54 protein-coding genes (2 of these 54 cut by a window edge) are annotated in these 55,410 nt (G+C 71.2%); 29 read left to right on the top strand and 25 right to left on the bottom strand.

Features of this window, described 5'->3' with window-relative positions; genetic code table 11:
• From FZN60_RS09480 to hrpB, 5 genes are all read left to right on the top strand, one after another.
• Positions 1–111 carry the 3' portion of an ABC transporter substrate-binding protein gene (locus FZN60_RS09480; RefSeq protein ID WP_158873229.1) on the top strand. The gene continues 1,104 nt to the left of window position 1, outside the view, so 111 of the gene's 1,215 nt are visible here — the last part of the coding sequence; its start codon lies off the left edge, out of view; it ends in the stop codon at positions 109–111.
• Positions 112–117: 6 nt separating this feature from the next.
• Complete coding sequence (locus FZN60_RS09475; protein WP_158873228.1) at positions 118–762, top strand: DUF1345 domain-containing protein; 645 nt, start codon at positions 118–120, stop codon at positions 760–762.
• 77 nt (positions 763–839) lie between these two features.
• On the top strand, positions 840–2,510 hold the full coding sequence (locus tag FZN60_RS09470; protein WP_158873227.1) for an ABC transporter permease: 1,671 nt from the start codon (positions 840–842) through the stop codon (positions 2,508–2,510).
• Positions 2,510–3,178, top strand: a complete 669-nt coding sequence (locus FZN60_RS09465) for an ATP-binding cassette domain-containing protein (protein ID WP_199266525.1) — start codon at positions 2,510–2,512, stop codon at positions 3,176–3,178. The genes FZN60_RS09470 and FZN60_RS09465 overlap by 1 nt, the downstream gene beginning before the upstream one ends.
• The gene (gene hrpB / locus FZN60_RS09460; protein ID WP_158873226.1) at positions 3,175–5,643 is read left to right on the top strand and encodes an ATP-dependent helicase HrpB; all 2,469 of its coding nucleotides are present in this window, start codon (positions 3,175–3,177) and stop codon (positions 5,641–5,643) included. The genes FZN60_RS09465 and hrpB overlap by 4 nt, the downstream gene beginning before the upstream one ends.
• Before the next feature lie 34 nt (positions 5,644–5,677).
• Here the strand turns inward: hrpB and FZN60_RS09455 are convergent, their stop codons facing one another.
• Positions 5,678–5,956: a hypothetical protein gene (locus FZN60_RS09455; protein ID WP_158873225.1), complete on the bottom strand. Its 279-nt coding sequence runs from the start codon at positions 5,954–5,956 to the stop codon at positions 5,678–5,680.
• Positions 5,957–6,138: 182 nt separating this feature from the next.
• Between FZN60_RS09455 and FZN60_RS09450 the strand changes: the two genes are divergently transcribed.
• The 3 genes from FZN60_RS09450 (at position 6,139) to FZN60_RS09440 (ending at position 9,320) form a co-directional block, all read left to right on the top strand.
• The gene (locus FZN60_RS09450) at positions 6,139–7,212 is read left to right on the top strand and encodes a LacI family DNA-binding transcriptional regulator (protein WP_158873224.1); all 1,074 of its coding nucleotides are present in this window, start codon (positions 6,139–6,141) and stop codon (positions 7,210–7,212) included.
• A gap of 104 nt (positions 7,213–7,316) precedes the next feature.
• Complete coding sequence (locus tag FZN60_RS09445) at positions 7,317–8,669, top strand: ActS/PrrB/RegB family redox-sensitive histidine kinase (RefSeq protein ID WP_158873223.1); 1,353 nt, start codon at positions 7,317–7,319, stop codon at positions 8,667–8,669.
• A gap of 81 nt (positions 8,670–8,750) precedes the next feature.
• Positions 8,751–9,320 carry an ActR/PrrA/RegA family redox response regulator transcription factor gene (locus tag FZN60_RS09440; protein ID WP_246726685.1) on the top strand — a complete coding sequence of 190 codons (570 nt, stop codon included), beginning with the start codon at positions 8,751–8,753 and terminating at the stop codon, positions 9,318–9,320.
• Between the two features lie 4 nt (positions 9,321–9,324).
• On the opposite strand, the gene FZN60_RS09435 is transcribed toward FZN60_RS09440, so the two are convergent.
• Positions 9,325–9,837, bottom strand: coding sequence for an MmcB family DNA repair protein (locus tag FZN60_RS09435; protein WP_158873221.1), 513 nt, complete (start codon positions 9,835–9,837; stop codon positions 9,325–9,327).
• A gap of 71 nt (positions 9,838–9,908) precedes the next feature.
• On the bottom strand, positions 9,909–10,307 hold the full coding sequence (locus FZN60_RS09430) for a MerR family transcriptional regulator (RefSeq protein ID WP_158873220.1): 399 nt from the start codon (positions 10,305–10,307) through the stop codon (positions 9,909–9,911).
• Positions 10,308–10,545: 238 nt separating this feature from the next.
• Here FZN60_RS09430 and FZN60_RS09425 point away from each other — a divergent pair, with 238 nt between their 5' ends.
• Positions 10,546–11,286, top strand: coding sequence for a L,D-transpeptidase (locus tag FZN60_RS09425; RefSeq protein ID WP_158873219.1), 741 nt, complete (start codon positions 10,546–10,548; stop codon positions 11,284–11,286).
• A 254-nt stretch (positions 11,287–11,540) separates the two neighbouring features.
• On the opposite strand, the gene FZN60_RS09420 is transcribed toward FZN60_RS09425, so the two are convergent.
• Entirely contained in the window at positions 11,541–11,792 is a 252-nt protein-coding gene (locus tag FZN60_RS09420; RefSeq protein ID WP_158873218.1) for a hypothetical protein, read from the bottom strand.
• Positions 11,793–12,159: 367 nt separating this feature from the next.
• Complete coding sequence (locus tag FZN60_RS09415) at positions 12,160–12,603, bottom strand: YqaA family protein (protein ID WP_158873217.1); 444 nt, start codon at positions 12,601–12,603, stop codon at positions 12,160–12,162.
• Positions 12,604–12,787: 184 nt separating this feature from the next.
• On the opposite strand from FZN60_RS09415, the gene FZN60_RS09410 reads away from it, so the two are divergent.
• The 9 genes from FZN60_RS09410 (at position 12,788) to FZN60_RS09370 (ending at position 20,045) form a co-directional block, all read left to right on the top strand.
• Positions 12,788–13,210 carry a DUF2852 domain-containing protein gene (locus FZN60_RS09410; RefSeq protein ID WP_158873301.1) on the top strand — a complete coding sequence of 141 codons (423 nt, stop codon included), beginning with the start codon at positions 12,788–12,790 and terminating at the stop codon, positions 13,208–13,210.
• Positions 13,211–13,332: 122 nt separating this feature from the next.
• Positions 13,333–14,145, top strand: coding sequence for a M48 family metallopeptidase (locus FZN60_RS09405; RefSeq protein ID WP_158873216.1), 813 nt, complete (start codon positions 13,333–13,335; stop codon positions 14,143–14,145).
• 79 nt (positions 14,146–14,224) lie between these two features.
• A complete protein-coding gene (locus tag FZN60_RS09400) occupies positions 14,225–14,905 on the top strand; it encodes a phosphoribosylanthranilate isomerase (RefSeq protein ID WP_158873215.1) in 681 nt (226 codons plus the stop codon).
• Positions 14,902–16,122, top strand: coding sequence for a tryptophan synthase subunit beta (trpB, locus tag FZN60_RS09395; protein WP_158873214.1), 1,221 nt, complete (start codon positions 14,902–14,904; stop codon positions 16,120–16,122). The genes FZN60_RS09400 and trpB overlap by 4 nt, the downstream gene beginning before the upstream one ends.
• Positions 16,123–16,140: 18 nt before the next feature.
• A complete protein-coding gene (locus FZN60_RS09390) occupies positions 16,141–16,422 on the top strand; it encodes a type II toxin-antitoxin system RelE/ParE family toxin (protein ID WP_158873213.1) in 282 nt (93 codons plus the stop codon).
• Positions 16,423–16,437: 15 nt separating this feature from the next.
• Positions 16,438–16,737 (top strand): HigA family addiction module antitoxin, encoded by a 300-nt coding sequence (locus FZN60_RS09385; RefSeq protein WP_158873212.1) that lies wholly within the window; start codon positions 16,438–16,440, stop codon positions 16,735–16,737.
• Positions 16,738–16,837: 100 nt separating this feature from the next.
• A complete protein-coding gene (gene trpA / locus FZN60_RS09380; RefSeq protein WP_158873211.1) occupies positions 16,838–17,662 on the top strand; it encodes a tryptophan synthase subunit alpha in 825 nt (274 codons plus the stop codon).
• Between the two features lie 66 nt (positions 17,663–17,728).
• Positions 17,729–18,670: an acetyl-CoA carboxylase, carboxyltransferase subunit beta gene (gene accD / locus FZN60_RS09375; protein WP_158873210.1), complete on the top strand. Its 942-nt coding sequence runs from the start codon at positions 17,729–17,731 to the stop codon at positions 18,668–18,670.
• A 25-nt stretch (positions 18,671–18,695) separates the two neighbouring features.
• A complete protein-coding gene (locus FZN60_RS09370; protein ID WP_158873209.1) occupies positions 18,696–20,045 on the top strand; it encodes a bifunctional folylpolyglutamate synthase/dihydrofolate synthase in 1,350 nt (449 codons plus the stop codon).
• 268 nt (positions 20,046–20,313) lie between these two features.
• Here the strand turns inward: FZN60_RS09370 and trxA are convergent, their stop codons facing one another.
• The 7 genes from trxA to ahcY all read right to left on the bottom strand — a co-directional run bounded on the left by trxA (position 20,314) and on the right by ahcY (position 34,595).
• Positions 20,314–20,631 carry a thioredoxin gene (trxA, locus tag FZN60_RS09365; RefSeq protein WP_158873208.1) on the bottom strand — a complete coding sequence of 106 codons (318 nt, stop codon included), beginning with the start codon at positions 20,629–20,631 and terminating at the stop codon, positions 20,314–20,316.
• Positions 20,632–20,709: 78 nt separating this feature from the next.
• Entirely contained in the window at positions 20,710–24,423 is a 3,714-nt protein-coding gene (gene addA, locus FZN60_RS09360) for a double-strand break repair helicase AddA (RefSeq protein WP_158873207.1), read from the bottom strand.
• A 232-nt stretch (positions 24,424–24,655) separates the two neighbouring features.
• The gene (gene addB / locus FZN60_RS09355) at positions 24,656–27,781 is read right to left on the bottom strand and encodes a double-strand break repair protein AddB (protein WP_158873206.1); all 3,126 of its coding nucleotides are present in this window, start codon (positions 27,779–27,781) and stop codon (positions 24,656–24,658) included.
• 75 nt (positions 27,782–27,856) lie between these two features.
• The gene (locus tag FZN60_RS09350) at positions 27,857–28,555 is read right to left on the bottom strand and encodes a nucleotidyltransferase family protein (RefSeq protein WP_158873300.1); all 699 of its coding nucleotides are present in this window, start codon (positions 28,553–28,555) and stop codon (positions 27,857–27,859) included.
• Positions 28,556–28,608: 53 nt separating this feature from the next.
• Entirely contained in the window at positions 28,609–30,204 is a 1,596-nt protein-coding gene (gene tsaE / locus FZN60_RS09345; RefSeq protein ID WP_158873205.1) for a tRNA (adenosine(37)-N6)-threonylcarbamoyltransferase complex ATPase subunit type 1 TsaE, read from the bottom strand.
• A complete protein-coding gene (locus FZN60_RS09340) occupies positions 30,201–32,873 on the bottom strand; it encodes a sensor histidine kinase (RefSeq protein ID WP_246726677.1) in 2,673 nt (890 codons plus the stop codon). Before FZN60_RS09340 ends, tsaE begins: the two co-directional genes overlap by 4 nt.
• A 321-nt stretch (positions 32,874–33,194) precedes the next feature.
• Positions 33,195–34,595: an adenosylhomocysteinase gene (ahcY, locus tag FZN60_RS09335; RefSeq protein WP_158873204.1), complete on the bottom strand. Its 1,401-nt coding sequence runs from the start codon at positions 34,593–34,595 to the stop codon at positions 33,195–33,197.
• A 217-nt stretch (positions 34,596–34,812) separates the two neighbouring features.
• Between ahcY and FZN60_RS09330 the strand changes: the two genes are divergently transcribed.
• The gene (locus FZN60_RS09330) at positions 34,813–36,510 is read left to right on the top strand and encodes an aq_1923 C-terminal domain (RefSeq protein ID WP_158873203.1); all 1,698 of its coding nucleotides are present in this window, start codon (positions 34,813–34,815) and stop codon (positions 36,508–36,510) included.
• Positions 36,511–36,543: 33 nt separating this feature from the next.
• Here FZN60_RS09330 and FZN60_RS09325 read toward each other — a convergent pair whose 3' ends face one another.
• From FZN60_RS09325 to FZN60_RS09300, 6 genes are all read right to left on the bottom strand, one after another.
• Positions 36,544–36,837, bottom strand: coding sequence for an HPr family phosphocarrier protein (locus FZN60_RS09325; protein WP_158873202.1), 294 nt, complete (start codon positions 36,835–36,837; stop codon positions 36,544–36,546).
• Positions 36,834–37,235 (bottom strand): PTS sugar transporter subunit IIA, encoded by a 402-nt coding sequence (locus FZN60_RS09320; RefSeq protein WP_158873201.1) that lies wholly within the window; start codon positions 37,233–37,235, stop codon positions 36,834–36,836. The genes FZN60_RS09325 and FZN60_RS09320 overlap by 4 nt, the downstream gene beginning before the upstream one ends.
• A 172-nt stretch (positions 37,236–37,407) precedes the next feature.
• Positions 37,408–37,890, bottom strand: coding sequence for an HPr kinase/phosphorylase (locus tag FZN60_RS09315; RefSeq protein ID WP_158873200.1), 483 nt, complete (start codon positions 37,888–37,890; stop codon positions 37,408–37,410).
• Positions 37,887–39,722, bottom strand: coding sequence for a sensor histidine kinase (locus FZN60_RS09310; protein ID WP_158873199.1), 1,836 nt, complete (start codon positions 39,720–39,722; stop codon positions 37,887–37,889). The genes FZN60_RS09315 and FZN60_RS09310 overlap by 4 nt, the downstream gene beginning before the upstream one ends.
• A 23-nt stretch (positions 39,723–39,745) precedes the next feature.
• On the bottom strand, positions 39,746–40,450 hold the full coding sequence (locus FZN60_RS09305; protein ID WP_158873198.1) for a response regulator transcription factor: 705 nt from the start codon (positions 40,448–40,450) through the stop codon (positions 39,746–39,748).
• 341 nt (positions 40,451–40,791) lie between these two features.
• Positions 40,792–41,277, bottom strand: coding sequence for a pyridoxamine 5'-phosphate oxidase family protein (locus FZN60_RS09300; protein WP_158873197.1), 486 nt, complete (start codon positions 41,275–41,277; stop codon positions 40,792–40,794).
• Between the two features lie 376 nt (positions 41,278–41,653).
• Here FZN60_RS09300 and FZN60_RS09295 point away from each other — a divergent pair, with 376 nt between their 5' ends.
• The 6 genes from FZN60_RS09295 to FZN60_RS09270 all read left to right on the top strand — a co-directional run bounded on the left by FZN60_RS09295 (position 41,654) and on the right by FZN60_RS09270 (position 46,148).
• Positions 41,654–43,267: a phosphoenolpyruvate carboxykinase gene (locus tag FZN60_RS09295; protein WP_158873196.1), complete on the top strand. Its 1,614-nt coding sequence runs from the start codon at positions 41,654–41,656 to the stop codon at positions 43,265–43,267.
• Between the two features lie 274 nt (positions 43,268–43,541).
• Complete coding sequence (gene arfB, locus FZN60_RS09290) at positions 43,542–43,976, top strand: alternative ribosome rescue aminoacyl-tRNA hydrolase ArfB (RefSeq protein ID WP_158873195.1); 435 nt, start codon at positions 43,542–43,544, stop codon at positions 43,974–43,976.
• Between the two features lie 119 nt (positions 43,977–44,095).
• Positions 44,096–44,656: a fasciclin domain-containing protein gene (locus tag FZN60_RS09285; RefSeq protein ID WP_158873194.1), complete on the top strand. Its 561-nt coding sequence runs from the start codon at positions 44,096–44,098 to the stop codon at positions 44,654–44,656.
• Positions 44,657–44,770: 114 nt separating this feature from the next.
• Positions 44,771–45,283 (top strand): peptide-methionine (R)-S-oxide reductase MsrB, encoded by a 513-nt coding sequence (gene msrB, locus FZN60_RS09280; RefSeq protein WP_158873193.1) that lies wholly within the window; start codon positions 44,771–44,773, stop codon positions 45,281–45,283.
• A gap of 141 nt (positions 45,284–45,424) precedes the next feature.
• Positions 45,425–45,853, top strand: coding sequence for an Hsp20 family protein (locus FZN60_RS09275; protein ID WP_158873192.1), 429 nt, complete (start codon positions 45,425–45,427; stop codon positions 45,851–45,853).
• Between the two features lie 43 nt (positions 45,854–45,896).
• A complete protein-coding gene (locus tag FZN60_RS09270) occupies positions 45,897–46,148 on the top strand; it encodes a BQ00720 family protein (protein WP_158873191.1) in 252 nt (83 codons plus the stop codon).
• Between the two features lie 107 nt (positions 46,149–46,255).
• Here the strand turns inward: FZN60_RS09270 and ptsN are convergent, their stop codons facing one another.
• From ptsN to lptC, 6 genes are all read right to left on the bottom strand, one after another.
• Positions 46,256–46,720, bottom strand: coding sequence for a PTS IIA-like nitrogen regulatory protein PtsN (gene ptsN, locus FZN60_RS09265; protein ID WP_158873298.1), 465 nt, complete (start codon positions 46,718–46,720; stop codon positions 46,256–46,258).
• A gap of 70 nt (positions 46,721–46,790) precedes the next feature.
• Positions 46,791–47,375: a ribosome hibernation-promoting factor, HPF/YfiA family gene (gene hpf, locus FZN60_RS09260; protein WP_158873190.1), complete on the bottom strand. Its 585-nt coding sequence runs from the start codon at positions 47,373–47,375 to the stop codon at positions 46,791–46,793.
• Between the two features lie 292 nt (positions 47,376–47,667).
• Entirely contained in the window at positions 47,668–49,200 is a 1,533-nt protein-coding gene (gene rpoN / locus FZN60_RS09255; RefSeq protein ID WP_158873189.1) for an RNA polymerase factor sigma-54, read from the bottom strand.
• A 136-nt stretch (positions 49,201–49,336) separates the two neighbouring features.
• Positions 49,337–50,179: an LPS export ABC transporter ATP-binding protein gene (gene lptB / locus FZN60_RS09250; RefSeq protein WP_422570275.1), complete on the bottom strand. Its 843-nt coding sequence runs from the start codon at positions 50,177–50,179 to the stop codon at positions 49,337–49,339.
• 148 nt (positions 50,180–50,327) lie between these two features.
• Positions 50,328–50,924, bottom strand: coding sequence for an LptA/OstA family protein (locus FZN60_RS09245; RefSeq protein ID WP_158873188.1), 597 nt, complete (start codon positions 50,922–50,924; stop codon positions 50,328–50,330).
• Positions 50,925–50,933: 9 nt separating this feature from the next.
• Complete coding sequence (lptC, locus tag FZN60_RS09240) at positions 50,934–51,641, bottom strand: LPS export ABC transporter periplasmic protein LptC (protein WP_158873187.1); 708 nt, start codon at positions 51,639–51,641, stop codon at positions 50,934–50,936.
• A gap of 292 nt (positions 51,642–51,933) precedes the next feature.
• Here lptC and sppA point away from each other — a divergent pair, with 292 nt between their 5' ends.
• The 3 genes from sppA to FZN60_RS09225 all read left to right on the top strand — a co-directional run bounded on the left by sppA (position 51,934) and on the right by FZN60_RS09225 (position 53,803).
• Positions 51,934–52,884: a signal peptide peptidase SppA gene (gene sppA, locus FZN60_RS09235; protein ID WP_158873186.1), complete on the top strand. Its 951-nt coding sequence runs from the start codon at positions 51,934–51,936 to the stop codon at positions 52,882–52,884.
• 103 nt (positions 52,885–52,987) lie between these two features.
• The gene (locus FZN60_RS09230; protein ID WP_158873185.1) at positions 52,988–53,269 is read left to right on the top strand and encodes an integration host factor subunit beta; all 282 of its coding nucleotides are present in this window, start codon (positions 52,988–52,990) and stop codon (positions 53,267–53,269) included.
• Positions 53,270–53,383: 114 nt separating this feature from the next.
• Complete coding sequence (locus tag FZN60_RS09225) at positions 53,384–53,803, top strand: LapA family protein (protein WP_158873184.1); 420 nt, start codon at positions 53,384–53,386, stop codon at positions 53,801–53,803.
• A gap of 193 nt (positions 53,804–53,996) precedes the next feature.
• Here FZN60_RS09225 and FZN60_RS09220 read toward each other — a convergent pair whose 3' ends face one another.
• Entirely contained in the window at positions 53,997–54,476 is a 480-nt protein-coding gene (locus FZN60_RS09220) for an SRPBCC family protein (protein ID WP_158873183.1), read from the bottom strand.
• Positions 54,477–54,668: 192 nt separating this feature from the next.
• Here FZN60_RS09220 and FZN60_RS09215 point away from each other — a divergent pair, with 192 nt between their 5' ends.
• Positions 54,669–55,410, top strand: partial view of an RsmD family RNA methyltransferase gene (locus FZN60_RS09215; RefSeq protein WP_422570128.1) — the 5' portion only. The gene runs 296 nt beyond the window's last position; 742 of the gene's 1,038 nt are visible here — the first part of the coding sequence; its start codon is at positions 54,669–54,671; its stop codon lies off the right edge, out of view.

The raw sequence follows: 55,410 nt of genomic DNA, 5'->3' as shown, positions 1-55,410 counted from the left end.
CGCGGCGTGGCGACCCTGGCGCCGGACGCGCTCGGGCCCGTCCTGCCCGAGCCGCACCCGTCCTGGGTCGGCCGGCTCGAAGCGGAGTGGCAGGCGCGCTACGGGAGCTGAGGCGGCTTGGATCCGCGCCACCTCTTCCGCAGCCACGCGCGCCTGGCTCTCGGCGCCCTCGTGATGCTCGTCGTCGCGCTCGCTTTGCCGCAGGCGCTGCGCTGGTCGGCGCGGGCGCTGATCGCCTGGGACACGGGCGTTCTCGTTTATCTCGCCGCCACCGGCCGGGCGATGCTGCGGGCGGAGATCGGCGACATCCGGCGCATCGCGCGGGCGCAGGACGAGGGGCGCTTTGCCATTCTCGGCGTGACGACGCTGGCCATCGCCTTCTCCTTCGCCGCCATCGTCGCCGAGCTGCATGTCGGCGGCGGAGAGAAGGCGCCGGACGGCTGGAGCCTCGCGCTTGCCGCGGCGACCATCGTCCTGTCCTGGATCACCACGCAGGTCGTCATGGCGACGCATTATGCCGGGGAGTATTACGGCACCGACGGTCCGGAAGGAGGGCTCGACTTTCCCGGCGGCGACGCGGAGCCGGACTATCTCGACTTCCTCTATTTCGCCTTCACCATGGGCGCCGCCTGCCAGACTTCGGATGTGTCCGTCACCTCCCGCGGCATGCGCGGCCTCGTTCTCGCCCACACCGCGCTCGCCTTCCTGTTCAACACGCTGGTCCTGGCGCTGGCGGTGAACGTCGGGGCGAGCCTGATCTGAGGGATCGGTACTGACCATCCGCTGCATCCAGGACAGCCTGCCGCAGGCGTTGCGGGACCTGCCGCGGTGAGGTCGGCGTGACGTTTCGCCTGCGCCTCGTGCCTGTCCTCGTCGCGGCGCTCGTCGCGCTGCCCGTCACGGCGGGGTTTCTCGGCACGCTCCTGCCGGCCTTCGGCTACCTGCCGGCGCTCGGCGCGGATGCCCTCTCGCTCCAGCCCTTCCACGAGCTCTTCGCGACGCCGGGGATCGGTCGCTCCGGTCTTCTCTCGGTCTGGACGGGGCTCGCCGCGACGGCGCTGTCCGTCCTCCTCGCCATGCTGGCCCTGGCGGCTTTCGTGGGAACGCGGGCGCTGACCCGCGTCGAGCGGATGCTGGCGCCGCTCCTCGCCGTGCCGCACGCGGCCGCCGCCTTCGGCGTGGCGCTCCTGATCCCACCCTCCGGCCTCCTGTTCCGCCTCGCCGCCGTCCCGCTGGGGCTGGGCCGGCCGCCGGACCTCCTGATCGTCGGCGATCCTCTCGGCCTGTCGCTGATCCTCGGCCTCGTCGCCAAGGAGATGCCGTTCATCCTCCTCGTCGCGCTCGCCAGCCTGCCGCGGGCCGAGCCGGCGCGGCGGACCGCGGTCGCCCGCTCGCTCGGACAGGGACGCGCGGCGGCCTTCCTGTTCGCGGTCTGGCCGACGCTCTATCGCGAGATCCGCCTGCCGGTTCTCGCCGTCGCCGCCTTCGGCTCCTCGGTGGTCGACGTGTCGCTGATCCTCGGCCCCTCGACGCCGCCGACGCTCGCCGTCCAGCTCCTGCGCTGGATGGGCGATCCCGACCTCGGCCTTCGCCTGAAGGCTTCGGCCGGCGCGCTGCTGCAGGGCGGGGCGACGCTTGCCGCGATCCTTCTCTGGCTCGGCGTCGAGCGCTGCGCGGCGGCTTGGCTGCGCCGCCGCCTCGCGCGCGGCGGGCGGCTGCCATTCGAGGCGGCGATGCGCGGCCTCGGGCTCGGCGCCGCGCTCCTGCCGGTCATCGTGGTCGGGCTCGGCCTTGTCGGCCTCGCTCTCTGGTCGGTCGCCGGCTTCTGGAGCTTCCCGGACCTTCTGCCGCCGAGCCTTTCGGGCCGCACCTGGAGCGCCGCGCTGCGCTCGGCCGCCGGCCCGCTCGGCACGACGCTCGCGCTCGGCCTCCTGTCGGCGGGCGCGGCGGTGCTTCTCGCGATCCTCCTTCTGGCCGCCGCCTCGCCCCTGCCGCGGCGACTCGCGGCGCTCCTCGCCCTGCCGCTCCTCGTGCCGCAGCCGGCCTTCGTGTTCGGCCTGTCGACGGGGCTCCTCGCGCTCGGCGGCCGGCCGAGCCTTCTTGTTCTGTCGGCCCTCCACCTCGTCTTCGTGTTGCCTTACGTCCTTCTCGCGCTCGCCGAGCCCTGGGCCCGGCTCGATCCGCGCTTCGAGCGCGTCGCGGCGAGCCTCGGCCGCGGGCGCTTCGCCCGCCTCCTGCGGGTGCGCCTGCCGCTGCTGCTCAAGCCTCTGCTTTCGGCCTTCGCCATCGGCTTCGCCGTGTCCGCCGGGCTCTATCTCCCGACCATCGTCCTCGGCGCCGGGCTCTACCCGACGATCACCACCGAGGCCGTCGCGCTCGCCTCCGGCGGCGACCGGCGGATCATCGGCGCCTATGCGCTCCTCCAGGCGGCGCTGCCCTGCCTCGCCTTCGCGCTGGTGCCGGCCATCCACGGCTTGTGCTTCCCCGGCCGGCGCGGCATGAGGACCTGATGCCGCCCGCCGCCCCGATGTTTCCGAGCCTTCGCCTCGACCGCGTCTCCATCGCGCTCGGGGGACGGCGCCTCCTCGACGTCGACGCGCTCGTGCCGCCCGGCGCGGTGCTGACGGTGATGGGCCCTTCCGGCTCGGGCAAGTCGACGCTGCTGGCGCTGATCGCCGGCTTCCTGGACCCCGCTTTTTCGGCGAGCGGCGCGGCGCGCCTCGGCGACGAGGATCTTCTCGCGTCTCCACCCGAGCGGCGCGGCGCCGGCCTGATCTTCCAGGACCCGCTGCTCTTCCCCCACATGAGCGTCGGGCAGAACCTCCTGTTCGCGCTGCCGCCCACTGTCAGCGGCCGGGCCGCCCGCCGCGCCGCCGCCGACGCCATGCTGGCCCGCGTCGACCTTGCCGGCTTCTTCGACCGCGATCCCGCGACTCTGTCCGGCGGCCAGGGCCAGCGCGCCGCGCTGGCCCGCACGCTTCTCGCCGAGCCCCGGCTGCTTCTCCTCGACGAGCCGTTCAACGGGCTGGACCAGGCGCTGCGCGGCACGGTGCGCGCGCTCGTCGTCTCGCTCGTGGCCGAGCGGCGCATCCCGGCGATCCTCGTCACCCACGATCCGGCCGACGCCGAGGCCGCGGGCGGCCGCGTCCTTTCGATCGGTGCCGAGGCGGCGCGATGACCGCGGCTCTGCCCGAGCTGCCAGTCTCGGCCGTCCTGCCGGACGTGTCGCGCGCCCTGGAGGAGGCGCGCCGCGCCGTTCTCGTCGCCCCGCCCGGCGCCGGCAAGACGACGCTTGTGCCCCTCCATCTCCTGTCGGCGGGCTGGCTGGGGCAGGGGCGCATCCTTCTCGTCGAGCCGCGACGGCTCGCGGCGCGCGCCAGCGCCCGGCGCATGGCCTCGATCCTCGGCGAGGAGGTCGGCGACACCGTCGGCTGGCGCATGCGCCTCGACACCCGCGTTTCGAAGGTGACGCGGATCGAGGTCGTCACCGAAGGCGTCTTCTCGCGCATGATCCTCGGCGATCCGGAGCTGACGGGCATCGCGGCCGTCCTCTTCGACGAGTTCCACGAGCGCTCGCTCGACGCCGATTGGGGCCTCGCGCTGGCGCTCGACGCGGCGGGCGTGTTTCGCGAGGATCTGCGCATCCTCGTGATGTCCGCGACGCTCGACGGCGCGCGCGTCGCCGCGCTTCTCGGCAACGCGCCGGTGATCGAGAGCGCCGGCCGCGCCTTTCCCATCGCGATCCGCTACCGCGACCGGCCGGGCACCGAGCCGCTGGAGGACGCCGTGGCGGGGGCGATCCGCGAGGCGCTGCGCGAAGAGCCCGGATCGATCCTCGCCTTCCTGCCGGGCCAGCGCGAGATCGAGCGAACCGCCGAGCGCCTGGAGCGCAGCCTGCCGCCCGACGTGATCCTCGCCCCGCTCTTCGGCGCGATGGAAGGGGCGGCGCAGGACGTCGCGGTGAAGCCCGCCCCGGCGGGGCGGCGCAAGGTGGTGCTCGCGACCTCCATTGCCGAGACCTCGCTCACCATCGACGGCGTCACCGTGGTGGTCGACGGCGGCTATCGCCGCAAGCCCGTCTTCGAGCCGGCGACCGGTCTGTCGCGGCTGGAAACGGCGCGCGTGTCGCGCGCGGCGGCCGACCAGCGGGCGGGACGCGCCGGCCGCACCGCGCCGGGCACCGCCATCCGCCTGTGGCGCGAGGAGCAGACGGCGGCCCTGGACGCCTTCGACCAGCCGGAGATCCTGTCGACGGACCTGTCCGGCCTGCTTCTCGACGCCGCCGCCTGGGGCCTCGCCGATCCCGCGAGCCTCGCCTTCCTCGACCCGCCGCCGAAGCCCGCGCTGAAGGAAGCGCGGGCGCTCCTCCAGTCCCTCGGCGCCCTCGACCCCGACGATCGCCTGACCCCGCTCGGCGAGGCGATGCGCGCCCTGCCGCTGCCGCCGCGCCTCGCCCGCATGGTGGCCGGCGCGCCGGTTCCCGCGCGCGAAACGGCGGCGGAACTCGCCGTGCTCCTTACCGAGCCGGGCCTCGGTGGCACCGATCCGGACCTCGCCGAGCGCCTGCGCCGCTACCGCGCCGAACGGAGCGGCCGCGCCCAGGGCGCGCGCGGGCTCGCCCGGCGCATCGCCGGTCTCGTGCCGCGCGACCTCGCCCCCGTTGCCGCGATCGAGCCGGAGGAGATCGGAGCGATCCTCGCCCTCGGCTATGCCGACCGGCTGGCGGTCGGGCGCGGCAGCGGCCGCTTCACGCTGGCGAGCGGGCGCGGCGGCGTCATCGACGAGGCCTCGCCGCTCGCCCGCGCGCGCTTTCTCTGCGTCGCCGACCTGACGGGTCAGGCGAAGGGCGGGCGCATCCGCGCCGCGGCGAGCGTGGACGAGGCGTCGCTGCCGCGCGTCGCGGCCGGTCGTCTGATCGAGGAGGACGAGATCGCCTTCGACGCCGGTGCGCGCGAGGTGCGCGCCCGGCGCGTGCGCCGGATCGGCAAGGCGGTGATCGCGGAAACGCCGCTCGCCAGCCCGAAAGGGGAGGGCGTGGCCGCCGCGCTCGGCGACGGCATCCGGCGCCTCGGCTTTGCCGCCCTGCCGCTGTCGAAGGAGAACGGGCGCCTCTTGCGCCGCCTGCGCTTTCTCGCTGCCGCCTACGGCTCGCCGCCCTGGCCGGACCTGTCCGACAAGGCTCTCCTCGACGGGCTGGAGGACTGGCTCCTGCCCTATGCGCCCGGCGCCTCGCGCTTGTCCGACCTGTCGCCGGACGTGATCGAGGCGGGGCTGCGCGCCCTGGCGCCCACGGAGGCCGCGCGCCAGCTCGACGCGCTGGCACCGACGCATTTCGAGGCGCCGACCGGCAACCGTCATCCGATCCGCTTCGAGGAGGAAGGGCCGGTGCTGGCGATCCGCGTCCAGGAGCTCTTCGGCTTGACGCGGCATCCGGCGATCGCGGGCGGGCGCCTGCCGCTGATCCTGGAACTCCTGTCGCCCGCCCAGCGGCCGATCCAGGTGACGCGCGATCTGCCGGGCTTCTGGGCCGGCTCGTGGCGCGACGTGCGCGCCGACCTTCGCGGCCGCTACCCCAAGCATCCCTGGCCGGAGGACCCGGCCTCCGCCCCGCCCACCGCCCGCGCCAAGCCGCGCGGAACCTGAGGGAACCGCAGAGCGATGCGCGCCGCGCCGACCCTCATGCTTTGCGCCGCGGCTTCGACATCTCGGGGCGCAGGAGCGGGCTCAGATGGGCGGGGCCGACCGCGTCGGTCGTCCCGTCCAGAGCCGCGTAGATCGTTTCGGGATCGAGGCCCATGTCTTCGAGAAGGCGCGGATCGCGGCGCGCCAGGGCGACGAGCGCGCGCCGCTCGCGGCGGCGGTCGCGGAACCGCGTCCACAGGGCGATGAGCGCGGCGGCGGGATCGAAGGTCTGCCCGGCATGGTCGAGGCCGGCGCGATATGCGAGCGTGGTCATGGCTGAGCCCTTCCTGGCAGCGGGGAGGTGGCGCTTGGATCGACGAGTGGACCGGTTCAATCGACAGCTCCACCGCTTGTGAACCGGTTCAATGATAATCGGTCCGCCCGCCTGGTCAATGGAAAATTTGGACCGGTTCAAGAAAAAACTCGGCTGCGGGCCACGATGATCGAAAGGGCGACGTGAGCAGGAACGACACCGACAGACCCCCAACCCTCGGCGACCTCGCCAAGGCGGCAGGCGTTTCCAAGGGCACGGCGTCCAACGTCTTCAACCGGCCGGACATCGTGCGGGCGGAGGTGCGCGAGCGCGTGCTGGAGGTCGCCCGCTCGATCAACTATGCCGGGCCGGATCCGAAGGGGCGCCTTCTCGGCACGGGCCGGGTCAACGCCATCGGCGTCGCGACCACCGAGCCGCTCGCCTATTTCTTCGACGATCCCTTCGCCCGCATCCTGATGAAGGGGATCGCCGAGGCCTGCGATGCGGAAGGGCTCGGCGTCTCCCTGATCTCGGCCTCGGACGAGGCGGACCTCGCCTGGAACATGCACAGCGCCCTCGTCGACGGCTTCGTGCTCTTCTGCCTGACCGGCGCGCAGAAGCTGATCGCGCAGTCGCGCGAGCGCCGCCTGCCCTTCGTGGCGCTCGACTTCGGCGATGCCGGCGACACGCTGTCGGCGATCAGCATCGACAACATCGCCGCCTCGCGCCGCCTCGCCCGCCACCTTCTCGATCTCGGCCACCGCCGCTTCGCCGTGCTCGCCATGGACTTCGACAACGAGGGCGTCGGGCGGGCGACGATGGCGCAGGTGGAGGCGGCGATCTACACGACCTCGCGCGACCGCGTGATCGGCACCTTCCGGGAGCTCGAAGCGGCCGGGATCGACACGGCCGGCGTCCCGATATTCGAGACGACGGGCGAGGACGCGACCGTGGGCGCCGCGCTGGAGGAGATCTTCGCCACAGGGCCGGCGCCGACCGCGCTCATCGCGCAGTCGGACCGCATCGCGCTCCTTGCGCTGGACTGGCTGACGGCCAGGGGCATCGCCGTTCCCGGCGACGTGTCGCTCGTCGGCTTCGACGGGGTGCCGGAAGGCGAGGCCTCGGACCCGCCGCTCACGACGATGCGCCAGCCGATCGCCGAGCTCGGGCGCCGCGCCGTGCGCGCGATCGTCGAGCGCCCGACCGAGATCTGGCGCGAAACCCTGGACACCGAACTCGTGGTTCGCGGCTCCACCGCTCCGCCTCCGCCGTCGTGAAAAAACGGCCGCTTTGCCGCGGGGCGTCCTGCCGCGCTGCCAGAACGGCCGGGCGGCCCTATGTCATGGGGACGTTTTTCCCGACGACATGCTGACCCGCGCCGATGGACCAGGCTTCCAACCAGACCTACACGTTCGGACTGCCGGCCTTCGCGACCTCGACGCGCGAGAGCCAGAGGCTGCGCCTCGCCACGCTCGTGCGGCTGCGCTGGCTGTCGGTCGCCGGCCAGCTCGCGGCCTGCGTCTTCGTCGCCTGGGGCCTGTGGTGGCCCTATCCGGTCTGGCTCTGCCTCGGCCTCATCGCGCTTTCGGCCGCGCTCAACGTCTGGCTCGGCGTCACCTACCCCAAGAGCCGGCGCCTCTCGCCCGCCGCCTCGGCCGCAGTTCTCGCCTTCGACATCCTTCAGCCGGCCGGGCTCCTGTTCCTGACGGGGGGCGTCGAGAACCCCTTCGCCGTCTTCCTGGTCGTGCCCGTGGTGATCGCCTCGGCGACGCAGCCGCCGCTCTCGGCCGCGGTCCTGGCGCTCCTCGCCGTGGTCGCGACGACGTTTCTCGCCTTCGTCCACCTGCCCGTGCCCTGGAGCGAGCACGAGACCATGGTGCTGCCGATCCCTTATGTCGGCGGCCTCTGGTTCGCGGTGGCCACCACCATCGTCTTCGCCGCGATCTACGTCTACCGCGTCGCGGCCGAGTCGCGGACGCTCGCGGACGCGCTCGGCGCGACCGAGCTGGTGCTCCAGCGCGAGCAGCACCTGTCGGCCCTCGACGGTCTGGCGGCCGCGGCGGCGCACGAGCTCGGCACGCCGCTCGCCACGATCGATCTGGTGGCCAAGGAGATGCGCCGCTCGCTGCCGGCCGACAGCCCGCATGCCGACGACGTCGAGCTCCTCGTCGCCCAGTCCGAGCGCTGCCGCTCGATCCTGCGGCGCCTCGCCAGCCTGTCGTCGTCGTCGGAGGAGCATCTCGGCCAGATGAGCCTGATGCAGCTCCTCGAGGAGGTGGCGAGCCCCCATCGCGACTTCGGCGTTTCGGTGGTGGTGGAGGTCGCCGAGCGCGACGGGCCGGAGCCGACGCTGCGCCGCAATGCCGGCGTCCTCTACGGGCTCGGCAACATCGTCGAGAACGCCGTCGACTTCGCCGGGGGCGAGGTGCGGGTGCGCGCCGGCTGGACCACCACCACCGTGTCCGTCACCGTTCTCGACGACGGTCCGGGCTTCGTGCCCGAGGTGCTGCAGCGCATCGGCGATCCCTACATGTCCGAGCGCGACGCGCCGCACCGCAAGGCCGGCGGCGGCCTCGGCCTCGGCCTGTTCATCGCCAAGACGCTTCTGGAGCGCTCCGGCGCCCAGATCGACATCCGCAATCGCGGCCCCCGCGAGCCGACCACGGGCGCCGTGGTGCGCCTCGTCTGGACGCGCGAAGCCTTCGCATCCCGGCGTCCCAGCATTCACGAATAGCGGAGCAGACCCCCCTCCCGCCGTTGCCGAAGCCCCGCTCGATCGCCATCTAAGCCGAAGCAAAGGGAGCCGAACATGCTGATGGAAGACATTGCCGCCGCGCCGGCGAAGGCGCGGCTTCCCGAGGGCGACCGCTCGCTGCTGCTCGTCGACGACGACCGGCCCTTTCTCCAAAGGATGAGCCGGGCGCTGGAAAGCCGCGGCTTCGCCGTCGCCACCGCCGAGAGCGTCGCCGAGGGGCTGGCCGCGATGCGCACCTCGGCGCCCGCCTACGCCGTGGTCGATCTGCGGCTCGGCGACGGCAATGGGCTGGAGATCGTCGAGCGCCTGCAGCGCGCCCGCGAGGACGCCCGCGTCGTGGTGCTCACCGGCTACGGCAACATCGCGACGGCCGTTTCGGCGGTGAAGCTCGGCGCCATCGACTATCTCGCCAAGCCCGCCGACGCCGACGAGGTGATCGCCGCGCTCCTGCGCGATCCCGGCGACCGTGCCGAGCCGCCGGAGAACCCGATGTCGGCTGACCGGGTCCGCTGGGAACACATCCAGCGCGTCTACGAGATGTGCGACCGCAACGTGTCGGAAACGGCGCGGCGCCTGTCGATGCACCGCCGCACGCTCCAGCGCATCCTTGCCAAGCGCGCGCCGCGCTGAGGACTCACACGTCCTCGTCGAAGATCAGGTCCGAACCCGTCAGGAACGGGTTCGCGGCCCATTCCGCGCGGGTCAGCCGGTCGGCGGACAAGCGCGCGAAGCGCAGCGTCAGCGCCTTGCGGGTGGCCGGCGGAAGCTTGTGCTCGGGCGCCTCGCGCAGGACCTCCGCGCCGTAGCCGTCCGACAGGATCAGCCCGCACTCCTCGGGAAAGATCTCCACCGGCACGCCGGGATGGGTGGCGAAGAAGAGCCGGTCGCAATGCAGCCGGTAGTCCGGCCACTTGCGGTCGGCGCGGAAGTCCTCGATCGAGGACTTGATCTCGACGATGGCGATGTCGCCCTTCTCGCCGAGGCACACGAGATCGGCCCGCCGGCCCGAGGCGAGCGGCATCTCCGGCAGCACCGACACGCGCAGGCTCGCCATCAGCCGCTGCACGCCGCGGCGCACCAGCATGGCGCGCTCGGACTGGCGCCCGTCGACGAGCGGCTCGGATTTCACGAGGGAAACGATGGGCATGGACCGAGTCTAGCCCGCCCGGCCCGGCCCGAACAAGCGGGACGCGGCGCCGCAGCGCCGGCGGCCCGTCCTCAGGCCGGGACGCGCTCGCCGGCGATCTCGTCGAGGATCGGGCAGTCCGGCGCCGAGGCGCTTTCGCGCAGCTCCGCCAATTCGCCCAGCGCCCGGCGCAGCGACATCAGCTCCTCGATCTTGCGGTCGATCTCGGCGATGCGATGCCGCGCGAGCTGGCGCACGTCGGAGGTGCGCTGCTTCTCGTCGCCGTAGAGCGACAGGAGGCGACGCACCTCGTCGATCGAGAAACCGAGCGAGCGCGAGCGCTGCAGGAAGCGCAGGACGTGGACGTCCCGCTCGGCATAGTCGCGATACCCGTTGCGCGCGCGCTGCGGCTGGACGAGCCCGACTTCCTCGTAGTAGCGGATCGTCTTCGGAGGCAGCCCGGACCGTCGTGACGCTTCTCCGATGTTCATCGAATTCCTCGTCGACCGTAGGCGTCCCCCAACGAAAAGGAGATGTCGCGTTGCAGCGCTGCGTCAACTGTGACGCGACCGCAACAAGGTTTCCTTAACCATGTTGGGTTGGAATGACACGCGTTGTCACGTTGCGACACGCGGCCTAACGATGGATCTGCCAATGGTGAGGTCCTCGGTTGCGCTCGATTCGCGCGTATCCCGGTCGATCCTCCCATCGCCTCGAACCACGGCGCCCATGACGATGAACAGATTCCTGCTGACGCGCGGCCTGGCCGTTACTCTTCTCGCCGTGGCCCTGGGGGGCTGCGCGACCTCGCCGCGCGTCGCGTCGGGTCCCAACGCCGGCGCGAGCGTGGTCGCCTACACCGCGCCCGACCTGCCGCTGGACGACGGCGCCTTCGGCGCCGTGCCGGTGGAGGCCTATGCCGCCAAGGTCGACGACGGCTTCGCGCTGCCGCGCATTCCGGCCGAGAAGATCGATCCGAAGTACCTGCGCCAGCGCGTCCTCTACCAGGACGGCCTGACCTACGAGCCGGGCACCGTCGTCGTCGACACGGCGACGCGCTTCCTTTACGTGGTCGAGGCCGGCGGCACGGCGATGCGCTACGGCATCGGCGTCGGCAAGAGCGGCTTCTCCTGGGCCGGCGAGGCGCGCATCCAGGACAAGCAGCACTGGCCGAAGTGGTTTCCGCCGGCCGAGATGATCGCCCGTCGTCCGGACCTCAAGCCTTACGCCGAGGGCATGCAGCCGGGCCTGTCGAACCCGCTCGGCGCCCGCGCGCTGTATCTCTACCAGAACAACAAGGACACGCTGTACCGCCTGCACGGCACGCCGGAATGGTGGTCGATCGGCACGGCCGCGTCCTCGGGCTGCATCCGCCTGATGAACCAGGATATCATCGACCTCTACGAGCGCGTGCCGATGAACGCCCGCGTCGTCGTCAAGCAGGGCAGCGAGCGCGTCGCCTCGCGCTGAGCGGGGCGGAGCCGAGCGATCGAAGCCGGTCCCGCGGGAACGCGCGGGGCCGCAGAGTTAAGGCGGGGGACAATCCGCCGCGGCCGGGCACTTCGGGGGAGGTGCCCGGCCATTTTCTTGATCGACGGGCCGCACGCGGCAAGCGCGGCCTGGACGCATCGAAACGAAGAAGGGCTCCCGGCGCTTGGCATCGGGAGCCCTTCTTCGTTTGCGAATCTTCAATTGGCCTGCGGCGCGTTGCGCCAGCTCGGGTCTCAGAAGGCGACGGGTGACTTCTCGTTGTCCTGCGCTTCGAAAGCGGCGGTGCTCCCGGCCGCCCGGGCCGCGAGGTAGAGCTCGTCGACGGTCTTGGGGCCGCGGTCCAGGCGCTTGCGCGAACGCGCGGCACTGGTCTCGATGGCTGCCGACGCGGAAACGCTTTCCGCGATGTCCGGATGATTGAAGCGCGGGGCCTCGATCGGCAGGGCGCGAACACCGGAGAAGGTCTGCTGAATCCAGTCGAGCATCGGTCTCTCCTCCCTGTCCGAGCGCCGCAAAGCGGAGCCGCGATCTATGTGTCGTCTTCATTGAATGCGCGGCGCAACGGGGCGTTCCGCGCCTTCATTGAATCTTCACCTTCAGCACGCAGCAGCGCCGTGAACGGCGCGCTACGAGGCCTCCGAAAGGGATCATAAAGCCTGTTCGCAACAAGCGCGTGACGCAGCGCCGCGCGGAACGCGCGGATCCACTTCGGCGGTCTCGCCTCAAGGCAAGGGGAGCGAAGTCGAGGCGAGGCTTGGGCTGGACTTTTAATCCCGACCGACGGCGACAACGGGGTCCTCCGCGCCGACAATCCAGACTTGTCCACCCATTCCTCGCCCGGTTCTGACGCGTTCAGTCGGGCAGGAGGCCGAGCGTTCCCGCGGCGACGAGGGCGTAGCGCGCCGCCTTTCCCGCGGCCACCAGCGGGACGAAGACGCGGAGCGGAACGCGCAGGAGCCCGGCCGCGACCACCAGGGCGTCGCCGATGACCGGCAGCCAGGCGAGAAGCAGCACCGCCCGCCCGTAGCGGTTGAACAGCCGGCTGGCCCGCGCGAGAGCCGCGGGGTTCGCGGGAAACCAGCGCCGGTCCTCGAACCGCGCGAGATAGCGCCCGAGCCACCAGCTCGCCACCGAGCCCAGCGTGTTGCCGAGCGTGGCGAGCGCGACGAGGAGCCAGGGGTCGCCCGCGCCCGTCGCGACGAGGGCGGCCAGCATCGCCTCGGACGCGCCCGGCAGCAGCGTCGCGGACAGGAAGGCGTTGGCGAAGAGGCCGAAGGCGAGGAGCGGGTCGGACATGCCCTGCTTGGCTAGCGGCACGCGGGCGCGCGCGAAAGGGCGGCGCTGCACGCATCCGATTTTTTGCGCTTTCCCGATTGAACAAGGTTTTTTGCCCACCCATCTCCAATTCGTAGACGAAGATGCCCTCGCGGGTTTCGCGCAGCAACGCGCCGCGAGACTTAAAGAGAGGATCGACACGCCGATGACATCCCGTGCCCTGATACGACCTGCCTGGACGCCTGCGACCATTGCTCTGATGGTGATCGGCTTCATGGTCTATTGGCCGCTTGGTCTGGCCATGATCGCCTATATTCTTTGGGGCGACCGCCTCGAAGCTTTCCGCCGTGACGTGAACCTTGCGACCGACCGCGTCGCCGGCTCGTTCCGCAAGGGTCAGGGCGGCTTCGGTTTCGGTGCGCCGCGCACCGGCAACGTCGCGTTCGACGACTGGCGTGACCGCGAGCTCGCCCGCCTCGACGCCGAGCGCCGCCGCCTCCAGGAGGCGAGCGCCGAGTTCGAGGCCTATGCCCGCGAGCTGCGCCGCGCCAAGGACCAGGAGGAGTTCGACCGCTTCATGGCCGAGCGCCGCAACCGTCCGAGCGACGTCTCGCCCGTCGTCGGCTGAACGGCCGCACGCCCCGGGACCTGACATGACGAGCGCCGCGGCCGGGTTATCCCCGGCCGCGGCGTCGTTCGTTCGCGGCCCGCTCTTTCCTCGGGCAAGCTCCCGAGGGAATAGTGCGGGCGATGAGCCTCGATCCCTTGAAGCGCCTTCTCGGCCTGCGCCCGACGCCTGACCCGCCCGGGCGCGGTGCCCGGCCCCGCGCCCGGCGCCCGGCGCCCGTGCCGGACTTCCCGCCCACCGTCGAGCTGCCGGGCCTGGGCGCCGTGCCGCTCGCGGTGTCGCGAAACCCCCGCGCCCGCCGGATGATCCTGCGCCTCGCCAAGGACGGCGCCGGCATCCGCGTCACCGCGCCGCCTTCCGCCTCGCCGCGCATGGTGACGGCCTTCGTGGTGCGGCACGAGGCCTGGATCGCCGAGCGGATGACGCGCGCCGCGCCCGCCCTCGCCATCCGTCCCGGCGTCGTCATCCCCTTTCGCGGGACGCCGCTGCGCCTGGAGCATACCCCCGGCCTTCGCGGCCACCGCTTCGAGGCAGGGGAGGGGAGCGCCGCCCTCCTCGTCGGTGGCGAGCCCGAGCACTTCGCCCGGCGCGTGCGCGACGTCCTGAAGCGCGAAGCGCGAGCCGACCTCGAAGCCGCCGTCGCCCGCCACGCGCCGGGGACGGGAATGAAGCCCGCGGCGATGAGCCTCAAGGACACGGTCAGCCGCTGGGGCTCCTGCACCGTCGACCGGCGCCTCGCCTTTTCCTGGCGCATCGTCATGGCGCCGCCGGAGGTGCTCGACTACCTCGCCGCCCACGAGGTCGCCCATTTCCGCCACATGGACCACGGCGCCGACTTCTGGGCGCTGTGCCGCCGGCTCTGCCCGGAAACGCCGGCCGCGCGCGACTGGCTGAAGACCCGCGGCCACGAGCTGCACGCCATCCGCTTCGAGTAGCGCGCCGCCTTTACAGGGCCGGGCGAGGGGCGGATAAGGGGCGGATTATCAACCCCTTCGCCTGCGGGACGCGCTTTCCTTGACCCTCGACGTGAAGATCTGCGGCCTGTCGACGGCCGAGACGCTGGAGGCCGCGATCGCCGCCGGCGCCAGCCATGTCGGCTTCGTCCACTTCGCGCCGAGCCCGCGCCACGTCGAGCTGCCGGCGATGAAGGTGCTGCGCGAGCGCGCGGCCGATCGCGCGAGGGTGGTGGTGGTCCTCGTCGATCCCGACGACGGCCTCCTCGACCGCCTCGTCGCAGAGGTCCGCCCGGACTGGCTGCAGCTCCACGGCAAGGAAACGCCCGAGCGCGTCGCGGCGGTGAAGGCGCGAACCGGCCTGCCGGTGATGAAGGCGCTGTCGGTCTCCGCACCCGAGGACCTCTCCGCCCTCCAGGCCTATCGCGGCGTCGCCGACCGGCTGCTCCTCGATTCCAAGCGGCCGAAGGGCTCCGTCCTGCCCGGCGGCAACGGCGTGTCCTTCGACTGGCGCATCCTGTCCGAGCTCGATCCAGGACTCGACTACGTCCTGTCCGGCGGCCTCCACGTCGGCAACGTCGCCGAGGCCCTTCGCATCGCCCGGCCCCGCGGCCTCGACGCCTCGTCCGGCCTCGAATCCGCGCCGGGCGTCAAGGACCCGGCCCGCATCCGCAGCTTCTTCGACGCGCTCGCCCGCGCGCCCGTCGCCCACGCCGCGCCCGAGGAGGCGCTGTCCCCATGAACCAGCTCTCCGCTCCCAACTCCTTCCGCGCCGGACCCGACGAGGACGGCCGCTTCGGCATCTTCGGCGGGCGCTTCGTCGCCGAAACGCTGATGCCGCTGATCCTCGACCTCGAGGCCGAGTGGAAGGCGGCGCGGACCGACCCGGCCTTCAAGGCGGAGCTCGAGCACCTCAACACGCACTACACCGGCCGCCCGTCGCCGCTCTACTTCGCCGAGCGGCTGACGGCCGAGCTCGGCGGCGCCAAGGTCTACTTCAAGCGCGACGAGCTGAACCACACGGGCTCCCACAAGATCAACAACTGCCTCGGCCAGATCCTGCTGGCCCGGCGCATGGGCAAGACGCGGATCATCGCGGAGACGGGCGCCGGCCAGCACGGGGTGGCGACCGCAACCGTCTGCGCGCGCTTCGGCCTCCCATGCGTCGTCTACATGGGCGCGACCGACGTCGAGCGCCAAGCCCCGAACGTCTTCCGCATGAAGCTCCTCGGCGCCGAGGTGATCCCCGTCACCGCCGGCCACGGCACGCTCAAGGACGCGATGAACGAGGCGCTGCGCGACTGGGTGACCAACGTCGAGTCGACCTACTACCTCATCGGCACGGCCGCCGGCCCGCACCCCTATCCGGAGCTGGTGCGCGAGTTCCAGTCCGTGATCGGCAAGGAAACCAAGGAGCAGATCCTCAAGGCCGAAGGACGCCTGCCGGACCTCATCGTCGCGGCGGTGGGCGGCGGCTCCAACGCCATCGGCCTGTTCCACCCCTTCCTGGACGACCGCGAGGTCGGCATCGTCGGCGTGGAAGCCGGCGGCAAGGGCCTCGACGGCGAGGAGCACTGCGCTTCGCTGACCGCCGGCAGCCCGGGTGTCCTCCACGGCAACCGCACCTATCTCCTCCAGACACCCGACGGGCAGATCAAGGAAGGGCACTCGATCTCGGCCGGCCTCGACTATCCCGGCATCGGCCCCGAGCATTCCTGGCTGAAGGATGCCGGCCGCGTCGACTACGTGCCGATCACGGACAAGGAGGCGCTCGCCGCCTTCCAGCTCCTCACCCGCATCGAGGGCATCATCCCCGCGCTGGAGCCGGCCCATGCGCTCGCCGAGGTGATCAAGCGCGCGCCCACCATGCGCCCCGACCAGATCATCGTGATGAACCTGTGCGGGCGCGGCGACAAGGACGTCTTCACCGCCGCCAAGCACCTGGGCGTGGCGCTCTAAGGCAGGAGCGCGGCTCCCATGATCCGGTCGTTTCGCGGCCGGCACGTCGAAGCCGTCGCCCGTGGGGTTGCGCCCAAGGGCTTCCCGACCGATCTTCTGCGGTCGGCCCAGCGTCGTCTCGCGGCGATCGAAGCCGCGACCGGCCTCGACGACCTTCGCGTGCCGCCGGGAAACCGTTTGGAGAAGCTGTCGGGCGATCGCGCCGAGCAGCACTCCATCCGCATCAACGACCAGTGGCGGATCTGCTTCCGCTGGGTGGACGGCGCGGCGGAAGACGTCGAGATCGTGGACGATCATTGAGGGAGCTGCGCATCGATGGCCTTGATGATCTCACCGCCGCTCCACCCGGGCGAGTACCTGCGCGAGGAGCTCCTCGTGCCGTTGGACCTCCCGCCGGAACGCTTGGCCGAGGCCTTGCACGTGCCGGCCGCCGCCGTGCACCGCCTCCTGGACGAGGAATCCGTGGTGACGGCCGAGCTTGCCCTCCGCCTTTCGGCCTTCTTCGGAACCTCGGCCGAGTTCTGGTTGAACCTCCAGCAGGCCTTCGACCTCGCGGTGGCGGCCGAGCGCCTGTCGAGCGACCTTGCGACGATCGAGCGTTTCGCGCGCGCCTGACTTCGTCGCGTCCTTGCGCTTTCGCGTTCTTTCAAAGCGGTATATCGCGGGGAACGCGCATCTCGCGGTGCTGCCGACCAGCCGGACAACAGAGCCACCCATGACCACACGCCTCGACACCCGCTTCGCCGCCCTGAAGGCCGAGGGCCGCCCGGCGCTCGTGACCTTCGTCATGGCGGGCGATCCGGAGGAGGGGGCGACGGACCGGATCCTCGCGGGGCTGCCGCAGGCGGGCGCCGACGTGATCGAGCTCGGCATGCCCTTTTCCGATCCCATGGCCGACGGGCCGGCGATCCAGAAGGCGGGCCTGCGCGCGCTGACGGCCGGTCAGACGCTGAAGAAGACGCTCGCCGCCGTCGCGCGTTTCCGCCAGGGCGACGACGCGACGCCGATCGTCCTCATGGGCTACTTCAATCCGATCTTCGTCTTCGGCGTCGAGGCCTTCCTCGCCGAGGCCAAGGCCGCGGGCGTCGACGGCCTGATCGTCGTCGACCTGCCGCCGGAGATGGACGACGAGCTCTGCCTGCCGGCGCTCGATGCCGGCCTCAACTTCGTGCGCCTCGCGACGCCCACGACCGACGACAAGCGCCTGCCGGCCGTCCTCGCCAACACCTCGGGCTTCGTCTACTACGTCTCGATCACCGGCATCACCGGCTCGGCGGCGCCCGACGCCGCCCGCGTGTCGCAGGCCGTGTCGCGCATCAAGGGCCATACCGACCTGCCGGTCTGCGTCGGCTTCGGCGTGCGCACGGCCGCGCAGGCGGCCGAGATCGGCCGCGCGGCGGACGGCGTCGTCGTCGGCTCGGTTCTGGTCTCCGCCATCGAGGAGGCCGAGGCCGCCGGCCGCGATCCGGCCGAAGCCGTGCTGACCATCGTTCGCGACATCGCCGGCGGCGTGCGCCGGGCCCGTCTTGCGGCGGCCTGATTTCGCCCCCACCTTTCTCGTTTTCGCCGGTGCCGCACCGGCCGCCTTCCATCGGGATAGTCCGCCGTGAACTGGATCACCAACTACGTCCGCCCCAAGATCACCAGCCTCCTCACGCGTACGGAGGTGCCGGAGAACCTGTGGATCAAGTGCCCGGAAACGGGCGAGATGGTCTTCCACAAGGACCTCGAGGCCAACCAGTACGTGATCCCGTCCTCGGGCTTCCACATGCGCATCGGCGCCAAGGAGCGCTTCCGCACCTTCTTCGACGAGGGCGCGTTCGAGCTGCTCGACCAGCCGAAGACCGCCCTGGACCCGCTGCGCTTCCGCGACTCCAAGCGCTACACCGACCGCCTCAAGGAATCGCGCGGCAAGACCGAGACCGAGGACGCGGTGATCGCCGCGACCGGCGCGATCGAGGGCGTGCCGATCGTCGCCATCGCTCACGAGCCGAACTTCATGAGCGGCTCGCTCGGCATGGCGGCGGGCGAGATGATCGTGAAGGGCTTCGAGACGGCGCTGGAGCTGAAGCGCCCCGTCGTTCTCTTCGCGGCCTCGGGCGGCGCGCGCATGCAGGAGGGCATCCTGTCGCTCATGCAGATGCCGCGCGCCACCGTCGCGCTCGACATGCTGCGCGAGGCGGGCCTGCCCTACATCGTCGTCCTCACCAATCCGACGACGGGGGGCGTGTCGGCCTCCTACGCCATGCTGGGCGACGTCCACATCGCCGAGCCCGGCGCGCTGATCTGCTTCGCCGGCCCGCGCGTCATCGAGCAGACCATCCGCGAGAAGCTGCCCGAGGGCTTCCAGCGCGCCGAATACCTGATGGAGCACGGCATGGTGGACATGGTCGTCCACCGCCACGAGCTGAAGGGGAAGATCGCGACGCTCCTGCGCCTCCTGACCAAGGCGCCAGCCGCGGCCAACGCCAACGAGCCGGCCTTCGTTTCCGCGACCGAGCCGGAGGGCGCGCCGACCGACACCGCGCGGGCCGAGGAGGCGGCTTGATCGCGGCCACGGAGCCCTCGCCGTCATGACCGACCCGGCGCCCGGGAGCCGGGCGGACGCCGTCATCGCCCGGCTGATGGAACTGCATCCGAAGGGCTACGACCTGACGCTCGACCGCGTCCGGCGGCTCCTCGCCGACCTCGGGAACCCTCAGAACCGCTTGCCCCCGACGATCCACGTCGCCGGCACCAACGGCAAGGGCTCGGTCGTCGCCTTCTGCCGGGCGATCCTGGAGGCGGCGGGCCGCACCGTCCACGTCCACACCTCCCCGCACTTGGTGAACTGGCACGAGCGGTACCGTATCGGTGGGACGGGCGAGGACGGGCGCGGCGCGCTCGTGTCCGACGCGGTGCTGGCCGAAGCGGTGGAGCGGGCGGCGGCGGCCAATGGCGGCCAGCCGATCACCGTCTTCGAGATCCTGACCGCCGTCACCTTTCTCCTGTTCTCCGAGCATCCGGCCGACGTCGCGCTGGTCGAGGTGGGCCTCGGCGGACGCTTCGACGCGACCAACGTCATCGAGCGCCCGGCCATCACGGCGATCACCTCGATCTCGCTCGATCACCAGTCTTATCTCGGCGACCGCGTGGAGCTGATCGCGGCGGAGAAGGCGGGCATCGTCAAGCGCGGCGTGCCGCTCGTCGTCGGGCCCCAGGGCGAGGCGGCGGCGCTGGAGGTGTTCAAGACGACGGCGGCCCGCCAGCGCGCGCCGCTCTTCGTCTACGGCGAGGACGTCTTCGCCTTCGCCGAGAACGGCCGCCTCGTCTACCAGGACGAGGACGGGCTTCTTGACCTGCCGCTGCCTCGCCTGCCCGGGCGCCACCAGATCGGCAACGCCGCCACCGCCATCGCGACGCTGCGCCGCGGCGGCTTCGACCCGAGTCCGCAGGCGATCGAGGCCGGGCTCCTGTCGGCCGAGTGGCCGGGCCGGCTCCAGCGCCTGACGAGCGGCCCGCTGGTCGCGGCGGCCGCGCCGGGCTCGGAGATCTGGCTCGACGGCGGGCACAATCCGGGCGCGGGCGCGGTAATTGCCGAAGCGCTGGCCAGCATGGAGGACCGGGTGCAGCGCCCGCTCTTCCTGATCTCCGGCATGCTCTCCACCAAGGATCCCGTCGGCTTCTTCGAGGCCTTTTCCGGGATCGCACGGCGCGTCTTCACCGTTCCGATCGCCTCCTCGGATGCCGGGCTCGACCCGGACGAACTGGCGGACGCGGCGATCGACGCGGGACTCGAGGCCGAGCCCTGCTTCTCCGTCGAGGAGGCGATCCGCCTCGTGTCGACCGGCTGGAGCGTCGAGCCCGCGCCCCGCTTCCTGATCTGCGGCTCGCTCTACCTCGTCGGCGACGTCCTCAAGGCGAGCGGCTTGGCGCCGCGGTGACGCTTTCCCCTTCTCCCGCTGGCGGGAGAAGGTCCCGGCAGGGGGATGAGGGTGGTTCGTGAAGGTCGCGGCGCTTCGCCAGGTTTTTTGCCTGGCCGCTTCGCGGCCGACACCCTCACCCGGCCCTTCGGGCCACCCTCTCCCGCAAGCGGGCGAGGGGCGCAGCGCCCTTTCCGGTCGTGCCGCTGTTCCCGGCCCTACGAAAAAAGCGCCGGCAAGTGTCCCCGCCGGCGCTTCGAAACTCGTCTCCGCCGAGGCGGCTCGTGGCTCAGGCGGAGCCCTTGATCCAGTCGACGAGCTTCGACTTGGACTGCGCGCCGACCTGGATCGCCGCCTGCTTGCCGTCCTTGAACAGCATCAGGGTCGGGATCGAGCGAATGCCGTACTCGGCGGCGATGTCCGGGTTCTCGTCGATGTTGACCTTGGCGATGCGCACGCCGTCCATCTCCTCGGAGATTTCCTCGAGCGCGGGCGCGATCATCTTGCAGGGGCCGCACCACTCGGCCCAGAAGTCCACCACCACGGGCTTGTCGCTGTCGAGGACGTCGGACTTGAAGTTGTTGGTGTCGACCTTCGTCGTAGCCATCTCATGGCTCCTTGAACCGTTGTTCGGATCATCAGGTAGAAGCGCCCCCGCCCGAAATCAAGCGGATCGCCGGAATGGTCACGCGCCGTCAACAGGCTGGAAACGACGGCGCCCCGCCGCGTTTCGCGCCTCCCCTACTTGCGCGGCGGAGGGGGGCGCCGGCGCCTCCGCCGTTTCGCGTCCGCCGCCCCGGAGAGCGGCGTCGAGAACCTCGTCCGGCATTTCGATCCAGAGCGGCCCCTCGGTGAAGAGCAGCGCGGCCTCGACGCGGCGTCCCGGATAGATCGGCTGGAGCATCGCGCGATAAAGCGCGAGCTGCAGCCGGTATTCCTCCGGCACCTCCTCGACGCTGCGGGGCGCCGGACGGTTGGTCTTGTAGTCGACGACGAGGACGCGCGTCTCGCTCACCGCCAGACGGTCGATCGAGCCGGAAACCTGGACGGGCCGCCCGCCGACCTCGATCGTGCCGGCGATCGGCACCTCCGCGCGGCTGCCCGGCGCGAAGGCCGGCGCGAAGCGCGGCTCCTCCATGATCCGCCGCACCGTCGCCCAGAGGGCGGCGCGCGCGGCGGGATCCGGCAGGCCCGCGGCCGATTCCAGAAAGGCCATGGCGGCCGGCTCGCGCGCCTCGGGAGCGAGTTCGGGGAGGACCTGGAGGAGGCGGTGGGCGGCGATGCCGCGGCGGATGGCGAAGCCGGGCTCGGCGCCGCCGTCGAGGACGGGCGAGAGGTAGGCGCCGTCCTGCATGCGCCCCGCCGCCGGCCCGGCCTCCTCCAGCGCCGGCGAGGCCTCCACCGCGACGGCGCTTGCCGCGCCCGACGGGGCGAGAGTGCGCGGCAGGCGCGGCTCGGGGGCCAGCGGCGTCAGGTCGAAGGCGAGCTGCTCGGCGCCGCGGGGCGCGCGGGCCGCCGCCGCCGCGCCGTCCTCGGCCGAGCCGAAGCGCAGGCACAGGCGCTCGCCGTTCGCGTCGAGCACCTCCTCGCAGACCGGCTCCAGCGCCCGCTCGGCGATCCGGAGCCAGCACTCGTCGTGCGGCCCCTTCGCGCCGGCCGTGCCGCACAGGACCAGGCGGTCGGCGGCGCGCGTCATGCCGACATAGAGGAGGCGGCGGTACTCGTCCTCGGCGCCGCGCTTCTCGACCTCGGCGAGGCCCTGCAGCGCGGCGTTGCGGGCGCTCGTCGAGGCGCGCCACAGGAAGCCGGGGGCCGCGTCCGGCGGCAGGCCGGGCATGTCCTCCCAGCGCATCATCTTCGCCCCGTGGCTCGGGTGGAACGGGGCGGAGCCGGGGTCGACCAGGAAGACCACCGGCGCTTCCAGGCCCTTGGAGGCGTGGACGGTCATGATCCGCACCTCGCCGCGGCCGTGCTCCATCTCGCGCTTGATCTGCGGCGGCTCGGCGACGAGCTCGGCGAGAAAGGCGTCGAGGCCGGGGCCGTGCGCGTCCTCGTGGGCGAGCGCGAGGTCGAGAAAGGCGTCGATGACCTCGCCCGCGTCCTCGCCGAGCCGGCGCACCAGGGCACCGCGCCCGCCCTCCCGGGCCAGCACCCGCGCGAAGAAGGTGAAGGGGCCGGAGAAGCCGGCGCGGTCGCGCATCGCGTCGAGCCGGTCGCCGGCCAGCGCCGACTTCTCGCGCAGGGTTTCGAGGTTGAGGCCCGGAAGCTCGAGGTACGAGGCGCGCGAGACGCCTTCCGTCGTGCCCAGGCGGCGCAGCGACAGGGACAAGGGCTCGAAGGGATCGCGCACGAGGGCGAGCGCCATCAGCTCGTCCTCGGAAAAGTCGAAGAGCGGGCTCTTCAGCGCTTCCGCCAGCGACAGCTCGTCGTCGACGTTCACGACGGCGCGGCCGAGCGAGATGAGGTCGCAGACGGCGATGTGGTCGGTGAGAAGCAGCCGGTCGGCGCCCGCCACGGGGATGCCGGCGTCGCGCAGCGCCTTGCCCATCGCGTCCACGAAGGGCGAGCGCTTGCGCACGAGAACGAGGACGTCGCCGGGGCCGAGCGGCCGCGGGCCGTCGCGCGTCTCGATGGCGTCGCCGAGCCACCCCTTCACCGTTTCGGCGATGCGGCGGGCGAGGCGGCTCGTCGGCGCGTTCTCCGGCTGGACGTCGACGGGCTCCAGCCAGTCCTCCGGCTCTTCGATGCTGCCCGACACGAAGGGCGGCCAGAGCTCGACGAGGCCGGGCGCGCCCTGACGCACGGTCTCGTGGGCGGGCGGGCGGTCGTCGGCCGACAGGCCACGCCGGTTCTCGGGCAGCGAGAAGACGCGGTCGACGGCCTGGAGGACGATGCCGGACGAGCGGAAGGACTGGTGCAGCTCGACGACAGAGAAGGCGCGCTCGGCCCCTTGCGCGCGGGCGAGCAGCGACCGCCGCTCGTCGGCGAACATGCGCGGGAGCGCCCCTTGAAAGGAATAGATCGACTGCTTCTCGTCGCCGACCGCGAAGATGGTGCGCCTGGCCTCGCGGGCGGTCTGGCCGACGAAGAACTCGTCGATCAGCGAGCGCATCACCTCCCATTGCCGCGGGCTCGTGTCCTGCGCCTCGTCGATGAGGACGTGGTCGATGCCCTGGTCGAGCTTGTAGTGGACCCAGGCCGAGGCGTCGGAGCGGGTGAGGAGGTCGGCGGTGGCGACGATGAGATCCTCGAAGTCGAGCCGCCCGCGCCGGCGCTTGAGCAGCGCGTAGTCGCGCTCCAGCGCGTCGGCGAGGATGAGCGCCGCGGCGCTCGCGCGATAAAGGCGCAGCGAGGCCAGGCGGTTGCGCATGGCCTCGACGTGTGCAACCGCGGCGGCGAGGCGGTCGTCGAGGTCGCCGAACGCTTCCGCCACCGCCTTGGTGACAATGCGCTTGCGCGGCTCGCCCTTCTCGGTGAGCAGCAGCGCGGACAGCGCGGCGAAGCGCGTCGACGGCTCCGCCAGGGCAGGCGGCGCGAAGCAGGCGTCGATGCGCTCGGCCACCTTCTCGTCGGAGGACTTCGCGGTCGCGAGGCAGGTGCGGCCGAGGTCGCGCAGGAACGCCTCGTCGAGGCCGGGGCAGGGCCAGACGGCCGCGAGCGCCGCCGCCTCGTCGGCGCCGGGCGGCAGGCCGAGCGACTCGGCGAGCGCGTCGAGCGCGCCGGGAAGCTCGCCCGTTTCCTCCATGTGGCGGCGGATCGCGTCGCGCTTGGAGACGATCTCGCGCAGCAGGCCGTCGAGCCCCTTCTCGCCCGCGAGGCTCAGGGCGTCGGCGAAGGCGGCCACGCGCGCGTCGCGCTCGGCCTGGCTCGGCTGGCGCCCGAAGGGCAGGCCGCCGCCGGTGACGAGCCGGCGCCGCGCCTCGGCGAGAAGCAGCGCGCTCTCCGAATCGTCCATGACCTCGAAGTGGCCGGGAACGCCCGCCTCGATCGGGAACTGGTGGAGGATCGCCTCGCAGAAGGCGTGGATGGTCTGGATTTTCAGGCCCCCCGGCGTTTCCAGCGCGCAGGCGAACAGCTGGCGCGCGCGGGTCCGGTCGGGATCGCGGGGCGCGCGGCCGAGAAGGCTCCTGAGGTCCGCGTCGAGCGCCTTCTTCGGCTGCGTCGCGAAGAGCGCGAGCCGCCCGAAGACGCGGTTCGCCATCTCCGCCGCCGCCGCCTTGGTGTAGGTGAGGCACAGGATGCGCGAGGGCTCGGCGCCGGCGAGCAGCAGGCGCACGACGCGCTGGGTGAGCACGTGCGTCTTGCCGGAGCCGGCATTGGCGGACACGAAGGCCGAGCGCGCGGGATCGGAGGCCTCGGCCTGCGCGGCGTTCGTGCGGGGGCTGACGGTGAAGCTCACGGGCGGGCTCCAGGGAGGAGCGGACGGCGAAGCTTCTCCCTTCTCCCGCTGGCGGGAGAAGGTGCCGGCAGGCGGATGAGGGTGGTGGCGCAGCCGCGTCGAAGGTTCTTCGCTCGGCCGCTTGCGCGGCCGACACCCTCACCCCCCGCCTCCGGCGGGACCCTCTCCCGCAAGCGGGCGAGGGGAGGCGCCTCGTTCTGCACGGGGGGAGCCGTCCGACGGAGGGGCACGCTCATTCCTCCCCCTCCACCCCCGCCGACCATTCGCGCGCCCGCGCGAGGTGGTCGTAGGTGCCGGAAAAGTCGCTGGCGAGATAGGGACGGGCGCGCGACGGATAGGGCGTGTCGCGCTTGGCGTAGAGGGCGGCGAGGGCCCGGAACTTGTCGTAGGCGCGGCAAGCGAGGTCGTCGGCGGTGATGGCCTCGCTCGTGGCCGTCGCCGCCTTCGACAGGGGCTCGGGCTCGACCGCGCGCTCCTTGAGGCGCACGAAGAGGAGCTCGCCGACGGGGGCTGCCGGCGCGCCGCCTGCGGCAAAGCCGCCATGCCGCGCCATCGCCGCCTCCAGCGGGAGCTGGGGCGCGAGAAGCGTGCGGGCCTGTTTCACCGACGGCCCGCTGCCGGTCTTGAAGTCGATGATCTCGAGGCTCCCGTCGGTCATCACGTCGACCCGGTCGGCGCGGCCCGTCAGCTTCACCTCGATGTCGGGAACGTCCAGCGCGCCCTTCAGCTCGGCGAGGCGCCTGGCCACGCGGGGGGCGCGCTCGCGCTCCCAGGCGACGACGTTGCGCGCCATCGCCTCCATGCGCGGCCACCAGACGGCCTCGATCTCGGCCGGAAGGCGCTCCTCCTGGAAGGCCTCGCGGGCATAGGCGAGAAGGATCGTCTCGGCCTCGGGGCCCGCCGGATCGTTGCCGTCCGCGACGAAGTCGCCGAGGACGCGGTGGAAGAGGATGCCGCGATCGGCGGCGCCCGGGCTGCGGATGAGGTCCGGCATCGGCTCCAGGCGCAGGACGCGCCGGGCATAGACGGCGTAGGGATCGCGGATCAGCGTCTCGACCTCGGTCACCGAATAGCTCGTCGGACGGAAGCCGAGCGGCGGACGCGGGGCGGGCCGCGGGCTGGGTGCGGGCGCCGGGGCGCCGGGTGCCGGCCGGTCGATGCCGACGGCGTGCGCCAGATAGGGCTCGCCCTCGCGGCGCATGGCGGCCGCGCCCTCCTTGCCCGCCACTGCGAGGAGGCGCTGCAGCCAGCGCGAGGCGATGGTCGGCGCGCCGCCCGAGCGCGTCGAGCGCGACAGGACGACCTGCGGCGCGCCCATCGCCATCCAGAAGTCGTGGGCGGCAAGGCCGATCCGCCGCTCCGGAGGCTCCAGCGCCATTTCCGAGCGCATCAGCCGCGACAGGAAGGCGCCGGACTTGGCGCCGCCCGGCCAGGTGTTCTCGTTGAGGCCGGCGAGCACCGCGAGGTCGACATGGGCGAGGCGCGCCTCGATCGTGCCGAGGATGAAGGCGCGGGTCGACAGGCCGCCGCGCGGCCGAACCGTGCGGTCGGCGAGAAGGGCGCGCACGACGTCCGGCAGGTCGCCCGGCTCGACGCCGAAGCCCGTCGCCGGCGCCTGGACGAGGTCCGACAGGAAGGCGGCCAGCGCCTCGCCGGTCTCGAAGGCGTAGAGCTTGGCGGCGCTGCCCTCGGGATCGGCCGCCGCGGCCTCGACGGCGCGGGTGACGAGCGGGGCGACGTCGCCGAGCTCGGACGGCTCGGCATTGCGCAGCGCGGTCAAGGGCTCCAGGGCCGCCGCGAGGTTGGCCGCGAGGGTCTTGGCGAGCTCGCGGTCGTTCGGGCCGACGAGGCGCACCGGGCGCGGCACGTTGGTGGCTTCGAGGAGATCTTCCAGGGCGGACGCCAGGAGTTCGGGGAGCTTGGCGACGTCGGGCACGCCGACGCGCCCGCGCAGGGCGATCGTCTCGATGGCGCGGGCGGCGCGGCGCGCCTCGCCCGGCATCATGCCGGCGCGCATCAGGGGATGCTTGAGGAGCGAGACGAGGGTGAGCGGATCGCCGGGGCGCAGCGCCGCGTCGAGGACGAGCGAGAGCAGCGTGCCGGGCGCGGTGGAGGCGAGCGGCCGGCCGGCCGAATCGTTCGCCTCGATGCCGAAGCGCTGCAGCTCGGCGACGACGCGGCGGGCGAGATTGCGGTCGGGCGTGACGAGGGCCGCGGTCGCGCCCGGCACGTCCAGCGCATGGCGCATGGCGATGGCTGCGGCGAGGGCTTCCGTGCGCTCGTCCGGCGCCTCGACGAGCGCGAGGCCGTCGATGGCGGCGGGCGGGATCGCGCCGGCTTCCTCGGCCCAGACGGCGGTGGTCTCGGCGGGGCGGAGCGCGAAGGACAGGAGGCGCTCGCGGGCGCGGCGGGGATCGGCGGGATCGTCCGCGCCGCCGACGTGGTCGACCGCCTCGGGCGGCAGCAGGAGGCGGCCGAGGATGCGCTTCATCGGATATTGCGGATGACCGGGCGAGGCGATGGCGCGGGACACGTCGATCGCGTCCCAGCCGGCCTTGTCGAGGTCGCGGTCGAGGCCGGGCAGGACGAGGGCGCCGTTCGGCAGGCGGGCGACCGCGCGCATCAGCTCGACGCTCGCGGGAGCCGTGGCGGTGGAGCCGGCGATCACCATCGGCCCGCCGGGCGAGCCTTCCAGCGCCAGCCGCTCGGCAAGCGCGCGCTCGGCGGCGTTGCGCGCGCTCGCCTCCGACACGAGGCCGCGGGCGGCGAGGATGTCCGGCCAGTGGCGGGTGAGGATCGCGAGGAAGTCCAGCGTCATTCGCCACCAGTCGCTGAGGCGCTCGGGGGCGAGCTCGGCGAGGCCATCGAGCGAGACGTTCTCGTTTTCCGCCTCGTCGAGGAGTTCGCAGAGGTCCCGGGCGAGCCAGAGCGCGTCGGCCGCGGAGGCCGGCGGGGGGATGTCGTGCTCGATCAGGGCTTCCACCTCCTCGCGCGTCGTCAGGCGGCGCCAGCGGCGCACGAGGCGGGCGAGGATCAGCCGGCGCTCCATGCCGCTGACCACGGGCGAGAGCGCGGCCTCGGCCCCGCCGGGCAGCAGGAAGGCGGCGGTCTCATCCGCTTCGCCGACCACGCGCAGGGTCGGCAGGATCGCCGGCCCGCCGCCGAGGGCCGCCGCGAACTCGGCCGCCAGGAGGCGCGCGGCGCGGCGCGAGGGCAGGAGAATGGTCGCGCCGGCGAGCTTCAGCGGATCGGCGGGATCGTGCCGGAAGCCCGGCACGATCCGCCCGTCGAGAAACTCGCGCGCGAGCGTCTTCAGAAACGGCAGGCCGGGTGGGATCGAGAGGACACGGAGCTGCATGGCGCCAGTCTGATGCGAAGGCTGAAAGAATGCCCTACCGCAGCCGGCGGCCGCACGCGAATCGCATAGCCGCCTTCAGGCGGCGCTCGCGACCAGCGCGGCCTCCGCCTCGGCGATGGCGCCGGGCGTCCCCACGGTGATCCACAGCCCGTCCATGCGCACGCCGAACAGGCGGCCGGCCTCGATGGCGCGGTCGAAGCAGCGGTTCAGCGAGAAGGGCTCCGGCGACATCCCGGCGAAGATCTCGGGCTTCAGGATCGCCGCCCCGGCATAGATGAAGGGCGACAGGTCCCGCTCCGGCACGCGGGCGAGGCGCCCCTCGACGTCCATGGTGAAGTCGCCGCGCCCCTCGTAGCCCGTCGCCTGGCGCATGTTGGCGATGAGGAGGCTGATGTCCATGCGCGCGGGGTCGAAGAGGTCGGCGAGAAGGTCGAGATTGTCGCGCCAGCCCTCGATCCAGAAGGTGTCGGCGTTGAGGAGAAAGAAGGGCTCGCTTCCCAGATGCGGCAGCGCCTTGACGATGCCGCCGCCCGAATCGAGGAGCTGCTCCGTCTCGTCGGACAGGACGATCTCCATGTCGGTGCGTCGGCGCAGATGGGCGCGCAGCTGGTCGGCGAGGTAGTGGACGTTGACGACGACCCGCTCCACGCCGGCGCGGGCGAGGGCATCGAGCCCGTAGTCGATCAGCGCCTTACCGCGCACCTCGACGAGGGGTTTGGGGATGGTCGATGTGATCGGGCGCATGCGCTTGCCGAGGCCGGCGGCGAGCACCATCGCGGTTTTCGGGCGCGGCCGGCCGGTACCGGCCGCGCGACGGGGCGCCTCGCTCACGACCGCGTCCCGGTCGTGCGCGGCGGGACGGGGGCCTCGTCGAGGACGCTCCAGTCCGCATAGAGCTGCCGGAGGGCGGCGAGCGAGGGGTGGTTCAGGGATCGGCGCATGTAGTCTCGGATGCGGGGGAGGTGGCGCAGATAGTGGGGTTTCCCGTCGCGCTCGTCCAGCCGCACGAAGAGGCCGAGAATCTTGGTGGCGCGCTGCGCCGCCATGATCGCGTAGGCTTCCTCGAAGCGGGCGGCGTCGAAGCGCGTGTCGGCGCTCGCGCGCGCCCGGCGATAGGCGAGGACGAGGCGCGCTTCCAGATCCGGCGAGACGTCGACGCGCGCGTCCTGCGCGAGCGAGGCGACGTCGTAGGCCGCCGGGCCGATCATCGCGTCCTGGAAGTCGATGAGCCCGAGCCGGCGGTGGCCCGTCTCGTGCGCCCGCCAGATGAGGTTCGGCGAATGGACGTCGCGAAGGACGAGGCTCGCTTCCGCCCGGCCGACGATCTCGAAGAGCGCGTCCCAGACGGCCGCGAAGCGCGCGCGCTCCTCCGCCGAGGCCGGCCGGCCGCGCATGCGCGGCAGGAACCAGTCGAGGAGAAGCGAGACCTCGATGCCCATGGCGCGGGGATCGAAGACCGGGACGGTGTGGACGGTGCCGGGCGCGATCGCGATCTCGATGCGCGGGTCCCAGGCGCGGGCGTGAAGCGCGGCAAGAAGCCGGACCGCCGCGTCGTAGCGCTCGGGGATCGGCGCGCCCGCCGCGTCGAGGACGCCGTCCGTTCCGAGGTGCTCGATGAGGAGGAGGCCGGCCTCGAGGTCGGCGGCGTGGATCGCGGGCGCGGCGAAGCCGGCCGTGCGCAGCGCCTCGTCGACCGCGACGAAGGGCATGACGTCCTCGGCGACGTGGACGAGGCGGGTATAGGGCAGGCCGTCGCGGATCACCGGCCCGGGCGGGCGGCGCGGCGAATCCATGAGGACGAGGATCCCGCCGTTCTCCGTCTCCACCGTCTCGTAGGCGCGCGCCGAGGCGTCGCCGGTGAGGTGGCGGCGGCGCGCCGTGCCGTGCCCGTGCGCGCGCAGGAAGTCGCGGATGGCGAGCGAGCGGCGCAGCCGCGCCAGCGCGTCCGCGTCGCCGGAAACGATCGCGCGGCGGCTTTCCCCGTCGGCGCCGGCATGTTCGAGCGCGACGGCGAGGCTCGGCGCGCCCAGGCGCCCCTCCGCCTTGTCGAGCCATTCCACGAGAAGGACGTGGCTTCCGCTCTCGCGCGCGTCGGCGAGGCCCAGTTCCTCGACCTCCGCGGGATCGGCGAGGCGGTAGAGGTCGGCGTGGATGACGGGCGGGCGGCACTCGTCGTAGGCCTGGACGAGGGTGAAGGTCGGGGAGGGAACCTCGAGGTCCGGCGCCTCGGCCAGCGCGCGCACGAGGCCGCGGGCGAGAAAGGTCTTGCCGGCGCCGAGGTCGCCGGCGAGCGAGACGAGGTCGCCGGGCTTCACCGCGCGGGCGAGGTCGGCGGCGAAGAGGAGGCTCGCGGCCTCGTCGCGCAGCTCGACCGCGACGGCTTCGACGGTCGGGGGCTCGGCGCTGTCGGGCGCCGCGATCATTCGGCGGCCCGGGGCAGCCCGTCGCCCTTCTCGCGCTGCTCGCTCGAATTCGGCTTGGCGCCGCGCGAGGGCGGGGGCGCGGGGGCGTTCGGGTCGGCGGGGAAGCGGCAGACGATCTGCGTGCCGCGGCCGATGCCGGAATCGACGGTGACCGAACCGCCGTGGAGGTCGACGAAGCTCTTGACGATGGAGAGGCCGAGGCCGGCGCCGGAGCGGCGCCCGCCGGCCGGGTTCGATTCGAAGCGCTCGAAGATCTTGGCGAGCTGGGCCGGCAGGATGCCCTGGCCGCGATCCGACACGCGGAAGACGACGTCGCCCGCCTCGCGCTGGGCCGACAGGGTGACCGTGGAGCCGGCGGGGGCGAAGTTCACGGCATTGGCGAGGAGGTTGAACAGAACCTGCGTCAGGCGGTGGCCGTCGGCGATCATGGTGCGCCCCGCCCCGTCGACGTCGAGCTGCAGGTCGACGCCGCTTTCCAGCAGGCGGTCGCGCACGCCCTCGGCGGCCTGCTCGACGGATTTGGCGATCTCCACCTCGCCGAGCTCGAGGTCCATGATCCCGGCGTCGAGCGTCGCGAGATCCAGGATGTCGTTGACGATGGTCAGGAGCGCGGCGGTCGAGGAGGAGATGTAGTCGAGATACTCGCTCTGGCGCGTGTTGAGCGGCCCGGTGTCGGGCGAGCGCAGGAGCGCCGAGAAGCCGATGATGTTGGTCAGCGGCGAGCGCAGCTCGTAGTTCACGTGCTGGACGAAGTCGGTCTTGATCTGGTCGGCCTGCTCCAGCGCCTCGTTGCGCTCGCGCAGCATGCGCTCGGCCTGGCGGGCGGTGGAGATGTCGGCGAAGGTCAGCATGGTCTGGCCGCCCGGAAGGGGCACGATGCCGAAGGAGTAGACGCGGCCGTCGCCGAATTCGAGCGTGCCGGCCTCGCTCTCGCGCGGGCCCTCGTCCATGGCGGTGACGGCCAGGACGAAGCGGTCCCAGGCCGCGGCGCCCCCGGCTTCGGCGCCAGTGCCCGCCGCGATGCGGCCGGGCGCCGATTCGGCGATCTTCTGGATGCGGGGTTTGGTGTCGAGGAACTCGGTGGACAGCTCCCACATCTCGGCGAAGGCCGGGTTGAACAGGCGCAGCCGCGCGTCCTGCCCGAACACGGCGACCGCTTCCTTGAGGTAGTCCAGGGTTTCGCGCTGGAGGCGCACGAGCGAGTTGAGGCGGCTCTCCAGCTCGATCTTCTCGGTGAGGTCCTCGAAGACCCAGGTCGCGCCGCCCTGCGGCTGCGGATTGGCGAAGACGCGCAGCGTGCGCCCGCCCGACAGGTGCCACATCAGCTCGACCGGCGCGGTGGCGCGATAGGCGGCGAGCACCTCGTTCTTCAGCTCGCGCAGGGGCCGGTCCATCGGCAGCGTGCCGCGCGACTGGAGCATGTCCATCATCGAGACATGGTCGGGCTTCGAGCCGAGATAGGCGGAGGACAGGCCGAAGAGCTTCTGGAAGGCGGCGTTGTGATAGGTGATCTGCGTGCGGTCGTCGAAGCGGGCGACGGCCGTGGTCAGCTGGTCGAGCGTGTCGGCGTGGTTGGCCAGCGTCTGCGCGAGGACGCGCCGCGCTTCCTCGGCTTCGGACACGTCGACAGCCAGTCCCGCCGAGCCGAACGGGCCGGCGACGTCGACGACGTGGAAGGTGCGCCGGTCGTTGTCGACCACGGTGGACAGCTTGTCGTCGAAGGTCTCGCCGGCCTCGATCCGCGCGGCGATGGCGGCGCGGTCGGCCTCGCCGAGGAACTCGGCGCCGTTCTTCAAGGCGGCCTCGGAATTCGGGGCGTCGACGGCGCGGCCGTAGGCGGCGTTGACCCAGGCAAGCCGCCGGTCGCGGCCGCGCAGCCAGACGGGAAGCGGCGCCGCGTCGAAGAGGCTCTGGAGGGTCGCGATCGTCGCGGCGGCGCGCGCGTGGTCGGCCTTCAGCGCGGCCTGCGCCTCGCGCAGGCCCTTCAGCGGCGTGAAGCGCACCACGGCCTCGCCGCCGAGCGGCTTGCCGGTGATCTCGATGATCGCGCCCTTAGGCAGGTCGACGGAGAGCGTGAAGGCCGCGGCCTCGGCGCGCAGCGTTTCGATGCGCGCGGGAAGCTGGCGGGCGACGTCCGGCGGCAGCCAGGTGTCGAAGGCGAGGAAGCGCTGGGGATCGACGGGAACGCCGAGCGCCGGGTCGAGGGTGCCGACGATGTCGGCCGCCCCGCCCGGGCCGTTGAAGACGAGGATGCGCTCGCCGTCGGCGGCCAGAAGCGCGCCGCGCTGCTCGGCGATCCCGCGGGCCTCGGCGAGGGCCGCCTTCAGCGCCTCGTTCTCGACTGCGACTTCCTGGCGGCGGCGCAGGAGATAAACGGCGGCCAGCATGCCGCCGCCGATCAGAAAGGCGCTGAAGGACAGATAGAAGACTTCGCCGGGCGCCAGGAAGCCGCCGACGAGGCCGTCCGCGCTCGCCTCCTGCGCGACGCAGGGCGTCGCCGCGACGAGCGCGATACCGGCCGCGGCCGTGCCCAGCCGCAGCGCCTGCAGAATCCGGGCGAGCGGACGCCGCGAAGAGCGGGTCTCCGCCCCCGGCTCACACGAGCCCGAATTTTTGCACGAATCCGATGCTCTCCGGCGCGCATCCGCGCATCCGGACCCTCGACGCATCCGCATTCGTCCGCCCCCGTCTCGATTGCCGCATCAACAGGAAAAGACGCCACATCCTGCCTCGCGAGGCGGGCTGGACACGCACCACGCCCCGCGAGCGGCCAATCTATTCTATGGCCGAATCTGGGCAAAGCTGAAAACGGGGGTTGACAGTCAAAACCGGCGCCGGCGTTGCCGATCGGCAAGCTTGGAGCAGGTTTGGCAGGGCTTTGGCGGGTTCGAAAAAGATCAAGGCCCGCCGGAAGGATTTCCGGCGGGCCTGTGGCGAAAATGCGGCAATGCACCCCGAGGTTGCGAAGTCTGGCACCCCGGCCGTTCGTCTCAGTAGCGGTAGTGCTCGGCCTTGAAGGGGCCCTGCGGCGTGACGCCGATATAGGAGGCCTGGCCTTCCGACAGTGTCGACAGCTTGGCGCCGAGCTTGTCGAGGTGGAGGCGGGCGACCTTCTCGTCGAGGTGCTTGGGAAGAACGTAGACCTCGTTGCGGTACTTCTCGCCCTTGGTGAAGAGCTCGATCTGCGCCAGCGTCTGGTTGGTGAAGGAGGCCGACATCACGAAGGACGGGTGGCCGGTCGCGTTGCCGAGGTTGAGGAGGCGGCCCTCCGAGAGAAGGATCATCCGCTTGCCACCGGGGAACTCGACGAGGTCGACCTGCGGCTTGACGTTCACCCACTTGAGGTTCTTGAGGCCCGCCACGTCGATCTCGTTGTCGAAGTGGCCGATGTTGCCGACGATGCACATGTCCTTGAAGGAGCGCATGTGGTCGAGGGTGACGACGTCCTTGTTGCCGGTCGCCGTGATGACGATGTCGGCGGTGGGCGCGGCCTCCTCCAGCGTCGTCACCTCGAAGCCGTCCATCGCGGCCTGAAGGGCGCAGATCGGGTCGACTTCGGTGACCTTGACGCGGGCGCCGGCGCCCGCGAGCGAGGCGGCCGAGCCCTTGCCGACGTCGCCGTAGCCGCAGACGACGGCCACCTTGCCGGCCATCATCACGTCGGTGCCGCGGCGGATGCCGTCGACGAGGCTTTCCTTGCAGCCGTACTTGTTGTCGAACTTCGACTTCGTCACGCTGTCGTTGACGTTGATCGCCGGGAAAGGCAGGCGGCCCTGCTTCTGCAGCTGGTAGAGCCGGTTGACGCCCGTCGTCGTTTCCTCCGTCACGCCGCGGATCGCGTCGCGCTGGCGGGCGAAGAAGCCGGGCGTCGCAGCCAGGCGCTTCTTGATCTGCGCGAAGAGAATCTCTTCCTCTTCCGAGCCCGGGTTCTTCAGGATGTCCTCGCCGGCCTCGGCGCGGGCGCCGAGCAGGATGTACATCGTGGCGTCGCCGCCGTCGTCGAGGATCATGTTGGAGGGCTCGCCGTCCGGCCACTGGAAGAGGCGATCGGTGTAGTCCCAGTACTCGGTCAGGCTCTCGCCCTTCACCGCGAAGACCGGCGTGCCGGTGGCGGCGATGGCGGCGGCGGCGTGGTCCTGCGTCGAGAAGATGTTGCAGGAGGCCCAGCGCACCTCGGCGCCGAGCACCTTCAGCGTCTCGATGAGGACCGCAGTCTGGATCGTCATGTGCAGCGAGCCGGTGATCCGGGCGCCCTTCAGGGGCTGCTCGGCGCCGAACTCGGCGCGGCAGGCCATGAGACCGGGCATCTCGGTCTCGGCGATCATGATCTCCTTGCGGCCGTAATCGGCGAGCGCGATGTCCTTGACGACGTAGTCGAGCGTGGTGGCCATGGGATGTCCGTGGATCGTTCGGGGGAGCGGGATTGGCGGCGATCTAGCAGGAATGCGCTTTTCGCACAAGCTGATATAAGTATCTCTTTATATGATCGCTCGGATTCGACGGCCGCAACCCAGGCATGTCAGCCCTCATGCGCAACTCTATGTCGATGGCGCGAAGCCCGCACGGGGCGGGCGCGCGATCGACGCGAGGCAGGGAGACGCTCTGATCATGGCACGCAAGGCTCTCATCGGTGGAACACGCCGCCACTCGGCAAGCCGGATCGCGGTGCTCGCTCTCGCGCTCGCCGCGGGGATCGGCGCGGGCGCTCCGGCCGTCGCCGCCGAGCGCCTGCCGTCGACGCCGGGCACCGACGCCGGTGCCGGCCTCGCCGGTAGCCTTCTCACCTATTCGCCGACGATCTTCGACCTCACGGTGCAGTTCGCCCGCTCCTTCGTCGGGGTCACCTACGGCTCGCGGGCCTACGATCCCGTGACGAAGCGCTTCGTCGCGCGCGACCTGCGGCTGGAACGCGGCGGGGTCGTCGTCGAGATCGGCCGCTGGAGCGTCGGCGCGACGACGCAGGCCTTCGACGCGGTGTCGCTCGACACCCGCGCCCTGCCGCTCGACGAGGAGACCCGCGCCATGCTGCGCGAGCTGGACATCGAGACGCTGCGCGGCAGCGTTCTCGTCGCCGCAACCGTGGACGAGCCCTCGGCCTCCTTCGACGTCGACGTGACGCTCGACCTGCCGAACCTCGGCCGGCTCGACGCGGCGATCGGGATCGACGGCTTCCACATCCTCGTGCCGCTGGCGGAGGCGACGGTCGAGGCGGACGGCACGGTTGTCGAGCCGCGCCCGGAAATCCTCGGGCGCCTGCGCTTCTTCGAGGCGAGCTTCGAGGATCGCGGGCTCGTCGAGGCGGGGATCGCGGCCGCGGCGCGCGAGAACGCCATGACGCCGGACGCGATGCGGGGCTTTGCCGGCATGATGGCGGCGACGATGCCCCAGCACCTGCTGGTGGGCCGCCCGGGCGCCGACGATCCCAAGGTCGTGCGGCAGTCCGGGGAATGGAGCGCCGCCCTCCAGCGCTTCATCGCCGAGCCGAACCGCATCTTCATCGGCCTCGACCCGGAAGAGCCGGTGGAGCTGGCGGCGCTGCGGAACGAGGCGATGACGGCCGAGACCATCCTGTCGCTCCGCCCGAGCGTGGTGGACGGCCCGCCGCCCGCTACGCCGCTCCTCGCGCCGGGCGCGCTGGCGCTCGACCTCGACGCTCCCGCGGCGGAGCGACTGGCGCTGGCCGAGCGGCTGATCGCCGGGCGCGGCGCGCCGCAGGACGCGGCGGCCGGCCTCGCCCTGGTGCGAGCCGAAGCGCTGGCGGGCGATCCGGCGGCCGTGCGGCTGGCGGGCCAGGCCCTCGGCGTCGATCCCTCCATCGCCCTCGACCCGGACGAGGCGCAGGGCCTCTACGTCGCGCTCGCGAGCGTTCCGGCGGTCCCTGGCGTTTCCGCCGGCATCGAGGTGCTGCGCGGACGGCTCGGTCCGGCGGAACTCGCGCAGGCGGAAGTCGAGGCGGGCAACCGCTTCGCCGGAACGCCGGACGGCGCGGCCTGGGTCGAACGGCTGAACGCAGCGGTCCGCGGGCGCGACTTCGCGGCCCTTCGGCAGGAGGCCTTCGACGCCTATGAGGGGCGCGGCCGGCCGCGCGACCTGACGCAGGCCTTCGCCTTGGCGAGCGCGGCGGCGGCCGGCGGCGACGGGCTGGCGGCAGGCCTTCGCGACGACATCGCCCGCGCCGCGCGCGAGGGCAGCCTTGCCCTGGACCTTGGCGCCGCGCGCGAATCGGCGCGGCTGCTCTGGGCCGACCTTCTGGACGAGGATGGGGCTGCGGGGCCGCCGGCTGGCGGGCCGGCCTCGCCGAACTGAGCGTGGTCGTTCAGGGTTCGGCCTGCCGTCCCCTCAGCACTCCTCGCCGAAGCGGTCGGCGACGAGCGCCTCGATGGCGTCGAGGGCTTGGCTCGCCTCCCGGCCGGAGGCGGAGACCTCGATGGTGCTGTGCTGGCCGGCGGCGAGCATCATCAGGCCCATGATCGACTGGCCGCCGACGCTGAGGCCGTCCTTGGAGATGGTCAGCTCGGCATCGAACTTCTCGGCGACCAGCACGAACTTGGCCGAGGCGCGGGCATGAAGGCCGCGCTTGTTGCAGATGGTGAGGTGCCGCGGCGCGGGGCCGGGCGAGCGTTCGGGGTTCATTTGCCGCTGAGCACCCGGCTGGCGACGTTGATATACTTGCGTCCCGCCTCCTGGGCGAGGCCGAGCGCCTCGGCCATCGACATGTCGGCGCGCACCTTGGCGAGCTTGATCAGCATGGGCAGGTTGATGCCGGCGAGGACGTCGATGCCTTCGCCGCTCATCACCGAGATCGCGAGGTTGGAGGGCGTTCCGCCGAACATGTCGGTGAGAAGGATCACGCCCTTGCCGCGGTTCGTGCGGGCGACCGCCTCGACGATGTCGGTGCGGCGCTGCTCCATGTCGTCGTCCGGACCGATCGAAATGGTCTCGAGGGCGTCCTGAGGCCCGACGACGTGCTCGAGAGCGTTGCGGAACTCCTCCGCTAAACGCCCGTGCGTGACGAGCACCAAACCGATCATATGGCATCGAACTCCGCTGAGACGGCAGCCGCGGTCGGCGCCGCGCCTGCCCCGTCCGTGCGCTGCCCCTTCGTTGTCTGCGGCGCGGCACGGTTTCGGCGGCGCATCTTGTCACGGCGCGCCCGATAGGCAAGCCCGTCGCCGCGACTGTTTGCCTCCTGCGGCCTTCCGGTCACGGCGCGTCGGCGCGCGCGTCGAAGCCGGCGAAGCCGTTTCGCGCAAGGTGGACGAGGATCTCGGCGCCGAGCGCCGCCTCGCGCTCGGGCAGGACGATGCGGCGCACGGGCCGGCCGGCAAGGCGCCCCGCGGCGGGATCGGGCAGGCGCTCGGCGTCCGGCTCGGCCAGAAGATCGACGAGGAGGTCGAGCACCGGCGTCCCCGAGCTTCGCGCCTCGCCGAGGATGCCGACCCCCGACAGTTCGAGAAGGCCGGCGATGGGCGCGGGCGCCGCCATGGCGAGCCGGCCGTCGGCGCCCGGCTCCAACAGCACCTGGTCGTCGGCGACGAGGCCGGCGGTCAGTCCCGCGGCCTCGGCCCGGCGCAGCGCCATGAAGGCGAGCGCGCTCTTGCCGGAGCGCGGGCGCCCGCGGATCAGGACTCCGTGACCGGCGAGCGCGATGGCGGTGCCGTGAACGTGAACCGGCGTCGGGGTCACGGCGTCGGCAGGGACACGATGAAGCGCGCGCCCCCGATCCCGTCGGGCGCGTTCTCGTCCTCGATGTTCTCGGCCGTCAGCGTGCCGCCGTGGGCCTCGACGATCTGGCGCGAGATCGACAGGCCGAGGCCGGAGTTCTGGCCGAAGGATTCGGGGCCCGGCCGGTCTGTGTAGAAGCGCTCGAAGATGCGCTCGATCTCCTCGACGCGGATGCCCGGCCCGTTGTCCTCGACGGTGACGATGACGCGGGTGCCGCGGCGGCGGACGGTGACGACGATGCGCCCGCCCTGCTCGGGCACGAAGGAGCGGGCATTGTCGATGAGGTTGGTGAAGACCTGGGACAGGCGCAGGTCGTGGCCGGGAATGACGGCGCTCTTGGAGCCCGGCGTGGTCGAGGAGGGGCGCAGGATGATGGTCGGCGTGCGCCCGTCCTTGGTGTGGCCGCGCGCGGCCTCGACGACGAGGTGGAGAAGCGCGTCGAGGTCGACGTTGGCCGCGTCCTCGCGGGCGAGCTCGGCGTCGAGGCGCGAGGCGTCGGCGATGTCGGTGATCAGGCGGTCGAGGCGCCTCACATCGTGCTGGATGATGTCGAGGAGGCGCTTCTGGGAGGTCTCGTTGCGGGCGAGTGGCAGGGTCTCGACGGCCGAGCGCAGCGATGTCAGCGGGTTCTTCAGCTCGTGGGACACGTCCGCGGCGAAGCGCTCGATCGCGTCCATGCGGGCGTAGAGCGCGTTGGTCATGTCCTTCAGCGCCGAGGCGAGGTTGCCGACCTCGTCGGTGCGGTCGCCGAAGTCCGGGATCTCGGCGCGCTCGCGAACGCCCCGGCGCACGCGGATCGCGGCGGCCGACAGGCGCCGCAGCGGCGTCGCGATGGTGGAGGCGAGGAGCGTCGAGAGGAAGATCGTGACGAGCGCAGCGACCGCGAAGGTGCGAACGATCGCGATGCGCTCGGCCTGGACGATCTTGTCGATGTCGCCGCCCTGCGTCGAGAGCTGGAGGACGCCGAGAACGGCCCGGAAGCGCTGGATGGGCACCGCGACCGAGACGATCAGCTCGCCGCGCTCGGTCGCGCGCACCACCGTCGCCGGGCCGCCGGTGAGCGCGTTCATCACCTCCGGATAGGTCGTCCCCGAGCCGCCCGGCGTTTCGCGGTAGATCGGCAGGTCCGAGCGGCGGAACAGGCGCCGGAACCAGTTGTCGACCTCCTGGAGGATCGAGGTGTCCTCGGCCTCGGTGATGGGGGGCAGGTCGTAGCGCAGGATCTGGCCGCGCGAGTAGAGATGGCGCGAGTCGAGAATGAGGTTGGCATCGCGGTCGTAGAGCCGGGCGCGCGTCCTGGTCGGCGAGATCAGGCGGCGCAGGAGCGGGGCGACGCGCTCCGGGTTGATCGGGAAGTCGAGGCTCTCGGTGGTTTCCGCGGACGGGGACAGCGTGTCGCCGGCCTGGAGTTCCAGGAGGCGTTCGGGATCGAGCGAGATCGAGTTCGTCTCTACCGTCGCCGAGGACGCGATGGCGCTGGCGATGATCTCGCCCTGCGTCAGCAGGCTTTCCACGCGCGCGTCGATGAGGCCGGCGCGGAACTGGTTGAGGTAGAGGATGCCGGAGACCAGCACCACCAGCGCCACGAGGTTGAGGAAGACGATGCGCCGGGTGAGGGACGAGAAGACCGAATGCCCGAGAAGCCAGCGCACGCGATAAAGCGTGCGGCGGATGAAGGGCAGGCGGCGCAGGCGCGAGCGCGCGGCGGCGTCCCGGCGCCGGGCGCGCACGCGCGAGCCTTCGCCCGACGGCGCGTCCGCCCGGTCGGCCTCTGCGTCGGCATGGGCCACCATCGGCGCGTCCCCGTCCTGTCCGCTCAGGCCTCGCGGAAGCGGTAGCCGACGCCGTAGAGCGTCTCGATCATGTCGAAGTCGTCGTCGATCGCCTTGAACTTCTTGCGCAGGCGCTTGATGTGGCTGTCGATGGTGCGGTCGTCGACGTAGACCTGCTCGTCATAGGCCGCGTCCATCAGCGCGTCGCGGCTTTTGACGACGCCGGGGCGCTGGGCGAGGGCGTGGAGGATCAGGAACTCGGTGACGGTCAGCGTCACCGGCTGGCCCATCCAGGTGCAGGTGTGGCGCTCCTGGTCCATGACGAGCTGGCCGCGCTCGAGCGAGGATTCCGCCGTCGGCGGGGCGCCCTTGGGCATCGCCTCGCGCGCGGCGCCGCGGCGCAGGATCGCCCGGACGCGCTCGACGAGAAGGCGCTGCGAGAAGGGTTTCCGGATGTAGTCGTCGGCGCCCATCTTCAGGCCGAAGAGCTCGTCGATCTCCTCGTCCTTGGAGGTCAGGAAGATCACGGGAAGGTCGGATTTCTGCCGCAGGCGCCGGAGGAGCTCCATGCCATCCATGCGGGGCATCTTGATGTCGAAGATGGCGAGGTGCGGCGGATGCTCCTGCAGCCCTTCCAGCGCCGAGGCGCCGTCCGTGTAGGTCTCGACCCGGTATCCCTCGTTTTCCAGCGCGATCGACACGGAGGTGAGGATGTTCCTGTCGTCGTCGACGAGGGCGATGGTGGGCATGGATCCTTGTTCTCCAGCTTGGCCGGCGCGCAAGGGCGCGCCCGTCCGTCGTCTCGCGCGGACAGGCTCCGCGCGCGGCAGTTCGTCCTCGTCGTCGTCCGCTGCCTGGCTTTTCGATCCTCCGGCCCCGCCGGCCGTCGCAGCTAACGTAACGTCATGGAGCCGAGCCGCAAGTCGCGAGACCTTGGCCCGGCACCGGATCGCCCTGCCGTGAGGTGCGTCCCGATGCCGTTCTTATAAGCGTTCGTCACGCCCGCGCCAAGTCTCGCCCGCCCGCGGGCTCGCGGCCAACCCTTTGACGAGGCTGGCATCGGGCCCGGAGCGGCGCGTTCACGAGACGGTCAAAACTCGATCTTGCGGTTCTCCGTCGTGTCGGGCCGGTCCTTGCCGCCGACCGCCGCCTTGGCGAATTCATAGGCGCGGGTGACGGCGTTGGCCTTCACGTCCCAGATCTCGGCCATCTCCGGCTCCACCACGAGCAGCGCGACCTTGGGGTCGTTGCGGTCCTCCGGCAGCCAGGCCTCGGCCTCCGCGTCCCAGACCGAATCGACCAGGGCGCGATCGCCCGACACGCGGGCATGGCCGGACAGCGACAGGTATTCGCCGTGGCGCGAAAAGGTGCAGGCGACCTCGTGGTCGGCCTCGACCTCCTCGGTCTTGGCGGTCGGGCGCTCGGTCAGGAACAGGAGGCGCCCCGGCGCCAGGTCGGACAGCTTGGGCGCCATCGGCCGGGCGCGCAGCCGCGTGCCGTCGTGGGTCACGACCATGCAGGTATCGTACTTGCCGATCCGCTCCCAGAAGTCCTTCGTGTCCGCTTGGCTTTGCATCGCAGGTCCTTTCCCAGACATGGCGCGTCGCGCCGTGATGTCGGGGAAATGCAGGGCGAGCCGGAAGGTGCCAGGGTCGGCCGCGGGTATTTTGCGGCCCGGGCCGCGTCGCGCCGGCTCCCGGAAGCCCGGTCCGGCCTCGCAGGGCCGGCAAACAGGTGATCGGCTATCATCAGCATTTGCCGTGACCTAACCGATTTAGACTGCCATAAAACCGATTGAACCGCGCCATGCTCAAATTCAATCGATTTGTTCTTCATGGAGGTTAAGCATTTCTTCGGCGTGACACTTGCTGCGCCGCGGTGCGGACGGTATGTTGCCAAGCATTACGGGCCCTGACCCGGTGTTATTCTTCCCACATGGGCGAGGACGAGCGATGAACGAAATCGGTGTGCGCAACGCTGCGAAGGGCATCGAGACCACGGGCCTGGAAGGGCTCGCCTCGATCCGCTGGAACCTCGTCGAAGCCGAGCTTGTCGAGATCGCGGTGCGCCGCGGCGAGGGCAAGCTGACCGCCCACGGCGCCTTCGTGGCCACCACCGGCCCGCACACCGGCCGCTCGCCGAAGGACAAGTTCGTCCTGCGCGACGAGACCACCGACGGCCAGATCTGGTGGGACAACAACAAGCCGATGGAGCCGGAGCACTTCGCCAAGCTCTTCGCCGACTTCAAGGCGCACGCAGCCGGCCGCGACCTCTTCGTGCAGGACCTCTACGGCGGCGCCGATCCCGAGCACCGCATCCGCGTGCGCGTCGTCACCGAGTTCGCCTGGCACTCGCTGTTCATCCGCAACCTGCTCATCCGCCCCGAGCGCGCGGAGCTCGCCGGTTTCGAGCCGGAGCTGACGATCATCGACCTGCCGTCCTTCCGCGCCGACCCGGCCGTGCACGGCTCGCGCTCGGAAACGGTCATCGGCTGCGACTTCACCGGCAAGCGCATCCTCATCGGCGGCTCGGCCTATGCCGGCGAGATGAAGAAGTCGGTCTTCACCGTCCTCAACTACCTTCTCCCCGAGAAGGGCATCATGCCGATGCACTGCTCGGCCAATGTCGGCGATGACGGCGACGTCGCCCTGTTCTTCGGCCTGTCAGGCACCGGCAAGACGACGCTCTCGGCCGACCCGTCGCGCACGCTGCTGGGCGACGACGAGCACGGCTGGAGCGAGAACGGCGTCTTCAACTTCGAGGGCGGCTGCTACGCCAAGACCATCCGCCTCTCGCCCGAGGCCGAGCCCGAGATCTTCGCCACCACCCGCCGCTTCGGCACGGTGCTGGAGAACGTCGTCCTCGACGAGGCGCGCGTTCCCGACTTCGAGGACGGCTCGCTCACCGAGAACACCCGCGCCGCCTATCCGCTGCACTTCATCCCGAACGCCAGCGAGACGGGCCTTGCCGGCCAGCCGAAGAACATCGTCATGCTGACGGCCGACGCCTTCGGCGTGATGCCGCCGATCGCCAAGCTCACGCCCGCCCAGGCGATGGTGCACTTCCTGTCCGGCTACACCGCCAAGGTCGCCGGCACCGAGCGCGGCGTCGTCGACCCCGAGGCGACCTTCTCGACCTGCTTCGGCGCGCCCTTCATCCCGCGCCATCCGTCGGAATACGGCAACCTCCTGAAGGACCTCATCGCCCAGCACGGCGTCGACTGCTGGCTGGTCAACACCGGCTGGACCGGCGGCGCCTACGGCACCGGCAAGCGCATGCCGATCAAGACGACGCGCGCCCTTCTCGCCGCCGCCCTCGACGGCTCGCTGAAGGAAGTCGAGTTCCGCACCGACCCGAACTTCGGCTTCGAGGTGCCCGTCGCCGTTCCCGGCGTCGACACCGCGATCCTCGACCCGCGCTCGACCTGGGCCGACCCGGCCGCCTACGACGCCCAGGCCCGCAAGCTCGTCGACATGTTCGCCAAGAACTTCGAGAAGTTCGCCGACCACGTCGACGAGGACGTCCTCGGCGCCGCCCCGGCCGTGCTTCCGATCGCAGCCGAGTAAGGATCCGGAACCCCGCCGGCGTCGCGCCGGCGGGGCTGCCGCCCCGTCCCCCGCCCAACGGGCGCGCCGCGGGTCTCGCCCGTCCTTCGGACGGAGCGGCTTTTCGAACCCGTCCTTCAGTTCGCCAGTTTCAAATCCCGCCAGGGGCTCCGCCCCTGGCGGGATTTGGCGTTTTCGAAGTGAAGAGGTGCCGAAGGAACATCATTTCCCCTGGCTCGTGGTGCGGGGGACGGGTAGTCCCCTGCCATCGCGACGCCGGCAGGAGTCCCGCACCATGATCGATCCGAACGGGCTGGCGGTGTCGAGCCGCGTGTTCATCCCGGCCTCCGACCTGGAGGAGGTGTTCGTGCGCGCCTCGGGGCCGGGCGGGCAGAACGTCAACAAGGTGTCGACGGCGGTGCAGCTGCGCTTTCTGGCGGGGCGCTCGGAGGTTCTGTCGGACGAGGTGAAGGCGCGGCTGTGGAAGCTGGCCGGACAGCGTGCAACGAAGGACGGCGACGTCCTGATCGAGGCCTCGCGCTTCCGGCTGCAGGAGCGCAACCGCGAGGACGCGCGCGAGCGCCTCGCCGCGCTGGTGCGCCAGGCCTTGGTGCCGCCTCCGCCGCCGCGCCGGAAGACCAAGCCGTCGAAGGGCTCGATCGAGCGGCGGCTTCAGGCCAAGAAGGGGCGCTCCGACGTGAAGCGCATGCGCGGGCGCGTGGCCGACTGAGCCTCGCCTGGGTCACGCAGCCGTGATGGAGAGCGGCTGAAGCCGGCATCGTTTCCCCGTCGTATCTCGAACGGCCTCCGGGTGTCCGGGGCACACGAGATCAACGAGATGGAACGATCATGAAGAAGCTCCTCATCGCCGGCGCCGCGGCGCTCTCGCTCCTGTCGGCGGGCGGCGCGCTCGCGCAGACCGCGTCCACCACACCGGTCGAGGTCGGCGGAGCGCCGATGTATCCGGACAAGACCATCGCGGAGAACGCGCCGAACGCGTCGAACCTGACGACCCTGGTCGCGGCCGTGAAGGCGGCCGGGCTCGTGGAAACGCTGGGCGGCGAGGGTCCCTTCACCGTGTTCGCGCCGGACAACGCCGCCTTCGAGAAGCTGCCGGCCGGCACCGTCGACGAGCTGGTGAAGCCCGAGAACAAGGAGAAGCTGACGCAGATCCTGACCTATCACGTGGTGCCGGCCAAGGCGACGGCGGACGCCGCCATGCAGATGATCAAGGACGACGGCGGCAAGCACGCGGTCAAGACGGTGGAGGGCGAGCAGCTGACGCTCGCCATGGACGGCGACAAGCTGACCGTCACCGACGCCAAGGGCAACGTCGCCACCGTCACCCAGGCCGACGTCATGCAGAAGAACGGCGTCGTTCACGTCATCGACACGGTGCTGATGCCGTAATCCGGCCCGTTCGACCGTTCAAGGTCGCGAGAGTCGGTGCCGGCGGATTCCGCTGGCGCCGGCTCTCGCGCATTCCATATCGGATCGTTCCCCCAGGCAGAGGACATGCCCGCCATGCACCGCCGCACCTTCCTTTTGTCCGGCACCGCGCTTCTCGCGACGATCGCGGCCGGCGGCTTCGGCCTCTTGCGCGCCGCGGGCGCGGCCGCCGCCGAGACCTTCCCCGTGTCCTTCACCGTGGACGAGTGGAAGAAGCGCTTGTCGCCCGAGGCCTTCGCGGTCCTGCGGGAGGAGGCGACGGAGCGCCCCTTCACGAGCGCGCTCAACAACAACAAGAAGGAGGGCATCTACCACTGCGCCGGCTGCGACGCGGCGGTCTACTCCTCCGCGGCGAAGTACGATTCGGGCACCGGCTGGCCGAGCTTCTGGCAGCCGATCTCGTCCGAGGTGATCGGCACGCGCACCGACTACGTCCTCGTCTACCCGCGCACCGAGGTGCATTGCGCGAACTGCGGCGGGCATTTCGGCCACATCTTCGACGACGGCCCGCCGCCGACCGGCCAGCGTCACTGCCTGAACGGCGTCGCGCTGCGCTTTGCGCCGGGGTCCGAGGCGGTCGCCGGCTGAGGTCGGAGGCCATAAACCATCGCGGTCTCAAGCCGTTGAATCCAGGGGGCCGGCACATCATATTGATGTCGTGAACGAGGGAAACGGTGCCGAACTCAGGGCCGCTTCCTTCCGGGTCGCTTGTATGAAGGACGACAAGGCATGAGCCGGTTGACGCCGTTTTCGAGCCCGCTCCTGATCGGTTTCGACAGCGTCGAGCGGACATTGGAGCGACTGGGCAAGGGGAGCGACGGCTATCCGCCCTATAACATCGAGCGGCTGCGCGGCGCGAGCAAGGAGGAGGGCAACCTCCTGCGGATCACGCTGGCGGTCGCGGGCTTCCGACCGGAGGACCTCGAAGTGACGCTGGAAGAAAACCAGCTCACCGTCCGAGGCCGCCAGACCGAGGACAAGGACCGCGACTTCCTCCATCGGGGGATCGCTGCCCGGCAGTTCCAGAAGGGCTTCCTCCTCGCCGAAGGCATGCGCGTCGTGGGCGCGCAGCTGCGGAACGGATTGCTGCTCATCGACCTTGCCAAACCAGAGCCCGAGCGCCTTGTCCGTCGGATCGAAATCGCTGTCGAGGACTGACGGGTCCGGTCAAAACCGTTTGCCTCTTGAAGGAGACGACATCATGAACCTCGAGAACCACTCCGTCACGCAGAACGAGCTCGCCCGCATCGGCGACGGTTCCATCGCCTATCTGCGCCGCATGTCCTCGGACGATATCCGCGCCAAGTTTCCCGCCGCCCAGGCCATCCAGCCGGGTTTGAAGCTCTGGGCGCTGTTCTCCGCCGACGGCACCCCGCTGGCGGTCTCCGACGACCGCACGAGCATCCTGGCCAGCGCCAGCGCCAACGAGCTGCAGACCGTCAGCATCCACTGATCGGACGGCCGTCGCGGAGCCAGTCCGCGACCCTGATACAAAAACCGGCGGCGTTCTGGCGAACGCGCCGGTTTTTTCATGTCTGGACGTCAGGTGTTCCGCGCTGGTCAGGCGGCGTTCTGCGAGGCGCCGGCGGTCATGGCGGCGAAGATCGAGCCGGCATCGCGCGAGGCCCGGATCTGCGAGACGATCTCGGGATTGCGCAGGAGCCGCGCCACCTTGGACAGCGCCTTCAGGTGGTCGGCGCCCGAATTCTCGGGCGCCAGAAGCAGGAAGACGAGATCCACCGGCTGATCGTCCAGCGCGTCGAAGTCCACCGGCCGCACCAGGCGCGCGAAGACGCCCGTGATGTGCGGCAGGGCGTCCAGCTTGCCGTGGGGAATGGCGATGCCGTTGCCCACCCCGGTGGAGCCCAGCTTCTCGCGCTGCAGGATCGTCTCGAAGACGTCCCGCTCGTCGAGGCCGTAAAGGCCGGCCGCGTGTTCGGCAAGGTCCTGGAGGACCTGCTTCTTCGAGTTGGCCTTCATGCCCGGCACGATGGCGTCGGGTCCGATGAGGTTTATGATCTCTATCGCCATTTTACCTTCCGCTCGTCGCGCGGACCCGCCGGCACCGGTATGGGACGCGAAGCTTGCGTGATCCTCAACCGCCGCTGTTGACGGCGGCGGTGTCGATCCAACCGAAATGACCGTCCTTGCGTCGATAAACGACGTTGACGACGCCGCTGCCGGCGTTCCGGAACACCACGACAGGGCCGTCCTGGCGGTCGAGCTCCATCACGGCGCCCGCGACCGACAGGGTGCGCACCGACAGCGACGTTTCCGCTACGATCGTCGGAGCGTAGTCGGTCGGCACCTCGTCCTCGTCGTCGGGGATCGCCTCGACGACGGAGTAGGCGGCCATCTCCTCGCGGACCGCACCGCTGGCTGCGGCGTGGTGATCCTTCAAGCGCCGCTTGTAGCGCCGCAGGCGCTTCTCGATGCGCTCGGCGGCGTCGGCGAAGCTCGCCTCGGGGTCGTGGGCCTCGCCCGCGGCCTGGAAGACGACGCCGGTGTCGAGATGAAGCTTGCAGTCGGTGGCGAAGCGCGGCCCCTCCTTCGACACGACCACCGTGCCGGAGAAGTTTCCATCGAAGTACTTCGCGACCGCCTCGTTGAGGCGCTCGTCGATCCGGGTGCGGAATGCCTCTCCGACATCCATGTGCTTGCCCGATACGCGCAGACTCATGCTGCTGCTCCTTCCCTTGTGTTCCGGGATGAAACCCGCGATCGGCCCGAACGATCCGCCGGATCGTAAGGGTTCGGCGCGCGTGTCTCCCGCGGGGAACCTATGCTTCGTTCCCTATCGGTCGAGCCGTGCCGACGCTGCCTTGAGCATCGGCGCGCTGCCTCCTGGTCGGGGTCGGCTTGGGCGGGATGCCTCCCGCCCCGTAGAAGTGGCGCCTCATAGGAAGCTTCACCCTCTCCTGTCAACAAAGCGCGGGCATGGCAGGGTCCCGCCCGCCCGTCCCGGCCGCGCCTCACGAGGCCAACCGGCGCGCCTTCATCTCGCGCCGGCGCTGGATGGAGGAGGCGATGCCCATGCCCTCGCGATACTTGGCGACGGTGCGGCGGGCGACCTCGACGCCGTCCTCGGCGAGCTTCTCGGCGATCTCGTCGTCGGACAGGACGCGCCCGTCGCGCTCGCCCTCGATCATCAGCCGGATGCGCAGCTTCACCGCTTCGGCCGAATGCGCGTCGCCCCCGCCGGTGGCGGGAATGGCGTTGGTGAAGAAGAACTTCATCTCGAAGGTGCCGCGCGGGGTCGCGACGTACTTGTTGTTGGTGACGCGGCTCACCGTCGATTCGTGCATGCCGATCGCTTGCGCGACGGCGGCGAGCGTCATCGGCTTCAGCGCCGACAGGCCGTGGGCGAGAAAGCCGTCCTGGCGCCGGGCGATCTCGACGGCGACCTTCAGGATCGTGCGCGCCCGCTGGTCGAGCGAGCGCACCAGCCATTGCGCCGACTGCTGGCGCTCGGCGAGCCAGGCGCGGTCCTCCTCGCGCGGCGCGGCGCCCTGGCCGGCCAGAACCGTTTCGGCATAATCGCCGCGCACCAGGACGCGCGGGAGCGCCTCCGGGTTCAGCTCGACCCGCCAGCCGCCCTCCGGCGCTTCCTCCACCACGACGTCCGGCACGACGGCCTCGCCCGGATCGCTCGCGAAGGCGTGACCGGGCTTGGGGTCGAGGCGGCGGATCTCGGACAAGGCTTCGAGCAGTCCCTCGTCGTCCTCGCCGGTCAGCCGCTTCAGGCTGGCGAAGTCGCGGCGGGCGAGGAGGTCGAGATTGTCGAGGATCGCCGCCATCACGGGATCGTAGCGGTTCAGCCGCTTCAGCTGGATCGCGAGGCATTCGGCGAGGTCGCGGGCAAAGAGGCCGGCAGGCTCCGCCTCGGCCTGAAGCCGCGCCAGCATGGCCTCGGCTCGCGCGGGATTCACCCCGAGCGCGTCGAGCTCCGCTGCCTCGAAGCGCAGGTAGCCCGCTTCGTCGAGATGGGCGGCGAGGCTTTCGGCCAGGCGGCGCTCGACGGGGTCGGACAGGAGGTCGGCGATCTCGGCGAGCGCGTGGGCGAGAAGCGAAGGGCGGCCCTCGGCGAAGTCCTCGACCGAGCCGTCGAAGGCGCCGCCGGCGGATGCGTCGCGCAGGCGCGTGTCCGGCGCGGCGGGGCCGGGCCCGTGGCTCGCGCCCTCGCCGGCATGGGCCGCGCCGGGGGAGACATCCTCCAGCCGCGCGGCGAGCCCGTCGGCAAAGGCCTCGTCGTGCTCGGCCCGTCCGGTGAGCGGGCTCTCGCTCGCGGCGAGGGACGCCGGGGGAGGCGGGTCGAGGCCGTCGGCGGGCTGGACTGGCGCGCCCGCGCCGCCCGCCTCCAGAAGCGGGTTGCGCTCGATCTCGGCCTCGATGAAGCTCGACAGCTCCGACTGGCTGTACTGCAGCAGCCGGATCGACTGCAGCAGCTGCGGCGTCATGACGAGCGACTGCGTCTGACGGAGCTGGAGCTTGGCGGACAAGGCCATCGGACGCAGCGTCCTCCCTGGAGACCGGGCCGGCCGCCCTCCGAAGGGCGATCGACGCCGGGCCATCAAAGCTGGTCCGGAACTTGCCTGTCAATCGGCCGTCCCCCGCTCTTCACGGGGTCGTGGCGACAACTTGTCAGAAGGTGAACTGATCGCCCAGGTAGAAGCGGCGCACGTCGGCGTTGTCGACGATCTCCTGCGGGCTGCCCTCCGTCAGGACGGCGCCGGCATGCATGATATAGGCGCGATCGATGAGGCCGAGCGTTTCGCGCACGTTGTGGTCGGTGATGAGGACGCCGATGCCGCGCTGCGTCAGGTGGCGCACCAGCGCCTGGATGTCCGATACCGCGATCGGATCGACGCCGGCGAAGGGCTCGTCGAGCAGCATGAAGCCGGGGCGCGTGGCGAGCGCCCGAGCGATCTCGAGGCGGCGGCGCTCGCCGCCCGAAAGCGCGGTCGAGGGCGATTTCCTCAGATGCTCGATGTGGAACTCTTCGAGAAGCGCGGTCAGCTGCTCCTCGAGGGCACGGCGGTCCGGCTCGACCACCTCCAGGACGGCGCGGATGTTGTCCTCCACCGACAGGCCGCGGAAGATCGAGGCCTCCTGCGGCAGGTAGCCGATGCCGAGCCGGGCGCGGCGATACATCGGAACCCCGGTGATGTCGTGCCCGTCGAGGTGGATGCGGCCGGCATCCACCGGCACGAGGCCGGTGATCATGTAGAAGCAGGTGGTCTTGCCGGCGCCGTTCGGGCCGAGGAGGCCGACCGCCTCGCCGCGCCGCACGACGAGGCCGACGTCGTGGACGACGCGGCGGCCGCGATAGGTCTTGGTGAGGCCGCTCGCCGACAGCGTGCCGCGCACGCCGACCGTGGGATCGCGCGAGAAGCCTTCCTCGAGTTCGGCGAGAAGGTCGGCCGGGCTCTGCTGGCCCGTCGCCGGGCGGCGAGCGGCGGCGCCGGGCATGCCGCCGGTTGTCATGCTGGTCACGGACATCTCCGCAGTCTGGCGTTGCCGCACGTGCGGCAAGGCCCGCCACCGGGGCCGGCGGCGCGAAGCCGCGGCCCAGCGGGCGGGCATGATTTCAGATGCGGGGCGCGGCCGGCACGCGGCGGGCCCCGCCGCCCGGTCAGTTGCGCGCGGCCGCACCCTGGCCGGGCGTCAGGACCATCTTCACGCGGCCGTTGCCGCCCTGGTTGCCGCCGCCGCAGGCGCTTTCGAGGCGGGCGACGCCAGTGTCCATCTTGATCGTCAGGCGGCAGCCTTCGGCGACGTTCTCGCCCTGCGTCAGGACGACGTTGCCGTTCATGACGACGACCTGGCTCTTCATGTCGAAATTGGCGTTGTCGGCCGAGGCGAGCTGGTCGGCGGCGCGCACGCGCACGTTTCCGGCCGCTTCCAGGCGCTCGATCTGGCCCGAGCCACCGGGCGCGGCCGAGGCGGCGGAGGGCTTGGCCCCGCCTTCGGCGCCGCGCACGTAGTGGACGACGAGGCGGTCGGCGACGAGCTGCGTCTCGTTCTGCGACACCGTCACCTTGCCGGTGAAGGTCGCCACCGCCTGCGCGTCGTCGACGTCGAGCGCTTCCGACTCGATCGCGATCGGCTGGTCGCCGGAGACCTGGAGGCCGCCGAAGTTCTGACCGAACCCTTGCGCGGCGGCGGGCACGGCCGCGAGGAGGCCGAGTGCCAGGGCCGCGGCGGCAGGCGAGCGGAAGGGCGTCTTCATCGTGTCAGCTCAGTTTTGCGCGGAGGCGAGGTCGTCATCGGACGTCCCGGCGGCGTGGGTGGATCGGGGTTGCAGGATCATCTTCAGTCCGCCTGAGAATCGCAAGCGGTCGCCGTTCTCGGACACCGACACGGCGCCGGCGTCGATGGACTGGGTGGCGGTGCGAATCGCGACCGGACCTTCGCCGTCGAGCGTGCCGGCCGCCGGGCGCAGGGTCGCGCGGCTGAGCTCGATCGTCATGCCGTCCGAGGTCGCGACGTGGATCGCGTCGCTCAGGAGCAGCGTTTCGGTGCCGGCATCGTAGTGTCCGCCGCGGGCCGTGATGTCGACGCTGAGGTCGTTCGACACGGCGAGGCGGGCGCTGACGCCCTCGAGGTCCACGCCGCTGCCGTCGATTGCCTGGACGGCGCGCTCGGCGCTCATGGAATAGGGGCGGTTCGACTTGTCGAAGCCGTCGATGCGCGGCCCGTCCATGACGATGCGCCCGTCCTCGATGCCGGCGGAGGCGAGCGACAGGTTCTCCGGCATGGCCCGCGCCAGCCAGGTGACGCCCACCCCGACGAGAACGATCAGCGCGGCGAACACGGGAAGGCCGAGCTTCAGGAGGCGCACCACGCGCGAATGCCGGCGGGCCCGCGCGAACTCGCGCGCGAGGCGCGTCGATTCGCCACCGAGGGTCGTCGTCGGCACCGCCGGGACGGCGGCCGGTCGCTGCATCGAAGTCAAAGCCAAACGTCCATCCTGGTCCGTGATCTCTCCGTACGGCAGGGCGCGCGAACGCGCCTCGCCGGAACGGGGATCCGTTCCGGCGAGGCGTGCTGCAGGAATATGGGGATAATGCGTCCGCTTCGCACCCCCTGCAACCTCCCCGTCCGCATCGATCAAAGCATTCGCGACCAAATGCGGCCTCGCCTTTCGCCGAAGAAGGGGACGGGATATGGACGGGCCGCGGGCAGCCGGGCACCTCCAGCCTTTCTCGCGCATTTCGGTTTCTGGAAGGTTTCTTCGCATGGCGCTCTCGCCCGACGACATGATCGACAGGCGCCGCCTGCGCCGCAAGCTCGGCTTCTGGCGCGTGGCCGCGATCCTGGTCGCGGCGCTGGCGGTTCTGGCGCTGCCCTTCGCCGCCGGCTGGACGGGCAAGCCCGCGACGGTCGGGATCGACCAGATCGCCCGCGTTTCGGTCGAAGGGCTGATCACCGAGGACCGCGACCTCCTCGAGCTCCTCGACCGCCTCGCCGAGGACGACTACGTCAAGGCGGTGATCGTCCGGGTGGATTCGCCCGGCGGCACGACGGTCGGGGGCGAGACGATCTTCAACGCCCTGCGCCGCATCGCGGAAACGAAGCCGGTGGTCGCCGAGGTCGGCACGCTCGCGGCGTCGGCCGGCTACCTCATCGCCATGGCGAGCGACCACATTGTCGCCCACGACACGTCCATCGTCGGCTCCATCGGCGTCATCTTCCAGTACGTCGACGCCTCGAAGCTGCTGTCGACGATCGGCGTCGACGTCCTGGCGGTGAAGTCCTCGCCGATGAAGGCGGAGCCCTCGCCCTTTGCGCCGGCGCCCCCTGAGTCGATCGAGATGATCCGGCGGATGATTCTCGATTCCTATGCCTGGTTCGTCGGGCTCGTCGCCGAGCGCCGCGGCTTCACGCAGGCCGAGGCCCAGGTGCTCGCCGACGGCTCGGTCTGGACGGGGCGCCAGGCGCTGGAGCGCCGCCTCATCGACGCGCTCGGGGGCGAGGACGCCGCGCGCGCGTGGCTCGAAAAGGAGCGCGGCATCCCGGCCGGCACCGCGATCGTCGACCGCGAGCCCGACAAGGACGGCTACGGCATCCCGCTGCTCGGCGGGGCGAAGGCGCTCGTCCTGTCCACGATCGGCCTCGACCCGACGATCGCCGAGCCGATGACCGGCCTCGTCTCGCTCTGGAGCCCGGGAACCCCGGGCGCCCCTTAGCCGGCCCATTCGAATTCCCGCCGCACCTGCTTCCGCGGGCCTGCGGCGGATTGATCGGGTTCCGACTATCGGGTTAAAAAGGCCGAGCACGAAGGAGCTGCCCGTGATCAAATCCGAACTCGTCCAGACCATCGCGAGCAAGAATCCGCATCTCTACCAGCGCGACGTCGAGACGATCGTCAACGCGATCTTCGACGAGATCACCGAAGCGCTGGCCGAATCGAACCGCGTCGAGCTGCGCGGCTTCGGCGCCTTCTCCGTGAAGAACCGGCCGCCCCGCTCGGGCCGCAACCCGCGCACCGGCGAAGCGGTCAGCGTCGAGGAGAAGTGGGTTCCCTTCTTCAAGGCCGGCAAGGAACTGCGCGAGCGCCTGAACTCGGACTGAGGCCCGATCGCAGCCGGCGCGCCGCCGATCGGACCCGCCCGCGGATTGACGCGGCGGGTTGCGCCTCCATACTTGCCTGACGGTTCGGCTCAGCGCGCTACACAAACGGGTTCCATGTTCGGACGCATCCTTTCCCTGATCATCCTCGTGCCGCTGGCGGTGTTGCTGGTGGTGTTCTGCGTGGCCAACCGCGACGCGGTCCCGGTCTCGCTCGACCCGCTCGGCACCATGCCGCAGTTCGTGTTCCAGGTTCCGCTGTTCATCCTCCTGATGGCGACGGTGATCCTGGGCGTCGTTCTCGGCGGCATCGGCACCTGGTTCACGCAGGCGCATTACCGCCGCAAGTCCTGGAAGCGGAAGTACGAGCTGGAGAAGCTGCGCCGCGAGGCCGAGGAAAGCCGCGAGCGCCTGCGCATGCTCGACGAGGAGCGCGAGCGCACCAACCTCGCCGGCCGTCCCGCCCCGAACGGCAGCGCCTTGGCCGTGACCTCGGCCGGACCGTCGACGCCGCTGATCGGCAGCCGGGCGGCCTGATCCCGCGCAATTCTTTCGCAGTACGAGGCGCAGTTCCGCTCGCCCGCCTGCGGGAGAGGATGGCCGGCGAAGCCGGTCGGGTGAGGGTGTCCGTCGCGCAGCGCCCCGGCGGGCGCTGTTTGCCGCGGCCGTCAAGAACGACCCTCATCCCCCTGCCGGGACCTTCTCCCGCCAGCGGGAGAAGGAACGCAGGTCACACCGCCTCGGCCGTTCCCTCCGCCGTGGCATTTCCGCCCGAGACCTTCGCCGCGAAGGCGTCGAAGAACTGACCCGACAGCTTCTTGGCCGAAGAGTCGATCAGGCGGCCGCCGAGCTGGGCGATCTTGCCGCCGACCTGGGCGCTGACGGAATAGGTGAGGATCGTGGCGTCGGGCCCGTCCTCGGCCAGGTGCACGTCCGCGCCGCCCTTGGCGAAGCCCGCGATGCCGCCCTTGCCTTCGCCGACGATCGAGTAGCTTTCCGGCGCGACGATGTTCTCCAGCCGCACCTCGCCGGTGAACGTCGCCTTGACCGGCCCGACCTTGGCGACGACGGTCGCCGCCATCTGGTTCTCGCCGGTCTTCTCCAGCTTCTCGCAGCCGGGGATGCAGGCCTTGAGGACGTCCGGGTCGTTCAGCGCTTCCCACACCGTCTGGCGCGGCGCCGGCAGTCGGTATTCGCCCTTGAGATCCATGAAGCTTTCCGCCTTTCGGTTTCGTCCGGAGCCGCGCTTCGAGCCTCGCGAACTCCTCCCGGCACGACTTATGGAGCCTGCGCCCCCCTGCCCACAAGCCGGACAAAGGGCGAGGACGCACGCCACGGCCTTTTCTCGGCCATGCCGAGCGGCTAAGGCGTCAGCCATGACCAAGTCCCGGATTGACCCGTCGTGAGCCGCAACCGCCGACAGGGCGAGCGCGAGCGCGGCCCCGCGCGAGGCGAGCGCGCCGCCCCGGCCGCGCCGCCGCCGGCGCCCGCGCCCATGCCGACGCGCATGGAGCTGCCGGCTCCGACCGGTCCGCGCCCGCCCGAGACCGGCCCGCTGATCCTGACCGTCGAGCCGGGCGACACCTACGCGCTTCTCGACTCCGGCGCCGGGGAGAAGCTGGAGCGCTACGGCCGCCTCGCGATCCGTCGGCCGGAGAACCAGGCGATCTGGCCGCGCCGTTTGCCCGACGCCGAATGGGAGGACGTCGACGCCGCGTTCACCGGCGACACCGACGAGGAGGGGACGGGCCGCTGGCGGTTCCCGCGCGGCGCCTTCGGCGAGACCTGGGAGCTCGACTATCGAGGCCTGCCCTATCTCGGCCGCTTCACCTCCTTCCGCCACGTCGGCGTCTTTCCCGAGCAGGCGGCGCATTGGGACTTCGCGGCGGAGGCCATTCGAGGCGCCGGCCGCCCGATCCGCCTCCTCAACCTCTTCGGCTATACCGGCCTCGCCTCGCTGACGGCCGCGCAGGCCGGTGCCGAGGTGACCCACGTCGACGCCTCGAAGAAGGCGATCGGCTGGGCCCGCGAGAACGCCGAAATGGCGGACATGGGCGGCGCGCCGATTCGCTGGATCTGCGAGGACGCCGTTCGCTACGCCGAGCGCGAGGTGCGCCGCGGCAATGCCTACGAGGCGATCGTGC

It is taken from the genome of Antarcticirhabdus aurantiaca (assembly GCF_009765365.1).
GTDB classification, from domain to species: Bacteria; Pseudomonadota; Alphaproteobacteria; order Rhizobiales; family Rhizobiaceae; genus Antarcticirhabdus; species Antarcticirhabdus aurantiaca.
Note: the sequence above shows the minus strand (reverse complement) of the source record. Positions and strands in the feature narration are given on the sequence as shown.

Excerpts from the sequence above, each read along its gene's own strand:
- FZN60_RS09425 (WP_158873219.1), top strand. The coding sequence starts at position 10,546 with ATGACGATGAACAGATTCCTGCTGACGCGCGGCCTGGCCGTTACTCTT.
- FZN60_RS09390 (WP_158873213.1), top strand. The coding sequence starts at position 16,141 with ATGATCCGGTCGTTTCGCGGCCGGCACGTCGAAGCCGTCGCCCGTGGG.
- FZN60_RS09435 (WP_158873221.1), bottom strand. The coding sequence starts at position 9,837 with ATGCCCATCGTTTCCCTCGTGAAATCCGAGCCGCTCGTCGACGGGCGC.
- FZN60_RS09440 (WP_246726685.1), top strand. The coding sequence starts at position 8,751 with ATGGAAGACATTGCCGCCGCGCCGGCGAAGGCGCGGCTTCCCGAGGGC.
- FZN60_RS09340 (WP_246726677.1), bottom strand. The coding sequence starts at position 32,873 with ATGCGTCGAGGGTCCGGATGCGCGGATGCGCGCCGGAGAGCATCGGAT.
- FZN60_RS09300 (WP_158873197.1), bottom strand. The coding sequence starts at position 41,277 with ATGCAAAGCCAAGCGGACACGAAGGACTTCTGGGAGCGGATCGGCAAG.
- hrpB (WP_158873226.1), top strand. The coding sequence starts at position 3,175 with ATGACCGCGGCTCTGCCCGAGCTGCCAGTCTCGGCCGTCCTGCCGGAC.
- msrB (WP_158873193.1), top strand. The coding sequence starts at position 44,771 with ATGCACCGCCGCACCTTCCTTTTGTCCGGCACCGCGCTTCTCGCGACG.
- FZN60_RS09295 (WP_158873196.1), top strand. The coding sequence starts at position 41,654 with ATGAACGAAATCGGTGTGCGCAACGCTGCGAAGGGCATCGAGACCACG.
- trpB (WP_158873214.1), top strand. The coding sequence starts at position 14,902 with ATGAACCAGCTCTCCGCTCCCAACTCCTTCCGCGCCGGACCCGACGAG.
- FZN60_RS09220 (WP_158873183.1), bottom strand. The coding sequence starts at position 54,476 with ATGGATCTCAAGGGCGAATACCGACTGCCGGCGCCGCGCCAGACGGTG.
- FZN60_RS09275 (WP_158873192.1), top strand. The coding sequence starts at position 45,425 with ATGAGCCGGTTGACGCCGTTTTCGAGCCCGCTCCTGATCGGTTTCGAC.
- rpoN (WP_158873189.1), bottom strand. The coding sequence starts at position 49,200 with ATGGCCTTGTCCGCCAAGCTCCAGCTCCGTCAGACGCAGTCGCTCGTC.
- FZN60_RS09330 (WP_158873203.1), top strand. The coding sequence starts at position 34,813 with ATGGCACGCAAGGCTCTCATCGGTGGAACACGCCGCCACTCGGCAAGC.
- FZN60_RS09320 (WP_158873201.1), bottom strand. The coding sequence starts at position 37,235 with ATGATCGGTTTGGTGCTCGTCACGCACGGGCGTTTAGCGGAGGAGTTC.
- tsaE (WP_158873205.1), bottom strand. The coding sequence starts at position 30,204 with ATGATCGCGGCGCCCGACAGCGCCGAGCCCCCGACCGTCGAAGCCGTC.
- FZN60_RS09430 (WP_158873220.1), bottom strand. The coding sequence starts at position 10,307 with ATGAACATCGGAGAAGCGTCACGACGGTCCGGGCTGCCTCCGAAGACG.
- trxA (WP_158873208.1), bottom strand. The coding sequence starts at position 20,631 with ATGGCTACGACGAAGGTCGACACCAACAACTTCAAGTCCGACGTCCTC.
- FZN60_RS09310 (WP_158873199.1), bottom strand. The coding sequence starts at position 39,722 with ATGGTGGCCCATGCCGACGCAGAGGCCGACCGGGCGGACGCGCCGTCG.
- lptC (WP_158873187.1), bottom strand. The coding sequence starts at position 51,641 with ATGCAGCGACCGGCCGCCGTCCCGGCGGTGCCGACGACGACCCTCGGT.
- hpf (WP_158873190.1), bottom strand. The coding sequence starts at position 47,375 with ATGAGTCTGCGCGTATCGGGCAAGCACATGGATGTCGGAGAGGCATTC.
- FZN60_RS09325 (WP_158873202.1), bottom strand. The coding sequence starts at position 36,837 with ATGAACCCCGAACGCTCGCCCGGCCCCGCGCCGCGGCACCTCACCATC.
- FZN60_RS09405 (WP_158873216.1), top strand. The coding sequence starts at position 13,333 with ATGAGCCTCGATCCCTTGAAGCGCCTTCTCGGCCTGCGCCCGACGCCT.
- FZN60_RS09420 (WP_158873218.1), bottom strand. The coding sequence starts at position 11,792 with ATGCTCGACTGGATTCAGCAGACCTTCTCCGGTGTTCGCGCCCTGCCG.
- trpA (WP_158873211.1), top strand. The coding sequence starts at position 16,838 with ATGACCACACGCCTCGACACCCGCTTCGCCGCCCTGAAGGCCGAGGGC.
- FZN60_RS09350 (WP_158873300.1), bottom strand. The coding sequence starts at position 28,555 with ATGGTGCTCGCCGCCGGCCTCGGCAAGCGCATGCGCCCGATCACATCG.
- lptB (WP_422570275.1), bottom strand. The coding sequence starts at position 50,179 with ATGACAACCGGCGGCATGCCCGGCGCCGCCGCTCGCCGCCCGGCGACG.
- FZN60_RS09465 (WP_199266525.1), top strand. The coding sequence starts at position 2,510 with ATGCCGCCCGCCGCCCCGATGTTTCCGAGCCTTCGCCTCGACCGCGTC.
- FZN60_RS09245 (WP_158873188.1), bottom strand. The coding sequence starts at position 50,924 with ATGAAGACGCCCTTCCGCTCGCCTGCCGCCGCGGCCCTGGCACTCGGC.
- FZN60_RS09445 (WP_158873223.1), top strand. The coding sequence starts at position 7,317 with ATGGACCAGGCTTCCAACCAGACCTACACGTTCGGACTGCCGGCCTTC.
- FZN60_RS09225 (WP_158873184.1), top strand. The coding sequence starts at position 53,384 with ATGTTCGGACGCATCCTTTCCCTGATCATCCTCGTGCCGCTGGCGGTG.
- FZN60_RS09305 (WP_158873198.1), bottom strand. The coding sequence starts at position 40,450 with ATGCCCACCATCGCCCTCGTCGACGACGACAGGAACATCCTCACCTCC.
- arfB (WP_158873195.1), top strand. The coding sequence starts at position 43,542 with ATGATCGATCCGAACGGGCTGGCGGTGTCGAGCCGCGTGTTCATCCCG.
- FZN60_RS09415 (WP_158873217.1), bottom strand. The coding sequence starts at position 12,603 with ATGTCCGACCCGCTCCTCGCCTTCGGCCTCTTCGCCAACGCCTTCCTG.
- FZN60_RS09270 (WP_158873191.1), top strand. The coding sequence starts at position 45,897 with ATGAACCTCGAGAACCACTCCGTCACGCAGAACGAGCTCGCCCGCATC.
- FZN60_RS09285 (WP_158873194.1), top strand. The coding sequence starts at position 44,096 with ATGAAGAAGCTCCTCATCGCCGGCGCCGCGGCGCTCTCGCTCCTGTCG.
- sppA (WP_158873186.1), top strand. The coding sequence starts at position 51,934 with ATGGCGCTCTCGCCCGACGACATGATCGACAGGCGCCGCCTGCGCCGC.
- FZN60_RS09455 (WP_158873225.1), bottom strand. The coding sequence starts at position 5,956 with ATGACCACGCTCGCATATCGCGCCGGCCTCGACCATGCCGGGCAGACC.
- FZN60_RS09410 (WP_158873301.1), top strand. The coding sequence starts at position 12,788 with ATGACATCCCGTGCCCTGATACGACCTGCCTGGACGCCTGCGACCATT.
- FZN60_RS09385 (WP_158873212.1), top strand. The coding sequence starts at position 16,438 with ATGGCCTTGATGATCTCACCGCCGCTCCACCCGGGCGAGTACCTGCGC.
- FZN60_RS09370 (WP_158873209.1), top strand. The coding sequence starts at position 18,696 with ATGACCGACCCGGCGCCCGGGAGCCGGGCGGACGCCGTCATCGCCCGG.
- ahcY (WP_158873204.1), bottom strand. The coding sequence starts at position 34,595 with ATGGCCACCACGCTCGACTACGTCGTCAAGGACATCGCGCTCGCCGAT.
- addB (WP_158873206.1), bottom strand. The coding sequence starts at position 27,781 with ATGCAGCTCCGTGTCCTCTCGATCCCACCCGGCCTGCCGTTTCTGAAG.